We start from the raw sequence: 42,641 nt of genomic DNA, 5'->3' as shown, positions 1-42,641 counted from the left end.
GCCCCCCCGCGCCCCCCCGCGACCCGGGCGCCGGCGGCGGCCCCCCCCCCACACCTGCTGTCGTCGTGCGTTGCGCGGGGTGCGGTCAGCCCGGCTGCTGCGAGTCGGACGCCGCGTCGCTCGGGGTGGTGGTGTCGCCCTCCGCGGCCGAGTCGGACGGGGCGCCCGACTCGGCACCCGGGGTCTCGGACGCGGAACCGGACGGTGATGCCTCGGGCGACTGCTCCGTCGGCTCCGGGAGCTTCGGCAGCGAGCTGGGGCCGAAGCCCTTGAAGTAGCTGTCGGAGGGCACGACGGACGCGCCGAGCGTGATGGTGCCGGTCTTGCTGAGCTTGAAGACCAGCGGCTGCACGTTGCCGTTCTGCGTGGCCTCGTGGCCGTTCTCGATCACGGCGGAGGCGTTGCCCGCGCCGCCGAGGATCACGCGGCCCCCGGCCGGTACGACGACCGGTCCCGAGCCCTTGGCGGCGTGCAGCTCCACGGAGCCGCTGCTGCCCGTCAGGGTGATGGCGTCGAGGGTCTCCGCCGTCGTGCCGTTGTTGAACAGCGTGGCGGTGACCACGGCCGGGCCGTTGGCACCGCGCACCGGCTGGGTGACGACGTTCGCATTCTGGATCTTGATGTCGCCGGACGACGTGGCGGCGTTGTCAGGCCTGACTTCGAGCGTCTGCGCGTTCTTGCCGGCTCCGCATGCGGAGAGCGCGGCGATCGAGAACGCGATGGCAGTGGCGGCGAGGGCGCCGTGTCGAAGGCTGCGGCTCACGGCGGCGGCAACTCCTTGAACGAGCGGACTTACGGACGGGGTCGGGCGACGTGGTGTAAAGCCGCCCTAAGGGTGTGTCAGCGGCCAGGTTACCGAGCCGCCGTCCACGCCCCGCACCCGACCCGCCCCTGACGGGCCCGGGGATCGCGGGCCGTCGTACGCGAGATCATTCGCACGCCGTTCACATAACACGCTTGATCAATTCCGCCACGCGTTCGTCCGCGTTCCCCCGCGCTTCGCACCGCTGTTCGCAGTGCTGTTCAAGCGGCCCGCGGCACATTCATTGCACATAATCCTCGCGATGCCCGGCGTTGATCAATTTCATTGCCCACGGGAGCCGGGAGAGTCCGTCAATTGGGGGGCGGTGTCGCGAGGCCGGCCACGCCCATCTGCGGCGTTGTCGTCAATCAACAACACTCCGTCCGCCTCAATCCCCGGCCTTGAGGCGGCACGTGCCCGCGCCGCCCCTTCACCTGCCGCCAATTGCCGGACCCTCTTACCCTCGTACGGGTGATCGATCTCCGGATGAAGTACGGAATGTTCATCATCCGGAACCACGCAAAACGGGACGTTCGGTCACTTCTGAGCGAGTTGCGGTACGTGTAACGTCCGCGTTTCTCCCCGCCCGCGCAGCCGCTCCGACCTGCGAATACCGTCCTCCGTGAGCCTTCCGCAGCACGTCCCTGTTGCAGTTGTCAAGCCCCGAGATATGCCCTGACCTGCGAAAACGCCATTCAGGAGAAGCTGTTCTCGTGTTACTCTTGATAGCCACGGAAGGGGTACCTGTCACATGACGTTCAAGGTTGGCGACACCGTGGTCTATCCCCATCACGGGGCCGCGCTGATCGAGGCTATCGAAACTCGCCAGATCAAAGGCGTGGACAAGACCTACTTGGTGCTCAAGGTCGCTCAGGGCGACTTGACGGTGCGTGTGCCGGCGGACAATGCGGAGTTCGTAGGCGTGCGTGACGTGGTCGGGCAGGAAGGGCTGGACCGGGTCTTCGAGGTGCTGCGCGCACCGTATGCCGAGGAGCCGACGAACTGGTCCCGACGCTACAAGGCAAATCTCGAGAAGCTCGCATCCGGTGATGTCATCAAGGTCGCGGAAGTGGTTCGTGACCTGTGGCGTCGCGAGCGTGAGCGTGGACTCTCCGCAGGTGAGAAGCGCATGCTCGCCAAGGCTCGCCAGATCCTGGTGAGCGAGCTCGCTCTCGCGGAGAACACGAACGAGGACAAGGCCGAGGCTCTTCTCGACGAGGTCCTCGCGTCCTGAACCGGATCGCACCGGTCCTCAATAATGTGCCGCGGTGCCCGCTGACCAGCCGTATACACGGTGTGTCGTCGGGCGCTGCGGCATGTCCGGGTGCGGACGTCGATCCGCGCGATCCGGACGAGGGGCCCGGTCCGGGTGTGCGGATCCGGTAGGTGACCCCGGGCTTCGGACGCCTGCGGACGGCGCGGCCCGACGAACCCGGATGTTCTCCCCGATGCGCCGATGCGTTGGCCTCATCGACGATCCCCCGGTACTTTGCTCGCGATCTTGTGAAGTCGACGTGTGAGGCCGATCCCGAGCGGCCGGGGCGGTACCCGTCTCGCCCGGGGTCACGGAAAGGGTCCCGGTCGAGTCATGGCGTAGCGCCCGGCTCGCTTGTGGCCATACCCACGTCGGCCCTGGAGACAAACATGCCGATGCTTCGGAGTGCAACCGATGTCTGATCAATCGCGTCCCTACCGCACCGCCGCCGTGATTCCCGCCGCCGGCCGCGGCGTACGGCTCGGTCCTGGCGCCCCCAAAGCGCTCCGTGCGCTGGGCGGGACGCCCATGCTCATCCACGCCGTACGGGCCATGGCCGCCTCCCGTCACGTGTCCGTGGTCGTGGTCGTCGCACCGCCGGACGGCGCGCCCGAGGTGAGGAACCTGCTCGACGAGCACGCCCTGCCCGAACGCACCGAGTTCATCGTCGTGCCCGGCGGCGAGACCCGGCAGGAGTCGGTGAAGCTCGGGCTCGACGTGCTGCCCGCCGATGTCCGCGCCGTCCTCGTCCACGACGCGGCCCGTCCGCTCGTGCCCGTCGACACGGTGGACGCGGTGATCGAGGCCGTACGGGACGGGGCGCCCGCCGTCGTACCCGCGCTGCCGCTCGCCGACACCGTCAAGGAGGTCGAGCCCGGCGCTCCGGGGGAGCCCGAACCGGTGCTCTCCACTCCGGTACGGGCCCGGCTGCGCGCGGTGCAGACCCCGCAGGGCTTCGACCGCGACACCCTGGTGCGCGCGCATGAGCAGGTCGTCGTCAGTGGGGAGGGCGCGACCGACGACGCGGGCATGGTCGAGCAGCTCGGGGCGCCCGTCGTGGTCGTCCCCGGGCACGAGGAGGCGTTCAAGGTGACCAGGCCGCTGGACCTGGTCCTGGCCGAGGCGGTTCTCGCACGGAGGAGGGCGAACGATGGCTTCTGAGGTATCCGACGTATCCGAGGCGACTGGTGTGTCCGGGGTGCCTGAAGTGGCTGGGGTGACTGGTGTGTCCGAGGTCGCTGCGGGTCCCGCGGCCGTTGAGGCGTCCGGGGGGCGCGTCGCGCCCGTGATCCCGCTGGTCGGCATCGGCACCGACATCCACGCCTTCGAGGAGGGCCGCGAGCTGTGGTGCGCGGGCCTGCTGTGGGAGGGCGAGGGCCCCGGCCTCGCCGGCCACTCCGACGCCGACGTCGTCGCGCACGCCGCGTGCAACGCGCTCTTCTCGGCCGCCGGTCTCGGCGACCTCGGGCAGCACTTCGGCACCGGCCGCCCCGAGTGGTCCGGCGCCGCCGGTGTCACGCTGCTGACCGAGGCGGCCAGGATCGTCCGTGCCGAGGGCTTCGAGATCGGCAATGTGGCCGTCCAGGTCGTCGGCGTACGGCCGAAGATCGGCAAGCGGCGTGACGAGGCGCAGAAGGTTCTCTCCGCGGCCGCGGGCGCACCCGTCTCGCTCTCCGCCGCCACCTCCGACGGGCTCGGCTTCACCGGGCGGGGCGAGGGCGTCGCGGGCATCGCGACGGCTCTGGTCTACCGCGTGGGCTGAGTCCCTGCGGGCTCGCTGCCGGTCGGTGTGCGGGGCGGCGTCGACGTTCCGGCACTTCGGCGGGCGCCCGCACCCGTCACCTTGTTGCACATGTCTCGCAGGTACGCTTGTGCGGCAATGACATGCGCGGCAAGGGACGGTGAAGCTCCGGGATGAGCACGACGACGATCGCTCCGGTGGGGGCCGACGCCGACGGATACCTCCTGCGCACCGCCGGTCCGCAGGACATCGGCGGGGCGCGGGCCGTGATGCTCGACACCGTCTACCGCGATCTGCGGTCCGGTTACGTACCGCGCTGGCATGCCGACATCATCGATCCCGAGGCCGCCTACCTGCGTCCCGGGCGCTGCACTCTGATGGTCGCCGAGCGGGACGGCGAGATCGTCGCGACGGGCGCCGTGCGGGACCGGGGTCCTCAGGCGCCGCCCAATCCGCAGTGGGTCGCGGACCGCTTTCCGTCCGGCACCACCGCCCAGCTCTGCCGGATCTATGTCGCGCCGGAGCACCGCAGGCACGGGCTCGCGCGCCGGATGGTGCGCGAGCTCTGCGACTTCGTGGTGCGGGCCGGCGGCTACGAAGCGGTCTATCTGCACACCGACCCCGCCGTGCCGGGCGCCGAGCCGTTCTGGCGGTCGCTGGCCCGGGAGGTGTGCGACGAGCGCACGCTGCCGGGTGGCGGGCAGGGCATCGTGCACTTCGAACTGCCGCTGCCGGGGGCCTGGTTGCGTGAAGGTGTCGCAGATACCCGGCTTCACCATTAAATGACAATCGTTTTCATATAAGGTCGTTCCATGCCCACGTCCCGACGCCGTCGCTCCGCGCTGCCGCTGACCCTGTCCGCGACCGCCCTCCTCGTCCCGCTCGCCACCGCCTGCTCCGGCAGCGCGTCCGACGGCGCCGCGGACGGCGGACAACGCCTCCGGGTCGTCATGGCCTTCCCGCCCGCCCAGGCGATGTCCCCCTACGGCGACGACGCCGTCACCCTCAGCCGCCTCGCGGTCATCGAGGGCCTCACCGCCCTCGGCAGCGACGGCGCGGCGAAGCCCGCACTCGCCGCCTCCTGGAAGCGCGACAGCGCCAGGGAGTGGACCTTCACCCTGCGCAAGGCGTCCTTCCAGGACGGCACGAAGCTCGACCCGGCCGCCGTCGTACGCTCGCTGACCGCCGCCGAGAAGGCGTCGCCCAAGCCCCGCGTCCTGTCGGACACCGGCATCACCGCCACGGCCCAGGGCGCCGACACCGTACGGATCGTCACCGACGAGGCCGACCCGCTGCTGCCCCAGCGCCTCGCCAACCCCTCCCTCACGATCCTGTCCGCCGCCGCCTACGCCGACGGGAAGGCCGACCCGGCCGGACACGCCACAGGGCCCTTCACCCTCGCCGCCGTCAAGGGCGCGGTCAGCGCCACGCTGGAGCGCAACGACACCTACTGGGGCGCCGGGGCCGAGGCCCCCGGAGTCGATGTGACCTTCGTCGCCGACGGCACCGCCCGCGCCAACGCGCTGCGCACCGGGGCCGTCGACGTCGCCGAGTACGTACCGATCTCCCAGGCCTCCCTCCTCGGCGACGGGCTCGTCCACGAGTTCCCCTCCGCCCGGACCAACGGCCTCTCCCTCAACACCGGGAGCGGCGTCTTCGCCGACCCCGCGATGCGCGCCGCAGCCCGCGAGGCCATCGACTCCCAGGCCCTCGTCAAGGCCGTCTACGAAGGCCGCGCCGACACCGCGCAAGGCCTCCTCGGCCCCGGCATCCCCTGGGCCGCCGCAGCCCGCACCGCCCCCGCCGGCCGGGCGAAGGCCGCGGACAAGGCACAGGTGGCGAAGACGGAGGAGATCGTCCTCGCCACCTACACCAACCGGCCCGAGCTCCCCGAGGTCGCCAGTGTCGTCCAGCAGCAGCTCACGGCCCGCGGCTTCACCGTCAAGCAGGTCGTCCGCGACTACGCCCAGCTGGAGGCCGACGCCCTCGCCGGGAAGTACGACGCCTTCATCCAGGCCCGCAACACCCTCCTGGACACCGCCGACCCGGTCTCCTACCTCGCCTCCGACTTCACCTGCGACGGCAGCTTCAACATCTCCCAGCTCTGCGACAAGCGCGTCGACGCCGACGTGAGCAAGGCCGCGGGCACCGCCGGAACCGACGCCCGCCACGCCGCCGCAGCGGCCGCCGAGGCCGACGTCCTCGGCACCGACGCCCTCGTACCGCTCCTCCACGAACGCTTCGTCCAGGGCTACGACGACAGCCGCGTCCAGGGCGTCTCCCTCGACCCGATGGAACGCACCCTCATCACCGCAGACACCCGCGTCGGGTGACCGGATGAAGCATCTGGCCGGACGGCCGGCCGCACTCCTCGCGGTCGTCGCCGTCATCGGGCTGCTGCCCCGGCTGACCCGGACCGATCCGGCCCTGACGATCCTGCACGCCCGCTACGCCGACCGGCCGCCCACCGCCGAGACCCTCGACGCCATCCGAGCGGAGACCGGACTCGACGGCGGACCCCTCCATGTCCTCGGCGACTGGCTCGGCGGACTCCTGCGCGCCGACCTCGGCACCTCCTGGGTCTCCGGGCAGCCCGTCGGCCCCGACGTGATATCCGCCCTCGGGGTCTCCCTGACCCTCATGGGCGTCTCGCTCGCCGTCGCCCTCCTGGTCGCCGCCGCCCTCGTCGCCCGCACCCTGCGACGCGGGGCGCGCACCCGGATCGTCCCCGCCGGGGCGGGCACCGGCGCCGCCGTCCTCGCCGCCCTCCCCGAATTCCTGATAGCCGCAGTCCTCGCCGCCGTCGTCGCCGTCCGCCTCGACTGGCTGCCCGCACTGGGCTGGGGATCCCCCGAGCAGACCGTGCTGCCCGCCCTCGCCATGGGCATCCCCGCCGGCGCGCTCCTCGGCCGGCTCCTGGACGACGCGCTGCCCGCCGCGTTCGCCGAACCCTGGGCCCGCGCGGCCACCGCGGCCGGCATGCCCGGACACCGCACCGCCCGCCACGCCCTGCGCCGCACCCTGCCGGGCCTGCTGCCCCAGCTCGGCCTGATCGTCGTCGGCCTCACCGGCGGAGCCGTCGCCGTCGAGACCCTCTACGCCATCCCCGGTCTCGGGGGCACCGCCCTGGCCGCCGCACTCGCCCAGGACCTCCCCGTCCTCCAGGCCTGCGTCCTGATCCTGCTGCTCCTCGGCACGGCCGCCGGACTGGCCGCACGCCTCGCCTCCCGCGTCCTGCTCGGCCCCGCCCTCGACGACGGCGCCCTGCCCGCACTCGTCCCGCCCGCCGCACGCGCGCGCCCCGCCCTCCTCACCGGCGCCCTCCTCCTCGCCGCTCTGTTCGCCGCCGTGACCGTCGCCGGACTGCTGCGCGACCCGCTCCACATCGACGCGGCCGCCCGCCTCGCCGGACCCTCCGCCGCCCACCCCTTCGGCACGGACTCCCTCGGCCGCGACATCCTCGCCCGCCTCGGCCACGGAGCCGCCCGCACCGTCCTGACCGCCGTCGCGGTGTCCGCGGCCACCCTGCTGCTCGGCCTCGCCCTCGGAGCCGTAGGCGCCGGAGCGCTCACCGAGACCGCCAACGCCCTGCCCGCGATCCTCACCGGCCTCGTCGTCGCCGGCATCGCGGGCCCCGGCCCCTGGAGCGCCGCAGCCGCCGTCACCGCCGTCGCCTGGGCCCCCCTCGCCGCCCACACCGCCGCCCTCCACGCCCAGGAACGTGCCGCCCCGCACCTCGTCGCAGCCCGCACACTCGGCGCCGGACGGCTCCACCTGCTGCGCCGCCACCTCCTGCCCGGCGTCCTGCCCCCCGTCGTCCGCCACGCGGCCCTGCGCATCCCCGCCATCGCACTGGCCCTCGCCTCCCTCGGCTTCCTCGGCCTCGGCACGGAACCCCCCTCGCCCGAATGGGGGCGCATGCTCTCCGAAAACCTCCCCTACGCCGAACGCGCCCCCTGGTCCGTCCTCGCCCCCGCCGCCGCACTCGCGGTCCTCGGCGCCCTGGCCGCCCTCACCACAGCGGCGGTGCGAGGCCGGAGCCCCCGGAAAACCACCGCATGACCGCCCCCACCACCCCCTACCTCCGCCTCCTCACCACCACCCAGTTCGCGTTCAACACCGGCTTCTACGCCGTCCTGCCCTACCTCGCCACCCATCTCGGAACCGGCCTCGGCATGACCGGCTGGCTCGTCGGCCTCGTCCTCGGCCTCCGCACCTTCAGCCAGCAGGGCCTCTTCGTCATCGGCGGCACCCTCACCGACCGCTACGGCCCCCGCCCCGTCGTCCTCGCCGGCTGCGCCCTGCGCATCGCGGGCTTCGGCTGGCTCGCCTTCGCCGGATCCACCGCCACCGTCATCGGTGCCGTCCTGCTCACCGGATTCGCCGCGGCCCTCTTCTCACCCGCCGTGGAGTCGGAAACCGCCCGCGAGGCCGTCCGGCACGAACAGCGCACCGGCACCCCCCGCGCGCACGTACTCGCCCGGTTCTCCGCCGCCGGACAGGCCGGTGCCTTCCTCGGCCCCCTCCTCGGCTCCCTGCTGCTCCTCCTCGGAGCCGGATTCCGCGCCGCCTGCCTGGCCGGCGTCCTCGTCTTCGCCGCCGTCCTCGCCGGACACGCCAAGCTCATGCCGCACCGCGCCCCCGTCACCCGGACGGCCGCACACCGCGGCGCGGTGCGCCAGGTCTTCACCGGCCGGCCGTTCCTGCTGCTCTGCCTCGCGTACAGCAGCTACCTCATCGCCTACAACCAGCTCTATCTCTCCCTGCCCGCCGAGGTGCGGCGCGCCACCGGATCCCAGGCGGCCCTCGGCTGGTTCTTCGCCCTCTCCTCGCTGCTCGTCGTCTGCTTCCAGCTGCCCCTGACCCGCTGGTCCGCACACCGGATCGCGCCGCGCACCGCCCTCGTGGCCGGGCTCGCCACCGTCGCCGCCGGATTCGCCGCCGTCCCCCTGACCCCCGCAGGGCCCGCCGGACTGCTGCCTCCGGCCGCCCTCGTCGTCCTCCTCACGCTCGGCCAGATGCTCCTGGTGCCCGCCGCCCGCGGGCTCGTACCCGACCTCGTCGACGACCGGCACCTGGGCCTCGCCACCGGAGCGCTCTCCTCCGTCTCCGGCCTCGCCGTGCTCGGCGGCAGCGCTGCCACCGGCGCCCTGCTCGACGCCCCCGCACCCGTCCGATGGGCCGCACTCGCCGCCGTACCGCTCACGGGCGCGGCCCTGGCACTGACCCTTCCGATGGGTGCGGACGGGAAGCCGGGACGAGGAAGCAGGAGTGGGGTAGACGTAGAAGCACCACCGACCCGTTCAGGAGGACGTACGTCATGACCGCCGCACTCTCCGCAGAACTCAAGGCACTGCTCGACACCCCGGTCTTCGTCACCGTGGCCACCATCCAGCCCGACGGGAGTCCCCAGGTGTCCCCGGTCTGGGTGAAGAGGGACGGGGACGACGTCCTCATCTCCACGACCACCGGCCGGCGCAAGGAGCAGAACCTCGCCCGCGACCCCCGCGTCTCCGTCGTCGTCCAGCCCTTCGACGCCCCGTACACCTACGCCGAGATCCGCGGCACCGCCACCCTCACCACAGAGGGCGGCCAGGAACTCATAGACGAGCTGTCCCTGAAGTACACGGGCAAGAAGTACGCCGACTTCAACCCCGCATCAGGCGACGACGACCCCCGCGTCGTGGTCCGGATCACCCCGCGCAAGGTCGTCGGACGCCTCTGAACGGTCCCGGGCGATCTCCGTTCACGGCTCCGGCCCGCCCGGAGCCGTAACAACTGTCCAAGCAATCCCTCAACGGGTCGCGGGGCACTGGTGCGCGCCCACTACCCTTGAGGCGTGACTATTCGCCTGTACGACACCAGCGCCCGGCAGATCCGTGACTTCGTCCCGCTCACAGCGGGCTGCGTCTCGATCTACCTCTGTGGCGCTACTGTCCAGGCCGCCCCGCACATCGGGCACATCAGGTCCGGACTGAACTTCGACATCATGCGCCGCTGGTTCGCCCACCGCGGCTACGACGTGACGTTCGTCCGGAACGTCACCGACATCGACGACAAGATCATCAAGAAGTCGGCCGAACAGGGCCGCCCCTGGTGGTCCATCGGCTACGAGAACGAGCGCGCCTTCAACGACGGCTACGACGCCCTCGGCTGCCTGCCGCCCACGTACGAACCCCGCGCCACCGGCCACATCACCGAGATGATCGAGATGATGCGCGGCCTCATCGAGCGCGGACACGCCTACGCGGCCGACGGCAACGTCTACTTCGACGTCCGCTCGTTCCCCGGCTACCTGGAGCTGTCCAACCAGGACCTCGACGACCTGCGCCAGCCCTCCGGCGACAACGAGACCGGCAAGCGCGACAAGCGCGACTTCGCCATGTGGAAGGCGTCCAAGCCCGGCGAGCCCAGCTGGGAGACGCCCTGGGGCCGTGGCCGGCCCGGCTGGCACCTCGAATGCTCCGCCATGGCGCACAAGTACCTCGGCACCGCCTTCGACATCCACGGCGGCGGCATCGACCTGATCTTCCCGCACCACGAGAACGAGATCGCCCAGGCCAAGGCCTACGGCGACGAGTTCGCGAAGTACTGGGTGCACAACGGCTGGGTCACCATGGCCGGCGAGAAGATGTCCAAGTCGCTGGGCAACTCGGTCCTGGTCAGCGACATGGTCAAGGCCTGGCGCCCCATCGTGCTGCGCTACTACCTCGGCACCCCGCACTACCGGTCCATGATCGAGTACAGCGAGGAAGCCCTGCGCGAGGCCGAGTCCGCGTTCGCCCGCATCGAGGGCTTCGTCCAGCGCGTCACCGAGAAGGCCGGCGAGACCGTCGCCCCCGCCACCGAGGTGCCGCCCGCCTTCGCCGAGGCGATGGACGACGACCTGGGCGTCCCGCAGGCACTCGCGATCATCCACACCACCGTCCGCCAGGGGAACTCCGCCCTCGCCGCCGACGACAAGGAAGCCGCCGTCGCACGCCTCGCCGAGGTCCGTGCCATGCTCGGTGTCCTCGGGCTCGACCCGCTCGACGACCACTGGGCCGGCGCCGAGAGCGACCGCGGCGACGACCTCCACGGCGTCGTCGACACTCTCGTACGCCTCGTCCTCGACCAGCGCCAGTCCGCACGCGACCGCAAGGACTGGACCGCGGCCGACGCCATCCGCGACCAGCTCAACCAGTCCGGCCTCGTCATCGAGGACAGTCCGGCCGGACCACGGTGGACACTCGGCCCGCGCCAGTAGTCCTCCATGTGCCGCCGGGCCCTCCTGGCGGCACACTTTCACTTACGTACACGTACGCACGTCTGAAGCAACGAAACAGGTAGGTCATGGCCGGGAACAGCCAGCGCAGGAACCGCCGCACGTCCAACAAGAAGGGCATGCAGGTCGGCAGCGGCGGTAACCGACGCCGTGCTCTCGAAGGCAGGGGACCGACGCCGCCCGCCGAGGACCGCAAGAAGCACAAGAAGAACCGCATCGCGACCGCCAAGGCCAAGCAGGCCGCCAACCGCCGCCCCGCGCCCCGCCGCGGCGGCGTCAAGGGCACCTCCGAGATGGTCGTCGGCCGCAACCCGGTCTTCGAGGCCCTGCGCGACGGCGTGCCCGCCACCACGCTGTACGTCCAGCAGTACATCGACAACGACGAGCGCGTCCGCGAGGCCCTCCAGCTCGCCGGCGCCCGCGGCAACATCAACCTGATGGAAGCCCCGCGCCCCGAGCTCGACCGCATGACGAACGGCCTGAACCACCAGGGCCTCGTCCTCCAGGTCCCGCCGTACCAGTACGCGGACCCGCAGGACCTCACCGCCGCCGCCTACGACAACGGCGAGGACCCCCTCATCGTCGCCCTCGACGGCGTCACCGACCCCCGCAACCTCGGCGCCATCGTCCGCTCCGTCTCCGCCTTCGGCGGCCACGGCGTCGTCGTGCCCGAGCGCCGCGCCGCAGGCATGACCGCCGGAGCGTGGAAGTCCTCCGCCGGCACCGCCGCCCGCACGCCCGTCTCCCGCGTCACCAACCTGACCCGTGCGCTGGAGGCGTACAAGAAGGAAGGCATCGCGATCGTCGGCCTCGCCGCCGACGGCGAGCACACCGTCGAGGATCTCGAAGCCCTCGGCGGCCCCGTCGTCATCGTCATCGGCAGCGAGGGCAAGGGCCTCGGCCGCCTCGTCGGCGAGACCTGCGACTACCGCGTCCGCATCTCCATGCCGGGCGGCGCCGAGTCCCTCAACGCGGGCGTCGCCGCCGGCATCGTGATGTACGAGGTCGCACGCCGCCGCGCCTGATCCGCACCGGCACACGGCCCGCAGGACCACCCGCACGGGCGGCGGCCGACGGAGGACACCTCCGCCGGACGCCGACCCGGCACGGCCCCATCCGGGGGCGCATCCGGACCCACGCACGCCCCGGCGCACCCCGCCACCACCTGTTGACTGGCCTCGGACACTTCGACACGGTCAAGGCAGTGTCCTAAACACACATCACTCGGTTAGATGAGTGTGGACACCAGAACGCCTCGGTTCGACGAACAACCCGCCCTGAGCATGACCAAGGTGGACTGCGACCCTGCGCAGGTCATCGTCAACCACGCCAGCTTCCGGGTGCAGCTCGCCCCCGGCCAGCGCGCACGGCTGCGCGGCGTGGCCCCCGCCGGAGCGCCCAGGATCCCCGCCATGAGCGGCTCCGGAGCCGGACGCGGCCGACGCGCCCCCGTCGTGTGGAGCGGCAGGTCCGCCCCCGGCGACCCCGGCGCCAGCGGACTCCTCCAGGCCGTACGGAACTCCACCGCGGGCCGGCCCGACACCGCCTACGACCCCTACGCCTCCTACGAGTTCGACAGCGGACGCGGCGGCTCCGGCACCCAGGTCGTCCCGCTCCTCGAAGAGACCCAGCCCAACCCCGTCATCACCGCACCGCACCGGCCCCGCCGCCCCGGCGGCCCGCTGCTGCCGCCCATGCGCCAGGCCGTCGGCGCGTACGACCCCGTCGACCCCGGCCCGTACGACACCGGCGGACGCGACCGGGACGGATACGACCGGGACGTACACGGCCGGGACGACTACGAAGCCGACGACGTCACCGACTCCCGTGACCGGCGCCAGGGCGCCGACAGTGTCCGGCACGCGTACTACCCCGGCCGCCGCATGAACCTCGGCGTCGTCCTGCTTCCCATGCGTGTCTTCCTCGGCTTCATCTCGATCTACGCCGGCATGGGCAAACTCTGCGACCCCGTCTACTTCGACGGCGGCGACCGCGGCTCCATGGTCAAGTGGCTGACCTCGCTCCACCCCTGGGCACTCGCGGAACCCCTCCGGGACTTCGCGCTCTCCCACCCGGTCGGTGCCGGACTCACCATCGCCTTCCTCCAGGTCGTCGTCGGCGTCCTCACCGTCCTCGGCCTCTGGCAGCGCGTCGCCGCCTCCATCGGCGCCCTTCTGTCCGCCGCGCTCCTGGTCACCGTCAGCTGGCGCACCGTCGCCGCCTACGACGCGCCCGACATCATCTACCTCGCCGCCTGGAGCCCCCTGGTCATCGCGGGCGCCCCCGTCTACTCCGTCGACGGACGCCTCGCCGGCGAGGCCTGGCGCAAGCTCGGCCCGCGCTCCGAGATCTGGGACCTCCGCCGCAGGGTCCTGCGCCGGGGCGCCGCCGTCGCCACCGTCGTCGTCGGCCTCACCCTCCTCATCGGGTCCATGCTCGGCGGTGCCGTCCGCTCCTCCGAGGTCGTCACCGTCCCCGGCCCCAACGGCGTCCCGACCAACCAGCTCCCCGGCTCGCCGCTCCCGGACAGGTCCCGTGGCGGCAAGGCCTCCCACACCCCCACCGGACAGAGCCCCACCCCTTCCCGCACCACCGCTCCCCGTACCCCGTCCGCCCAGCCCTCCACCCCCGCCACCGACAGCGTCCGCGAGTCCGGACAGGCGGCCGGAGCAGGACAGCCCAGCCAGACCCAGGGCACTGGGCAGAGCACCCCGCAGCAGACCACCCCGCAGCAGCCCCCGGCCACCAGCTCCGGCCCCAGCTCCTCAGGCCCGACCGGCGGCTCCACCACCGGCGGCACGGACCCCGGCACCGGCTCCACGGGTGGCTCCTCCTCCACCGGCGGTGGCGGCGGCGGCCGCAACCCCATCGGCGGTCTCCTCGGCTGACCCCCGTCACGCCGGAGAGAGCGGAAGGGGCGGGCACCGGAAACGAATCCGGTGCCCGCCCCTTCTGCTTGCGCGGCGAGTCGGCGTGTGCGGGCCGGGCCTACTGCCCGTCCAGCTCCTTCGCCGCCTCCGTCAGGTCCTTCGCCGTGTCGATCGCCCGCCAGTACGCCCCGTGCGGCAACGGATACCCGGCCAGCCTGCGCTCGCGCGCCAGCCTCGGGAACGTCGTCCGCTCGTGGTCTCCCAGGTCCGGCAGCATCCCCGTGAACGCCGGAGAGAACACGTACACCCCCGCGTTGATCAGATACGGCGAGGGGGGAGACTCGATGAAGTCGGTGATGTGCCCGAACGCATCCGTCTCCACCGCACCCCAGGGAATGCGCGGACGGGCCAGCGCCAGCGTCGCGGTCGCATCACGCTCCGCATGGAACGCGGCCATCTCACGCAACGAGAAACGGGTCCAGATGTCGCCGTTGGTCGCGTACCAGGGCTGCTCCGGTTCGGGCAGCCGGGCCGCCGCGTACTTCAGCCCGCCACCGCGGCCCAGCGGCTCGGACTCCACCACCGTCGTGACCCGCAACGGCAGCACCGCCGCGTCCAGCCACTCCTGCAGCACCTCGGCGAGGTGCCCGCACGACACCACGGCATCGGTCACGCCCTCGGCGGCCAGCCAGGCAAGCTGATGGCCGATGATCGGCGTCCCGGTGCCCGGGATCTCGACCATCGGCTTGGGGCGGTCATCGGTGTACGGGCGCAGCCGTGACCCCTGGCCACCCGCCAGGATCACGGCCTGCGTCGGAAACGTATGCATGTCAGGCACGATATGCCGTGCCCGGGCGGGAGAGGTCAGCTGAACTGCGCGACACCCGAGGCGAAGGACGTGTCGCAGACGGGCCGCGAGAACCGGTGCGCACGGGTCGGGCCGTAGTGATCGACCGCGGCCTTGCCCAGTGCCTTGGCGATCGACATGCAGTGCCGCGCGAGCGAGGGACGTCCCTCGACGGCGCGCTGGAGGTCCGTCAACGCGACACCGGGGTCCTTCTCCTGGAGCTCCAGGAGGAGCTTGTCGCGCAGGATGTCCTGCGGAGCACGCGGCTTGGCGCGCTTGGAGACGGTCTGGGCCGACGCGGTGAGCATCGTCGAGTCGGAGTTGTGAGCTGCCCACGGCACGGCGGTGACCGCGAGGGTCCCGGACAGGACCATGACGACAGGCAGTACGAATGCGAGAGTTCGGCCGATACGGCGCGCGGTGTGGGTCACGCTGCGAGCGTAGCGGGCAGTGATGATTCGGCGACATTACGTCACTCTCGCGAGGGATGGTTCGAGTGTGCTTTTCGAATCCCGTGTTGACGGCCCGGAGTGAAATGACCGTTGTGCCGGGGAATTTGCCATCACCCGGCCAAACCTCGGACCGTGTTCCCTGCCGGGCCCCCGGCGGCGTTCCCGGGCGGTGCCCCGGAAACGCGCGACGGCCCCGCACGGAGAACGTGCGGGGCCGTCGTACAGCGTGTGCGGGATCAGCCGGTGAGGCGCTCGCCCGTCGACGTCGCGAAGACGTGCAGCTCGTCCGGGCGCGGCACGACGTGAAGCTTGGTGCCCTTCTCCGGGACGGCACGGCCGCCGACGCGGACGACCAGGTCCTTGTGCTCGCCACCGACCTCGGCAGCGCCGTAGACGAAGCCGTCGGCGCCGAGCTCCTCGACGACGTTGACCGAGACGGCCAGGCCGGCCGGGGCGTCGGCGGAGTCCTTGGTGAGGGACTTCGCGGCGGCGCCGCCGTGCTCGACGATGTCGAAGTGCTCGGGACGGATACCGACCGTGACGGTCGTGTCACCGCGGTCCGCGGCGGCGGTGAGCGCCTCGCGGGAGACCGGGACGACGCTGTTGCCGAACTTCACACCACCGTCGGTGATCGGGACCTCGATGAGGTTCATGGCCGGGGAGCCGATGAAGCCGGCCACGAAGAGGTTCGCCGGGCGGTCGTACATGTTGCGCGGCGAGTCGACCTGCTGGAGGAGGCCGTCCTTGAGGACCGCGACACGGTCACCCATGGTCAGGGCCTCGACCTGGTCGTGCGTGACGTACACGGTCGTGATGCCCAGGCGGCGCTGGAGCGAGGCGATCTGCGTACGGGTGGAGACACGGAGCTTGGCGTCGAGGTTCGACAGCGGCTCGTCCATGAGGAAGACCTGCGGCTCACGCACGATCGCGCGGCCCATCGCCACACGCTGACGCTGACCACCGGAGAGCGCCTTCGGCTTGCGGTCCAGGTAGTCGGTGAGGTCCAGCATCTTGGCGGCCTCTTCGACCTTCGCGCGGATCTCGGTCTTGTTGATACCGGCGATCTTCAGCGCGAAGCCCATGTTGTCCGCGACGGACATGTGCGGGTAGAGCGCGTAGTTCTGGAACACCATCGCGATGTCCCGGTCCTTGGGCGGCAGGTGCGTGACGTCGCGGTCACCGATGCGGATGGCGCCGCCGTTGACGTCCTCGAGACCCGCGAGCATGCGCAGGGAGGTCGACTTGCCACAACCGGAGGGACCGACGAGGACGAGGAACTCACCGTCCGCGATGTCGATCTCGAGCTGGTCGACGGCCGGCTTCGTGGAGCCGGGGTAGACGCGGGACGCCTTGTCGAACGTGACACTGGCCATGCTGAATCTTCTCCTCAACCGGCAGGAACGTGCCGGACGATCCGTTGTAAAGGGAGTGGTCTGGTCCACCTGGGTGAACCTTCAGCGACGCTACCTGGCGGTTTGGGATCTGTCAGTAGTTCGAGGGGTGTGAGATTTCTGCACGGAGTGGGGGCCGGTGTTGGTTACACTGCTCCGGCACGCCTCCTTAGCTCAGCTGGCCAGAGCAACGCACTTGTAATGCGTAGGTCATCGGTTCGAATCCGATAGGGGGCTCAACCGGGAATCCCGGCTCAGGCAGTCCCTGAGCCGGGATTCTTCGTTTCGTCGGGTGGTGCGGCAGCTACGCGGAGGGTGCGCCGCGGCGGGCGCGCCCGGTGTGTGGGTGCGCGGTTACGGAAGGTTGAGGTCCCCCGGGATCAGGAGCGGTGTGTCGATCGCGTACACGTGCCCGTCGGCGTAGGTGCACAGCTTGCCGAGCGCGTCGCTGGTGACGATTCCTCCGCGGTCCAGGCACTCCTCCACGGTGAGGACGGCCACGTTCGGATCCGGTGGTGCCGCCTGCGCGGTGGCGGCGCCCATGGCGCTCGTGCCCGCGAGGGTTGCTGTGGCGAGGGCGAAGCCGAGCATTCGTCGCATGCGCATGGTTTTTCCTCTCGGGTGGTCCCGAGTCCGGCCCTCAAGGCCCTTGAGGAGGCGAGAGGGGCTCCTGCTATCCAGCATGAGCGGCGGACGGGAGGCCCGCGAGTGGGCACGGACGTGGGCGCCGCGTCCGTGACGGCCGTGGCGCGGGGCAGGTACGGGCCGTGGCGCGGGAGCAGGTACGGCCGCGGCGCCCCTTCCCGTGTCCGGTGCCGCTCAGCCCCGTCCCGACAGCCGGTCCGCGATCTTCGCGATCGGGTCGGTGTCGGGGCGTGCGGACGTGAGTTCGCGGCGGTCGGCTGCGCGGTAGGCGGCGTACATGCCGTGAACGCCGAGCCAGCGGAAGGGTTCGGGTTCCCAGCGGCGGACGCGGTGGTTGACCCAGGGGAGGCCGGTGAGTTCGGTGGGGCCGGACTGGCCGGAGTCCTGCTGGATGAGGTCGCGCAGGGTGCGGGCCGCGAGGTTGGTCGTGGCGACGCCGGAGCCGACGTAGCCGCCGGCCCAGCCGAGGCCGGTGGAGCGGTCGAGGGTGACGGTGGCGCACCAGTCGCGGGGGACGCCGAGGACGCCTGACCAGGCGTGCGCGATGCGGGTGCCGGCGGTGGTGGGGAAGAGCCGGATCAGGAGTTCGCGCAGGGCCTCGACGGTGGCGGGCCGGGTGCGGCCGTCGTTGTCGGTGGCGGAGCCGTAGCGGTACGGGACGCCGCGGCCGCCGAGCGCGATGCGGTCGTCGGCGGTGCGCTGGGCGTACATGTAGGCGTGGGCCATGTCGCCGAGGGTTTCGCGGCCGTCCCAGCCGATGGTGTCCCAGACGGAGGCGGGGAGGGGATCGGTGACGATCATCGAGGAGTTCATCGGGAGCCAGGTGCGCTTCTGGCCCTTGAGGCCGGCGGTGAAGCCCTCGGTGCAGCGCAGGACGTACGGGGCGCGGACGGTGCCGTAGGGGGTGACGGCGTGCTTGGGTCTGATCTCGGTGACGGGGGTCGATTCGTGGATCGTGACGCCGAGTGCCTCCACGGTGTCGGCGAGGCCGGTGACGAGTTTGGCGGGGTGCAGGCGGGCGCCGTGCGGGGTCCAGGTGGAGCCGACGGCGCCGTTGACGCGGATGCGTTCGGCGGTCTCGCGGGCGCCGTGCAGGGTGCGGTCGGTCTCGCCGAAGGCGATCTCGACGGTGTGGAAGTCCTTGAGGCGGGCGAGTTGGGCCGGGGTGCGGGCCACTTCGAGGACGCCGCCCCGGTGGATGTCCGCGTCGATGTTCTCCTCGGCGGCTACCCGGACGACCTCGTCGACGGTGTCGTTCATCGCCCGCTGGAGGCGGACGGCGGCGTCGTGGCCGTGGAGTTTCGCGTAGCGGTCGCGGCCGGCGATGCCGTTGTAGAGCCAGCCGCCGTTGCGTCCGGAAGCGCCGTATCCGCAGAACTTGGCTTCCAGGACGGTGATGTTGAGGAAGGGGACGGCCTTCTTGAGGTAGTACGCCGTCCAGAGCCCCGTGTATCCGCCGCCGACGATGCAGACGTCGGCGGTGCTGTCGCCGGGCAGGGGTTCGCGGGGGATCGGGGTGCCCTGGTTCGCGTACCAGAAGGATATGCCGCCGTTGACGGTGTTCATGTTGCCCCTGCTTGTCCGGGTGGCTGCGTGGCTGTTGTGGCGGGACGTTACTGGGCGGGGGCGGGTTTCGTCTCGTCGTGGGTGCGTGTCAGCGGGTAGCAGGCGAGGCCGATGAGGGCGGCGGTGAAGTGGCCTACGTCGGTGAAGGTGGCGCCGGTGACGAGGGGGACGCCGTAGATGACGAGGACGGCGAAGAGGTAGACGTACCGCCAGGGGCGGACGACGTAGTAGGTGAGGACGGCGACGACACCGGCGAGGGCGTAACTGACGCCGACGTCCAGGGTGTTGACGGCGGTCGCGGGTGCGTGGCCGTGCCGGATGGCCCAGGCGAGGACGCCTTCGCTGACGAGGGTGGCGAGGACGTGGGCGGAGGCGGCGACGACGAGCCAGCGCAGGGTGCCGAGGCGGCGTTCGGCGGGGGCGTGGAAGACGGTGTAGAGGACGGCGTACGGGAGCCATTTTCCGCCGTCGATCCAGAAGGCGCTGCTGATGAGGACGCGGACGGGGTTCTGGGAGAGTTCGTGGATGTTGGTGGACCGCTGGCGGAGGAAGTCCTCCTCGAAGTCGGGTGACATCTGGTGGACGATGACCGTGGTGACGAAGAGGGCGGTCAGCCAGATGTAGGTGCCTGGGGCGCTGCGGATCCATGAGCCTGCGCTGCGGAGCCACGCGGCGGGTGCGGGGCGGGGCCGTGTGGGCGGGGCGGGGTGGCTCGGGGTCATAGCCGATTGACGCACGCTCCTAGGATCGGCGGCGTGATTGACATTCCGGATGCCCTGATCGCCACACAGTCCACGTACAACGGTGAGGCGGGGCGGGCGTTCGTCGCCGCGCTGCCGGGGATGGCGGCGGATTTCCTGGAACGGTGGGGGCTGCGGCCGGACGGTGGTTCGCTGTACGGGGTGTGCGCGCTGGTCCTTCCGGTGGTGCGGGTGGCGGACGGGCGCCGGGCGGCGCTGAAGCTGCAGCCGGTGGACGAGGAGACGGTGGGGGAGCCGGTCGCGCTGCGGGTATGGGGTGAGGCGTCGGCGGGTGCGGTGGAGCTGCTGGAGCACGATGCGGCGACGGGGACGATGCTGCTGGAGCGGTTGGACGGGGAGCGTGCGTTGTCGGGGGTGGCGGACGCGCGGGAGGCGGTGCGGGTTGTCGCGGAGCTGCTGGCGGGGCTGACGGCGGTGCGGGTTCCGGAGGGGTGCGGTCTGCGGGGGCTGGGGGACGTGGCGGCGCGGATGCTGGGGGCGGCGCCCGGGGTGGCGGGGGCGTTGGCGGACGAGGGGGAGCGGCGGCTGGTGCTGGACTGTGCGGCGGCGGTGCGGGAGGTGGCGGGGGAGCCGGGGGACCGGTTGCTGCACTGGGATCTGCATTTCGGCAACGTGCTGGCGGGGCGGGGCGCGCGCTGGGTGGCGATCGATCCGAAGCCGTTGGCCGGCGATCCGGGGTTCGAGTTGCTGCCTGCGTTGGCCGACCGGTTCGACGCGGCGGACGTGGTGGGGCGGTTCGATCTGCTGACGGGGGTGCTGGGGCTGGACCGGGGGCGGGCGCGGGCGTGGACGCTGGGGCGGGTGCTGCAGAACGCGTGCTGGGACACGGAGGAGGGCGGGCGGCGGCTGGCGCCGGCGCACGCGGAGGTGGCGCGGCGGTTGCTGGGCCGGGGGTAGGGGACGGACCGGTGCTGTTTACGCTGCCCTCATGATTCGTACCGCTACCGCCGCCGACGTCCCCGCCATCCACGCGATGGTCCGTGAACTGGCCGATTACGAGAAGGCGCTGGACGAGGCGAGGGCCACTGAGGAGCAGCTGCGTGAGGCGCTGTTCGGTGAGCGGCCTGCCGCGTACGCGCACATCGCCGTGTCGGACGAGGACGGTGCGGTGGTCGGTTTCGCTCTGTGGTTCCTGAATTTCTCGACGTGGCGCGGGGTGCACGGGATCTATCTGGAGGATCTGTACGTGCGTCCCGATCGGCGCGGCGGCGGGTACGGGAAGGCGTTGCTGACGGAGCTGGCGCGCATCTGTGTGGAGCGTGGTTACGAGCGTCTGGAGTGGTCGGTGCTGGACTGGAATGCCCCGTCCATCGCCTTCTACGAGTCGCTGGGTGCGCGGCCGCAGGACGAGTGGACGGTGTACCGGCTGACGGACGGGGCGTTGGCGGAGCTCGGCCGTTGACGTTCGACGTTCGGCGGTCTGCGGTCTGCGGTCTGCGGTCTGCGGTCTGCGGTCTGCGGTCGGGATCAGGGGATCAGTACGACTTTGCCGGTTGTGCCGCGGGTTTCCAGGGCGCGGTGGGCGGCGGCTGCTTCGGCGAGCGGGTAGCGCTGGACGGCGGGCCGCAGTCGGCCGGCTGCGGCTTCGGCGAGTGCGCGGGTTTCGAGGGCGCGCAGGCCGCCGCCCCGTTGGATCATGGCCGGGCCGAGGACGCTCTCGGACGTGATGGCGCGGGTGGCGAGTTCGTCGGCGGTGAAGGTGAGCGGGCCGCCGTCGTGGAGGCCGCCGCCGGACCAGCCGTGGACGACGTGGTGTCCGCCCTTGCCGAGGAGGTCGACGGCGGCGCGGGCGGTGGTGGAGCCGACGGAGTCGTACACGACGGTGGCGCGGCGGCCGAGGGCGTCGAGGTACAGGCGGACGCGGCGCGGCCAGTCGGGGAGGGTGTAGTCGACGGCGAGGTCGGCCCCGTTGGCGTGGACGAGGGCGACCTTGGCGGGGCCGCCGGCGAGGCCGATGACGGTGGCCCCGGCGTTCTTGGCGTACTGCACGAGCAGGGTGCCGATGCCGCCGGCGGCCGCGGTGACGAGGACGACGGAGTCCGGGCCGAGCGGGGTGAAGCCGAGGATGCCGAGGGTGGTGCGCCCGGTGCCGATCATGGCGACGGCTTCGGCGTAGTCGAGGCCTTCGGGTATCGGGTGGAGCTTGTCGGCTTCGGTGACGGTGAGTTCGGCGTAGCCGCCGGGGACGGTGCCGATGTGGGCGACGACGTGCCGGCCGAGCCAGGCGGGGTCGGTGCCTTCGCCGAGTGATTCGACGGTGCCGGCGACTTCGCGGCCGGGGACGGTCGGCAGGGCGACGGGGGCGGGGTACGGCCCGGCCATGCCTTCGCGCAGGGCGGTGTCGAGGAGGTGGACGCCGGCGGCCCGTACGGCGATGCGGACCTGGCCGGCACCGGGGACGGGGTCGTCGGTCCTCTCGTAGGTGAGGTTCTCTGCGGGGCCGAAGGTGTGGAGGCGGACGGCGTGCATGGCGGGCTCCCCGGGCGTAGGTCTCGGTGACCCCGTCACCCTCCTTCCTCAAGCGCCCTTGAGGTCAAGGGGCGTGGTGGACGGGGCGGGGTGTGCGGTGGTGCCGAGGGCGAGCAGGGCCGCTTCGATGCCGCTGGTGAAGGACACCTCGCTGAGGAGGCCGGGGGCCGCGACCTGGTCGCCGGCGAGGTAGATGCCGTTGCCGCGGTCGATGGCGGGGCGGTCGCGCCAGGTGGTGCCGGGGTGGTCGACTGCGCCGGTGCGGCCCGAGGCGAGGGCGTCGCGGCGCCATACGGTCCGGTCGCGCCAGCCCGGGAGGCCCAGGTCGAGGAGGTCCTCAGCGCGGGCGGTGCCGGTGGCCCGGGTCTCGTCGGGGGCGACGGGGAACTGGCCTTGGACGAGTTGCTCGCCGGCGGGGGCGAGGGTGCGGTCCTGGGCGGTGAAGCGTTCGATCCAGCCGGGGGCGTCGAGGTCGGAGACGGCGAACGCGTCGCCGCGGCGGGTGCGCAGGGCGAGGTCGACGAGGGCGGTGCGGCCGGAGGCCCAGGTCAGTGCGGGGTCGCCGAGGAGGGCTCGGGCGGCGTCGAGGGAGGTGGCGACGACGACGGGGCCGGTGCGGGCGAGGGTGTCGAGGGTGGCGGTGTCGATGCGGGACGCGGTCTCGATGCGGACGCCGAGGTTCCAGGCGCGGGATGCCATCCGGTCGACGATCCGGTCCCAGCCGCCGACGGGGTAGCGGGCCTCGGGCGGCAGGGCGCCGGCGCGGTGGAGGCGTTCCTGGACGAAGGCGGCGGAGAGGCTGCCGGGGTCGTGGTGGTAGAGCGCGACGGCGGCGTAGTGCGCGGCGGCACGGGCGCCTTCCTCGCCGATCTGTGCGGTGGCCCAGCTGCGGAAGTCGGTGTCTACGGGGGCGTGGGTGGCGTTGCGGCGGCTGAGGCGCAGTACGGCGAGGGGCGGGGTGCGGCGCAGGGTGCCGTGGTGGCGGAAGCGGAGCCGGGTGGCTTCGAGGGGTGGCACGGTGACGGTGGGGCCGAGGAGGTTGCGCCGGTCGAGCCACGTCCAGTGCGGGCCGTGGCGGTAGAGGGCGTGCGGGCCGTCGTTGGTGCGGTAGTGGCCGTCGGCGGTCCTGGCCCGGCCGCCGAGGGTGTGGTGGGCCTCGTGGACGGTCACCAGGGCGCCGGACTCGGCTGCGGTGATGGCTGCGGTGAATCCGGCGAGGCCGCCGCCGACGACGTGGATGCGCTGCATGGTCCCGGTCTCCTTCGTCTTCGTTGAAGGTGTGTCTGGTCATGGGACGGGTGGCGGGGGCCCGGATGTGACATCGGCGGCGGGCGTTGTCAGTGGTGTGCGTCACGATGGGGGCATGGTGCGCAGCGGCGGTAGCGGTGGCGGTACGGGCAGGGGCGGCAGGGGCGGGGTCGCCGAGGCGCGGCGGCCGGAGGTGCGCCTGCCGCCGTTGGTGGCGTACGAGGGCGGTGGACTGGAGCCGGACGGGGACTACGACAGCGTGCGGTTCGACTCCGTGGACCTGGCGGACGAGTCCGGTCCCGGCGCGCGTTTCATGGACTGCGCTCTCGACGGCTGCGCCCTGGACCGTACGGAGCTGGTCAGGGCCCGGTTCATCGACTCGGTGCTGACGGGGGTGCGGGGCGTGGGCACCGATCTCGCGGGGGTGTCGTTGCGGGACGTGGAGATCGTGGACGCCCGCCTGGGCGGGGTGCAGATGCACGGTGCGGTGCTGGAGCGGGTCCTGATCAGGGGCGGGAAGATCGACTACCTGAATCTGCGGAAGGCCCGGCTGAAGGACGTGGTGTTCGAGGGGTGCGTGCTGTCGGAGCCGGATTTCGGGGGTGCGCAGCTGACCCGGGTGGAGTTCCGGGACTGCGTGCTCAAGCGGGCCGATTTCAGCGCGGCACGGATGGAGTCGGTGGATCTGCGGACGGTCGCGGAGCTGGACATCGCGCGGGGCGTGGAGCGGCTGGCCGGTGCGGTGATCAGCCCGGTGCAGCTGATGGAGCTGGCTCCGGCGTTCGCGGCACAGATCGGGGTGCGGGTGGAGGCGTGAAGGGGCCGCGCCGAGCGCCCCGGGGGCAAGCTCAGGTCAGAGGCGAGGGAAGCGGGCCTGGAGGTCCCAGATCGTGGGGTTGTCGGCGAGCCCCTCGTGCATGTCGGCGAGGTCGGCGATCAGGTCGTGCAGGAAGTCGCGGGCCTCGCGGCGCAGCAGGGAGTGGCTGAAGGTGAGCGGTGCTTCCTCGGCGGGCATCCAGTCGGCCTCGACGTCGACCCAGCCGAAGCGGCGCTCGAAGAGCATGCGGTCGGAGGACTCGGTGAAGTCGAGTTCGGCGAACTGGCGGCGGTGCGAGCGGTTGCCGCGGGGGTCCTGGTCGACCTGTTCGACGATGTCGCACAGGGCCCAGGCGAAGTCGAGTACCGGCACCCATCCCCAGGCTGTGGATACTTCGCGGTCCTCCTTGGTGTCCGCGAGGTAGACGTCCCCGGAGAACAGATCGTGGCGCAGGGCGTGGACGTCCGCTCGGCGGTAGTCGGTCTGCGGGGGATCGGGGAAGCGTCGGGAGAGGGAGTAGCCGATGTCGAGCACGGTTCGATGGTGTCATGCCCGGCGTGCCGGTCCCGCACCAGCGGATGCGGGACCGGCGGACGGGACGCGTGGGGGCCTCAGGGCAGGAGCCGTTGCTCCTTGGCCACGGAGACGGCGCCGGCGCGGGTGTCGACGCCGAGCTTGTCGTAGATGCGGCCGAGGTGGGTCTTGACGGTGGCCTCGCTGATGAAGAGGGCGCGGGCGATGTCGCGGTTGCCGAGGCCCTGGGAGAGCTGGCCCAGGATGTCGCGTTCGCGGTCGGTGAGGGTGGGCTGCGGGGTGCGCATGCGGGCCATGACGCGGCTGGCGACGGGCGGGGACAGGGTGGTGCGGCCCTCGGCGGCGGAGCGGATCGCGGCGAAGAGCTCCTCGGGGCGTTCGGCCTTCAGCAGATAGCCGGTGGCGCCCGCCTCGATGGCACGGGTGATGTCGGCGTCGGTGTCGTACGTGGTGAGGACGAGGACGTGGGCGCCTTCGGTGCCCGCCACGATGCGGCGGGTCGCCTCGACGCCGTCGATGCCCTCGCCCAGCTGGAGGTCCATCAGGACGACGTCGGGGGTGAGCCTGGCGGCGAGGGCGACGGCTTCCTCGCCGCTGCCGGCCTCGCCGACGACCTCGATGTCGGGTTCGCTGCCGAGGAGGGCGAGGAGTCCGGCGCGTACGACCGCGTGGTCGTCGCAGAGCAGGATCCGGATGGTCGGGTGCGCGGCGGTCATGCGGGGTCCTGTGGGGTGAGGGGGCCGGCGGGGCGGGCGGGTGCGTCGGTGAGGGGCACGGTGGCGGTCACCACGGTGCCCTCGCCGGGTGCGGACTCGATGGTCAGGGTGCCGCCGAGCTGCCGGAGCCGGGCGCGCATCGCGGGCAGTCCGTGGCCGCGTACCCCGCCCGGTGGGCCCGGGCCGGCGGCGGGGGTGAAGCCGTGGCCGTTGTCGGCGATGTCGAGGACGGTCCGGTCGTCGAGGTGGGTGAGGGTCAGGGCGGCCTCGGTGGCGCCCGCGTGCTCGGTCACGTTGGCGAGGGCGCCCTGGGCGATGCGCAGCAGTGCGGACTGCGCGCGGTCGGGCAGGGCGGAGTGCGGTGTGCCCTCGACATGGCAGCGGACGGTGAGCCGGCCCTCGGCCTGCGCGGTCTCGCGGGCGGCGAGGGCGTGCAGCGCCGCCTCCAGGCCGCCGCCCTCGGCGAGGTCGGCGGGGGCCAGGTCGTGGACGAAGCGGCGGGCCTCGGCGAGGTTGCGCTCGGCGATTCCCGTGGCGGTACGGACGTGGCGGCGGGCCGTCGCCGGGTCGGCGTCCCAGGTGCGGTCGGCGGCCTGGAGCAGCATCTGCTGGCTGGACAGGCCCTGGGCCAGGGTGTCGTGGATCTCCATCGAGAGCCGTTGGCGTTCGGCGAGGGTGCCTTCGCGCCGTTCGGTGGCGGCCAGCTCGCGGCGGGTGCGCAGGAGGTCGTCGATCAGTTCGGCCTGGCGTTCGGCCTGGCGCTGCATATGGACGAAGACGGCGGTCGCGACGGCGGCGACGGCAGGCGGGGCGAGGATCAGGTTCGGGTCGAAGCCGTCGGCCAGCCGCAGCTGTGCGGCGACGACGAACAGGGTCAGCAGGGCGACGAGCGCGAGCGCGGCACGCGGCGGCAGGATGCGCAGCCCGGTGTAGAAGAGCGGGACCGCGCACCAGGCGAAGCTCGGCGCGAGGACGACGAGCACCATCCACACGGCGACCAGCGCCCCGAGCCAGACGAGGCTCCGCGGTGTCGGCCGGGAGCCGAGGACCGGGCCGAGCACGTACAGAGCGGCCAGGGCGACGGACAGGCCGATGATCCACGGGGTGCGCGTCTCGCCCGGGTGCCGCAGCAGGAACCGGGTCAGCGAGGCGCCCAGCAGCAGGAAGAACGCGGCGTGCATGAGCAGGGCCAGAGCGCGCGTGCCGGGGTCGTCGGCCTGCCCGGCGCTCCGTACGGACCGGCTTCGCTGCTCCACCCGCCAACCCCCTGCTCCCGACCGCGGCCCGCTGCTGACCTGCGCGGACATTTCATCGTCGCCCCAAAAGGTCACCCTCGCATCAACCGATCGGCCGATGGGGCCGTCAGCCGTCCCGCGCGCGGCGTCGAGCCGGTACGACGACCGTGCGGGCCCGGAACCGGCCCAAGGATGGAACACAGAACGCAGGAACCACCCACTGCCACCGCTGAGGAGCTCACCATGAAGAAGATGTCGCTGCGCACCCGTGTCCTGACCGGTGCCGTCGCCGCCGGCGCCCTCGGGGCCGGCACCTTCGGCGCCATGTCCGCGAACGCCTCCACCCCCGCTGCCGCGCCCGCCACCACCGTCAAGGCCGACACCGCGAACCGGAACCTCCAGCAGTCCACGCACCTGACCGTGGACGCCGCGTCGAAGGCCGCGCAGGCCGCGCTCGACGCCGCGGAGAAGGAGAACCAGCGCGTCGCAGTCTCCGTCGTCGACCGCAACGGCAACACCATCCTGACGCTGCGCGGCGACGGTTCCGGCCCGCAGGCGTACGAGTCCGCCGAGAAGAAGGCGTACACCGCCGTGTCGTGGAACGCCCCCACCTCCGAGCTCGCCGGGCGGCTCGCCCAGGCCCCGAACCTGAAGGACATCCCTGGCACCCTGTTCCTCGCGGGCGGCGCCCCGGTGCAGGTCAAGGGTGCCCCGGTGGCGGGCATCGGCGTGGCCGGCGCCCCCAGCGGCGACCTCGACGAGAAGTTCGCCCGGGCCGGCGTCGCCGCCCTCGCGAAGTAGCCGGACAGTCGCACCGACCCACGGGAGACGGACATGAACGCCCTCGATCAGCAGCTGCTCGACGCCGCACGCACCGGCGACACCGATTCCGTGCGGTCCGCGGTCGCGGCCGGTGCCCGGGTGGACGCCCGCGACGAGGAGCTGCGCACCCCGCTGCTCCTGGCCGTCCACGGCGGCCATGCGGAGGCCGCGCGGCTGCTCGTCGAGGCGGGCGCGGACCCCGACGCGCAGGACAGCCGCGAGGAGAGCCCCTGGCTGGCCACGGGTGTCACGGGCAGCGTCGAGATGCTTCACGTCCTGCTGCCCGCCGGGCCGGACCTGAAGCTCCGCAACCGGTTCGGCGGCATCGCGCTGATCCCGGCGAGCGAGCGGGGCCACGTCGCCTACGTACGGGAGCTGCTCCGGCTCACCGACATCGACGTCGACCACGTCAACCGGCTGGGCTGGACGGCCCTGCTGGAAGCGGTGATCCTCGGCGACGGCGGCCCGGCGCACCAGGAGATCGTCGAACTGCTGCTGGCCGCCGGGGCGACGCCGGGGCTGCCGGACGGCGACGGTGTGACGGCGCTCGCGCACGCGGAACGCCGCGGCTTCGCGGAGATCGCGGCGCTGCTGCGGGACGCCCGGACGGAGCGGAACACCCCGGCCACCCCGGACGCGCGGGAAACCCCGGCCACCCCGCACGCGCGGGAAACGGCCACCCCGCATGCGCGGGAAACCCCGGCCACCCCGGACGCGTGGGACACCCGAAAGGCCGGGGGCACCAGGTGACAGCCCGCCGCGTGGTGTCGGCGCTCGCGGCGCTGGCCGCCGCGGCGGTGCTCGCCGGCTGTGCCACGGAGGCCACGGGCACACCGGACGGGGGCGCGGCCGCGAAGAGCCCGGCGGGCACCCCGTCCGCGCAGGCCCCCGCCGGGACCACCCCCGACGGCACGCTGCTCGTCGCCGACTTCGGCGGTGACACCGTGACGTTCGTCGATCCGGAGCGCGGCGCCTTCGACCGGGTCGAGGTCGGCACCGCGCCCTACGGTCTGGTGGTCGGGGCGGACGGCCGGGCCTGGGTGGCCACCGCCGAGGGCGTCGCCGTCGTCGACGTGCCGACCCGCACCCGGCAGGCCCGCATCCCGTACGAGACGGAGACCGGCCCCGTCACCACGGGTGAGTACCGCGGCGGGGGCATGGGCATCGCCCTCGCCCCCGACGGCCGGCACGTCTACGTCGGCGTCAACGTGCCCGGCGCCGACGGGGTGCTGGAGGTGATCGACACGGATTCCCGTGAGGTCACCGACACCGTCCCGGTCGGCCGGCGCCCCTTCGACGTGGACGTCTCGCGCGACGGCGCCGAGGTGTACGCCACCGGCCACGACTCCTTCGACGTGACGTCCGTCCGTACGGACACGCTGCGCACCCGGCGCATGGAGGTGGCCCCGTACGGCACCGAGGGCGGTCTCGGGTCCTGGCTGAAGCCGCACTACGCGGTCGTCCGCCCCGGGGACGGGAAGCTGCTGCTGCCGTTCGAGGGCGAGCGGCTGGCCGTGCTCGACCCGCGCACCGGCAAGGTCAAGGTCGAGCCGATGACGGCCGGCACCCACCAGCACGGCGCCACCCTGGCCCCCGACGGCACGCTGCTCGTCGTCGGTACCGGCCCGATCGCATCGGACGACGAGGAAGCGTCGCTGACCGTGCGCGGGCCGGACGGCACCGAGCGCGTCATCGGGCTGGACGGTCCGCACGAGGACGTGGCGGTGTCGCGGGACGGCCGCACGGCGTACGTCACCGGTGGCTTCACCCGGGACGGCTACTGGAACGGCATCACCGTCGTGGACCTGTCCGGGAGGACGCCCCCGGTCCGGCTGGCGGCGGGAGAGCGGCCGCTGGGCATCGCGGTGCTCTGACGGGCTGGAGGTACGGGGGTGGACCGGTCGGCCCCCGTAACCCGACATTCCGCACATAGGATCACCGGTGTGGATCAGCGAACTCCGGCACACACACCCCGCAGGGCTGGGGCCGCCGCCCTGCTGCTCGCCCTCGCCGTCCTCGCCCCCGCCTGCACTGCCGGGAGTGGCGGGGTGGAGGGCAAGCCGGGTGCCTCCGGTGTGCGCGACCCGTACTTCCCGAAGCTCGGCAACGGCGGCTACGACGTCACGCACTACGACCTCACGCTCGACGTCGACCCGGACGAGCAGAAGCTGCGCGGGACCGTCGAGATCACCGCGCGGGCCACTCAGGACCTGAGCTCGTTCAACCTCGACCTGGCCGGTCTGACCGTGGACTCGGCGACGGTGGAGGGGCGTCCCGCCGCCGTCAACCGGGCGGGCGACGAGCTGACGCTGCGTACGGAGGCGAAGGTCGAGGACCGGCTCCACAAGGGTGAGACGTTCCGTACGGTCGTTCACTACTCCGGCTCCCCGCGGACCATCACTGATGCGGACGGCTCCGAGGAGGGCTGGCTGCCGACCGACGACGGCGCGCTCGCCCTCGGTGAGCCGACGGGCTCGATGGCGTGGTTCCCGGGCAATCACCACCCGAGCGACAAGGCCTCGTACGACCTGGAGGTCACCGTCCCCAAGGGCCTGACGGCGGTCTCCAACGGGGTGCCGGCCGGTCCCGCGACGACGGCGGGAGACCGCACCACGTTCCGCTGGCACACCGCCGAACCGATGGCGAGCTACCTCGCGACCCTGGCCGTCGGCCGGTTCACCACGAAGACGTCCACGATGCCGGGCGGCATCACGGTGTTCACCGCCGTGGACCCGGAGTCGGCGAAGGCGAGCGCGCGGACGCTGGCCCGGGTCCCCGAGGTGGTGGCGTGGGAGGCGGAGCACTTCGGCCCCTACCCGTTCTCGGCGACGGGCGCGATCGTCGAGCGTGAGAGGGACTCCGGCTACGCGCTGGAGACGCAGAACCGGCCGGTCTTCCCCGGCCCGCCGAGTGTCGGCCTGCTCGTCCACGAGATGGCGCACCAGTGGTTCGGCGACTCGGTCACGCCCGAGACCTGGCGTGACATGTGGCTCAACGAGGGTCTGGCGACGTACGCGGAGTGGCTGTGGGAGGAGGAGAAGCAGGACACCCCGGCCCAGGACTCCTTCGACGAGGCCTACGAGGACGAGGACAACTGGGCGTTCCCGCCCGCCGATCCGCCGAACGCCAAAAGCATCTCCGCGCAGCCCGTGTACGGGCGCGGAGCCATGGTGATCCACAAGATCCGCGAGGTGGTCGACGACGACGAGGAGTTCTTCGCGCTGCTCACCGGCTGGACGAAGACGCACCGGCACGGCAACGCCTCGACGAAGGACTTCACCGCCTACGTGGAGAAGGCGACCGGGGAGGATCTGTCGGAGCTGTGGCAGGACTGGCTGTACGGCAGGAGCCGGCCGGCCGCGGACGGCTGACCGGCTCCTTGGGCAACGCGGTGGTGGCTACTTCACGTTGACGCCGGTCCAGGCGGCGTCGACCGAGGCGAGCTCGGCACTGTCCGCGCCGTACAGGTCGGTCGCCGCCTTCTCGGTGGCGACGCGGGAGGCCGCGTAGTCGGTGGTCGACGTCATGTACTCGGAGAGGGCCTTGTACCAGATCTGGACGGCCTTGTCCCGGCCGATGCCGGTGACGGTGGAGCCGTCGGAGGTCGGGGAGTCGTAGTCGACGCCGTTGATGGTCTTCGCGCCGCTGCCCTCGGCCAGCAGGTAGAAGAAGTGGTTGGCGACACCGGAGGAGTAGTGCACGTCCTGGTCACCGACGCTGCTGTCCCAGTAGTCGGCCGAGCCGCCGTCCTTGCTGGGCTCGTCCATGTAACGCAGCGGGGTGCCGTCGCCGTTGATGTCGATCTTCTCGCCGATGAGGTAGTCGCCGACGTCGGTGGCGTTGTCGGCGAAGAACTCCACGGACGTGCCGAAGATGTCGCTGGTCGCCTCGTTGAGGCCGCCGGACTCCCCGGCGTAGTCGAGGTTGGCCGTGGCGGCGGTCAGGCCGTGGCTCATCTCGTGGCCGGCGACGTCGAGGCCGGTGAGGGCGGACTTGTTGTCGGCCCCGTCGCCGTAGGTCATGCAGAAGCAGCTGTCGTCCCAGAACGCGTTGACGTACGCGTCGCCGTAGTGGACCCGGGAGTAGGCGGCCTTGCCGTCACCGGCGATGCCGTCGCGGCCGAGGGCCGACTTGTAGAAGTCCCAGGTCATCGCGGCGCCGTAGTGGGCGTCGACCGCGGCGGTCTGGCGGTCGTTGCCGGTGCCGTCGCCCCAGGTGTCGTCGTCGTCGGTGACGAGGTCGCCGGTGCCGCTCTCGCCCTGGTTGAGGTCGTACGTCTTGTGGCCGCCGCGGTCGCCGTCGGTCAGCTCGAAGCCGGAACCGGAGGCGGTGGTGGAGATGTCGACCGTGCCGCTGTACTGGCTGTTGCCGACGCCGGCCGTCTCGACGGCCTCGTAGCTGTGGAGCTGCTTGCCGGTGGTGGCGTCCGTGATGATGTGCAGCCGGCTCGGGGTGCCGTCCTTCTGCACGCCGGTCTTCACGGTCTCGAAGGCGAGGACGGGCGTGGTGCCGCGCGCCCAGATCACCTTGCGGGCGCTCGCCAACGTCTTGATCTCCGCCGTCGTGGACGGCACGGATATGCGGGCCTTCGTCGCCTTGGTGACGCCCTTGAGCTTGCCGCTGCTCGCGGTGTGGGTGACGAGGTCGCCGCCGAGGACGGGCAGACCGGCGTAGGTGCGCTCGTAGCGGGTGTGGACCGTGCCGTTGGCGTCCTTGATCACATCACGGACGATCAGTTTCTCCTGGGCGCCGAGCCCCAGTGAGCCGGCGGCCGAAGTGGCTTCGGTCTGTGCCGACTTGATGGCGCTCGTGCGCGCGGAGGCGCTGTTGAAGGCGGGCGAGGTGGTGCGGGGAGAAGCGGAGGCGCCGCCGGAGGTGCTCGTGTCGGCGTTCGCCGCACCGGTCTGCACTCCGACGACGACCATCGCGGCCACGGCGGCCAGGGCTGCGGCGCGACGGGTGTTCATGTGGGGGGTCATGCGTTCTCCGTTGCTCGTTCCGTGGGGGGTTACGAGCGGAGAGCGTGCCACCGAATGACCGGCTTTGACGGTGTACCAACAATTACCTCACAATTCTTTGACCAGTTCTTGTCCGACTGGGATGCGTTCGTGTTCGTTATCCGGCGGACTTCCATCAGTTGGACAACGCCGCGTGGCGGTCCCGCTGTTGGGTGCGTTCAGTGGTATGCGGACATGCGGGAGCCCCCGGCCGCAGGACGTTCGGCCGGGGGCTCGCGTGAAGGCAGGTGGAGCGGAGCGTCAGAGGTTGACGCCGAAGTCCTGCGCGATGCCGCGCAGACCCGAGGCGTAACCCTGGCCCACCGCGCGGAACTTCCACTCGGCGCCGTTGCGGTACAGCTCGCCGAAGACCATGGCGGTCTCGGTGGCGGCGTCCTCGCTCAGGTCGTAGCGCGCGATCTCGGCGCCGCCGGCCTGGTTGAGGATGCGGATGTAGGCGTTCCGCACCTGGCCGAAGTTCTGGCTGCGGGTCTCGGCGTCGTAGATCGACACCGGGAAGACGATCTTGTCGATGTCGGCCGGCAGGCCCGCCAGGTTGACGTTGATCTGCTCGTCGTCGCCCTCGCCCTCACCCGTGACGTTGTCACCGGTGTGCACGATGGTCTGGTCCGGCGTCGCCTTGTTGTTGAAGAAGACGAAGTGCGCGTCGGAGAAGACCTTCCCCGCGGTGTTGACCGCGATCGCGGAGGCGTCGAGGTCGAAGTCGGTACCGGTGGTGGTACGGACGTCCCAGCCGAGGCCGACCGTGACGGCGGTGAGGCCGGGGGCCTCCTTGGTGAGGGAGACGTTGCCGCCCTTGGACAGGCTTACTGCCATGGGAAGTCCCTTTCATCTGTCGTGTGCGGGCTTCGTGCCATCACGAAGCTACCGTCACAGTCCATAACGCAGGCGGGGCACCGTGAGGTTCCTTCCGCCTTTACTTTCTTTACCGAACTGATGACGCGGTGCGGCAGACGGATGAAGGCGTGCGCCAAAAGAAGGTGACGAACCCCCCGCGGGACGGGGAACATGGGTGTCATGTCCGGGCCCTATGTCATCCGCGGTGCGGTCTCCCTGCCGGAGGCCGAGCTCATGTGGCGTTTCTCGCGGTCCTCCGGGCCCGGCGGGCAACACGTCAACACCAGCGACTCCCAGGTGGAGCTGCGCTTCGACCTCGCTGCGACCGAGTCGCTGCCCGAGGTCTGGAAGGAGCGCGCGCTGGAGCGGCTGGCGAGCAGGCTGGTCAACGGCGTCGTGTCGGTCCGCTCCTCGGAGCACCGCTCGCAGTGGCGCAACCGCGAGACGGCCGCCGTGCGGCTCACGGCCCTGCTGGCCGAGGCCACGGCGCCGCCGCCCAAGCCACGTGTGAAGCGCAAGATCCCGCGCGGGATCAACGAACGCCGGCTGCGTGAGAAGAAGCAGCGCGGCGACACCAAGCGGGGCCGCTCCGGCCGCGACTGGTAGACCGCCGCGGCCCCCGGCGGGGCCGCGGCCGTGGCGGCCGGGGGCTCCCGGCCGGGCTTCCGCGCCCCGTCAGCCCAGCTGCCGGTAACGCCCGCGGAAGTACGTCAGCGGGCTGCCGTCACCGCTCGGCAGCTGCGCCCCGAGCACCCGGCCGATCACCAGCGTGTGGTCGCCGGCCGTGATCCGCTGCTCCGTGCGGCACTCCAGCGTCGCGAGCGCGCCCCCGATCAGGGGTGCGCCGGTGACCTCCCCCCGTACGTAGGGGATGTCCTCGAAGAGCAGCCGGTCGCTGATCCGGCCCTTCATGGCGAACCGTCCGGCGATGTGCCGCTGGCTCTCCGCCAGCACGGAGACGGCCCACAGCGGCTGTTCCGCCAGCAGGTCGTCCATCCGGGAGTCGTTGCGCAGGCTCACCATGACCAGCGGCGGGTCGAGTGACACCGACATGAAGGCGGTCGCGGTCATCCCCACGTCCTCGCCGCGGCCGTGCTCGTCGAGCGGGGGCTCCTGTGCGGTGATCAGGACCACTCCGGCTGCCAGCCGGGTGAGGGCGCCGCGGAACTCGTCGTTGCTCACCCCCTCAGCATGGGGGACGGCTTCGGTACGCGGGGTGGGAGGCTTCGTCTGCAACACACCGGGAACGCTAGCCGCGTACGGTGGGCCCCCGCATCGGGCCAGGGGACCAGCCAGGTCCTAGGACCTGCCCGTCCGCCGCCTGTCCGGGGCCCGCGGTGCCGGGGATTTGCGTTTTGCGTTCAAGAAAAGGACGGACCACTGAGAGGTGGCATTTGAGACCCTTCACCATCTGTTGTGACTTGAGTCACAGAGCGCAATATTTGTTGACCCTGTGTACCGGGTGCACAGCTCACTGTGATTCAGTGGCCGTGACACTGCAGTAAGTACGTCTAGTGCGTCGATATGAAATCTGGAGTGCTGTCGAGGTCTCGGGGAGTGCGAGCGATGGAGGCCGAGTCGGAGCCGTACGTCCGTCTTGCGACGATGCGGCAACTGCATCAGGCCGTGGCCGATCTCAACACGGCGCGGAGCCTGGCCGACACACTGCAGACCGTCGCCGACGGAATCGTCGCCGGTCTCGGGTACGAGCTTGCCTGCGTCAACCTCGTCCGTCCCGACGGTGATCTCGTCGTCGCCGCCTTCGCGGGCAACAGCGCCGCCGAGGCCCTGATCACCGGCCGCGTCGGCTCCCGTGCCTCCTGGGAGCGCCGGCTGGCCATGGGCGAGACATGGGATGAACTCCGCTTCATACCCCATACCGACGGCTGGATCCTCCTCGATGACGACGTCCCCCAGTGGCACACCGAGGGCCCGGAACCCCGCTTCGAGGACGAGTGGCACCCGCAGGACCGGCTCTACGCCCCTATGTACGCCTCGGGCGGAGGACTGGACCTCCTCGGTGTGATATCCGTCGACCGCCCCCGCAACGGCCGCCGGCCCGGCGCCTGGGGCCGTGAGGCGCTCCAGATGTACGCCTCCCAGTCGGCCATTGCGATCAGCAACGCCAGGCTCCGAGCAAACATGCAGCGCGCCCTGGTCCGCCTGGAGCGCGAACAGCAGGCGCTGCGGGCCAGCGAGGAGTCCTTCCGCCAGGCCTTCGAGTACGCCCCCAGCGGCATGGCCATCGCGGAGATGGGCGGCGACCAGCACGGCAGGCTGCTGCGCACCAACGACGCCCTGTGCCGTCTGCTGGGCCGTCCCGCCTCGGTGCTGCGCCGCTACTCCTTCGCGGACCTGGTCCACCCGGAGGACATCGGCACCCTGCTGCGTACCTCCGCCGAGGGCGGCCGTGCGGAACTGCGGCTGGGCCGCCGGGACGGCACGTATCTGTGGGTCTCGCTGCGCAACTCCGTCGTCGCGGACACCGCGGACGGCCCGCGCTTCCTCCTCACGCACGTGGAGGACATAGAGGAGCGCAAGCGGCACGAGCTGAACCTCGCGCACCGCGCCTCCCACGACGCCCTGACCGGGCTGCCCAACAGCGCGGAGCTGCGGGCCCGGCTCAGCGCCCGGCTGTGCGAGCGCCCGCACTCGGTGGCGTCCACCGACGTGCAGGCGCTGGACGCGGCGTACGGGGACGTCGACGAGGCGCGGGCGCACGGCTTCCCCGCCGAGGGGTTCGACGCCGGGCGGGCCGTCGGTCCGTACGACCACCATGTGCATTCCGTCGCACCGGACACGGTGGACGACGACGGCTCGAAGGGCCTCGCGGTCCTCTTCTGCGACCTGGACGGCTTCAAGTCGATCAACGACCGCTTCGGCCACCACACGGGTGACGCGGTTCTCATCGAGGTCGCCCGGCGGCTCACCACGTGTGTCCGCGACGGGGACACCGTCGCCCGGCTCGGGGGTGACGAATTCGTCGTTCTCGCAGACGGGCTGGGGGCCGCAGACGCCGCGGACCTGGCCGTACGCCTGCGTAACGCCATCATTCCGCCCATTCGCGTCGACGGCCGGGCGGTGCGGGTCGGGGCGAGTTTCGGCATCGGCTGGGCCGCGTGCGGCATGACGGCCGAAGAGGTGCTGCGCTCCGCCGACCAGCGGATGTACGTCGAGAAGAGGTCGCGTTCGAAGGTTCACCGTCGAGCCGGCTGACGTTCGCCGGCCTGTGGTCCCGGGGGTACGCCACCTACCCCACCCCGGTTCCTGACGCACCTCCGGCAATTCTTGGCGTGGTCCGTTCGGGGTAGGCTCGGCCGGTCGGCGACGACTGGCGAGATTCGGCGACGGCTGGCGACATGGTGAGGAGTGACCCAGGGATGGCCGGGAACAACGGCGCGAGCACACCCGAGGACGACGATCCGTTCGGCTACCTCTACGAGGACGGGCAGGCAGCCGGCGCGCAGCCGCCGGGGCAGGGCGGCTACGGCTACCCGGGTCCCGCCGCGCAGCCGGGCGTGCCCCGGACCTCGTACAACCAGGTGCGGACCGTCGGTGAGCGCCAGTACGGGCAGGTGCCGCCGCAGCAGGCGTACGGGCAGCCCCAGGCGCCCTACGGCCAGCAGAACGGGCAGTACGGCCAGCCGAACGCGCAGTACGCGGCCCCGGAGACGTACCCCGGTGGCGCCGCCACCGCGCAGGTGCCGCACCAGGGTGGCCGCGGCAGTGGCGGCGGCCCCGGAAGGGGCGGTCCGAACACCAAGGGCCTGCTGATCGGGGCGCTTGCGGTGGTCGCGGTCGTGCTCATCGGTATCGGCGTCGCCCTGATGACGGACGACAGCGACAAGAACAAGAAGAAGGAGGAGGCCACCTCCTCCTCCGGCCCGGCCGGTGAGGTCGAGCAGTCGCCCACGCCGGAGCAGTCCAAGAGCTCCGAGGCCCCTGTCGAGCTCCCGAAGCAGGACGCGGCGTCGCTGAAGCTCGGCGGCGACGCGGGGCTCGACAACAGCGTCAAGGGCGCCAAGAGCGGCAACGGGCAGTACATCAACCTCAACGCGGTCGGCAGGTCCGCGACCTGGTCCGTCGAGGTGCCGGAGGCCGGCGAGTACACGCTGTTCGTGACGTACGGCGTGCCGGGCAAGGACGCCAAGACGTCTCTCACGGTCAACGCCGAGGCCCCGCGGTCCATCAACATGACGAACTTCGCCAAAGCCCCCGAGGGCGATCTGGAGAAGGGGTGGACGACGACGTACGCCTACGTCAACCTCACCAAGGGCCCGAACACCCTGATGATCTCCTGCAACGAGGGCGACCAGTGTGATGCCAACCTGGACCAGCTGTCGCTGAAGGCCGGTCACCAGACGCGCTGATCCGTCCCGCCCGTACGCGCTCCGGCCCCCTCGCCCCGCGGCGAGGGGGCCGGTTCGTCTCTCAGCCCATCAGGGCCAGGAATCTCAGCCCATCAGGGCCAGGAAGCCGGCCACTGTCGCGGCCATCGCGGCGCGGCCCGGGGCGATGTACTTGCGCGGGTCCACACCCGTGGTGTGCTCGGCCAGGTGGGCGCGTACGGCTCCGGTGAACGCGGTGTTCAGCGCCGTACCCACGTTGATCTTGACCATGCCGGAGGCGGCGACGGCCTGGCGGATCTCGTCGTCGGGGACGCCGCTGGAGCCGTGCAGCACCAGCGGGACGGGGACGGCGTCGCGGAGCCGGCCGATCAGCTCGTGGTCCAGGGCGGCGGTGCGCTCGGTCATGGCGTGCGAGGAGCCGACGGCCACGGCCAGGGCGTCGACGCCGGTGGCGCGGACGTACGCGGCGGCCTCGGCCGGGTCGGTGCGCACCCCGGGGGCGTGGGCGTCGAGCGGTGCCTCGCCCTCCTTGCCGCCGACCTTGCCGAGCTCGGCCTCGATCCAGATGCCGCGCGCGTGGCCCCAGGCGACCGCTTCGGCGGTGGCCCGGACGTTCTCCTCGTAACCCAGCTTGGAGGCGTCGAACATCACCGAGCCGAAGCCCTCGTCGTGCGCCTGGTGCAGCAGCTCCACGGACTCGACGTGGTCGAGGTGGAGGGCGAGCGGGACGCCGGAGGTACGGGCGACGGCCGCGGCCGCGGCCGCGATCGGGGCGAGCCGGCCGCCGTGGAACTTCACGGCGTTCTCGGAGATCTGGAGGATGGCGGGGGCGCCGGCCTGCTCCGCACCGGCGGCGATCGCCTCGGCGTGCTCCAGGGTGATGACGTTGAAGGCGGCGATTCCGCGTCCCTGTGCCTGGGCGGCCGAGACGAGTTCACCGGTGCTGACGAGCGGCATGCTGACCTCTGTTGTTTCCTCGGGCCCCGCGGGAGGGCCCGGTGGGGAGGCGGCGTTCAGGCCGCCGGTGCGTGTTCCTCGATGCCGACGCGCGGCAGCAGCTCCTCGTACGCCGCGCTGTCGAAGTCACCGGCCGTGGGGGAGAGCACGGTCGCCGTCGACAGTGCCACCGCCCGGCGCAGCCGGTCCGGCCAGTCCAGGCCCTCCACGAGCCCGGACAGCAGTCCGGCCACCGCGGAGTCGCCGGCCCCGGTCGGGTTGCCCTTCACGGGGGCGGGCGGGGACGCCTGCCAGCTGCCGTCGGAGGTGACGGCGAGCATGCCCTCGGGTCCCAGGGAGGCGATCACCGCGTGGGCTCCGCGACGGCGGGCGTCGCTGGTGGCTCGGGCGGGTTCGCGGGAGCCGGTGAGCTGGGCGAGCTCGTCGGCGTTCGGCTTGATCAGGTCGGGGCGGGCGGCGATGCCGCGGCGCAGCGGTTCGCCGCTGGTGTCCAGGAGGACGGGGACGCCGGCGGTGCGGGCGAGGCGGACCAGCTCGGCGTAGGCGCCGACGTGGATGCCGGGCGGCAGGCTGCCGCACAGGGCGACGGCGTCGGCCGCGCCGAGCAGTTCGCCGTACGAGGCGAGGAACGCGGTCCACTCGTCGGCGGTGACGTGGGGGCCGGGTTCGTTGAACTGGGTGGTGTCCCCGGTGGCGCGGTCGACGACGGCCAGGGTGCGGCGGGTGTCACCGGCCGTGGGTACCAGTGCGTCGGTGACGGTCGCGGGGCCGGAGGGGAGGGCGGCGAGCAGCTCGCGCAGCACGGCTCCGGTGGCGCCTCCGGCGAAGCCGGTGACGACGCTCTCGTGGCCGAGGGCGGCGAGCACGCGGGCGACGTTGATGCCCTTGCCGCCGGGGCGCTCGGAGAGGTCGGTGACGCGGTGGCTGGAGTGCGGTACGAGTGCCGGTACGCCGTACGTCAGGTCGAGTGCCGTGTTCAGCGTGACCGTGAGGATCACTTCGGCCGCTCCCTCGATCTGTGTGGAGCGCGGATCCCTTGCCGGAACGCGCTTTCCCTGCTGGTTTCCCGGGCGATCATGCCAAAGAGACGGCGGGCGGCCCAGACGTCGGGACCAACCGCCGTCTCTTCGTTACCCGGCGGGGCCGGGTGGAGGAATGTCAGCCGGCCTGCGGCTGAACGATCCACTCGCCCCTGCGCATGACGCCCTTCAGCCGGAAGTCCTCGTCCAGGACGACGAGGTCGGCGTCCTTTCCGGGCTCCAGTGAGCCGACCCGGTCGTAGACCCCGAGGAGCCGGGCCGGGTTGGCGGAGATGGACTGCACCACGTCCCCGACCGGGATCCGGTCGATGGTGACGGCCCGGTGGAACGCGGTGTCCAGGGTGAGGGTGGAGCCCGCGATGGAGCCGCCCTCGACGAGCCGGGCGACGCCGTCCTTGACCTCGACGGCGAGCGGGCCGAGCTGGTACTGGCCGTCGCCGAAACCGGCCGCGTCCATCGCGTCGGTGATCAGCGCGACGCGGTGGGCGCCGGCGTGGTGGTAGGCGAGCTCCAGGGCGGCCGGGTGCAGATGCGTACCGTCGTTGATGAGCTCGACGGTGATCCGCTCGTCCTCCAGGAGGGCGGCGATGGGGCCGGGCGCGCGGTGGCCGAGGCCGGGCATCGCGTTGTAGAGGTGCGTGGCGACGGTGGCACCGGCGTCGATCGCCTCGACGGTCTGCTCGTACGTCGCGTCGGTGTGGCCGATCGCGGCGATGACGCCGTGCTCGGCGAGCAGCCGTACGGAGTCGATGCCGCCGGGCAGTTCGGTGGCGAGCGTGAACATCTTCGCGGTGCCGCGTGCCGCGTCCATCAGCTTGCGGACCTCGGCCGGGTCCGGGTGGCGCAGCAGCCCCTCGCTGTGGGCGCCCTTGCGGCACGGGGAGATGAAGGGGCCCTCGAAGTGGATTCCGGCCAGGTCGCCCTGTTCGACGAGCTCGGAGAGGATGCCGGCCCGTTCGGCGAGGAAGTCCATCTCGCCGGTGACGGTGGAGGCGACCAGGGTGGTGGTGCCGTGCTCGCGGTGGGTGCGGACGCCGGTGAGGACCTCGTCCACGGTGCCGGAGGTGAAGGAGGCGCCGCCGCCGCCGTGGTTGTGCATGTCCACGAAGCCGGGAACGATCCAGTGGCCGGACAGGTCGACGGTCGGGGCGCCCTCCGCCGAACTGCCGGCGATGCGGGTGCCCTCGACGATCACCCGGCCGTTCTCGACGGTGCCGGTGGGGAGTACCACCCGGGCACCTGCGAGAACGGTGATGTCTGCGCGTCCGGCCATCAGGCGGATACCTCCGTGGAGAGAAGATCCCAGGCGAGCAGCCCTGCGCCCAGGCATCCGGCGGTGTCCCCGAGGGCCGCCGGAACGATGTGGGGCAGCTTCTGGAACGTGACGCGTTCCTCGACGGCCGCACGGAGTGGTGTGAACAAGGTTTCCCCGGCCTCGGCGAGACCGCCACCGATGATGAGCGTGCGGGGGTCGAGCAGGGTGAGCGCGGTGACGAGCCCTGCGGCGAGGGCGTCGACGGCGTCGCGCCATACCTCGACGGCCCGGGGGTCGCCGGATTCGACGGCCTTGGCGCAGTCGGCGGCATCGGCCTTCGGGTCACCGGACGCGGCGGCCCAGGCACGGCTGACGGCGGCCGCGGAGGCCAGTGTCTCCAGGCAGCCGCGCTGGCCGCAGGGGCAGTCCGGGCCGTCCGGCCGGATCACGATGTGGCCGATCTCGCCCGCGTAGCCGTGGGCGCCCGCCTCGATGGCACCCGCGATGCCGATGGCCCCCGCGATCCCGGTGCCCAGCGGGATGAACATGAAGCGGTCCGCGCCCTGTCCCGCGCCGATCCGGCCCTCGGCGAGGCCGCCGGTCCTGACGTCGTGGCCGAGGGCCACGGGTACGCCGCCGAGCCGTTCGGCGAGCAGTCGGCGCATGGGTACGTCGCGCCAGCCCAGGTTCGCCGCGTAGACGGCGATCCCGTTCTCGGCGTCGACGATGCCGGGCACGGCGACGCCGGCCGCGACGGCGCTCTCGCCGAAGTGCTTCTCGCCGTGCGCGCGCAGATCCGCCGCGAAGACGAGGATCGACTCCACGACGGCGTCGGGGCCGCGCTCTCTGCCGGTCGCGCGCCGTGCCTCGTACAGCAGGGTGCCGTCGGCCCCGACCAGTGCGGCCTTCATTCCGGTGCCGCCCACATCGAGGGCGATGACGTGTTTCACGGGAAACAGTTTCGCCCGGCGAACCCAAAAGGTCTAGTCCACTATCCCTGTTTGTTGCGCATCCATACAAAATCGGGGTCACAACCCGGCGGCAACCCGCCGACATGGGGCGCGACGCTCCGGCGGCCCGTCGCGCCCGGCACCGGCTACGCCGGCAGGATCACGCTGCGCGACAGGTTGCGCGGGTGGTCCGGGTCGTAGCCCTTCGACTCCGCGAGGACCACGGCGAGCCGCTGCGCCCGGATCAGGTCGGCCATCGGGTCGGCGGACCGGTGGGCGACGAGGGTCCCGCCGACCGCCGCGACCTCGCCGGCGAGCCCTTCGGGCAGCGCGCCGAAGACCCACGCCACCCGGTTCGGGCCGGTGATCGCGATGGGGCCGTGCCGGTACTCCATCGCGGGGTACGACTCGGTCCAGGCGCCCGCCGCCTCGCGCATCTTCAGCCCGGCCTCCTGTGCGAGACCGTAGGTCCAGCCGCGCCCCAGGAACGTCCACTGCTCGGCCGTGACCACCGCCTCGTCCAGCGGCTCGGTCACCGCCAGTTCTGCGTCGACGGCGGCCTCGGCGACCGTCTTCACGCCGGCCGGGAGCGGGCCCGCCGCCTCCAGGCCGGCTCGCAGGAAGGCGAGCGCGGTGGTGGCGAAGCGGGTCTGGACGACGGATTCCTCGTCCGCCCAGTCCAGTACGGCCACCGTGTCGGCGGCCTCCATGACCGGCGTCTTCGGGTCGGCGGTCAGCGCGACCGTGGCCACCTTGCCGCGCAGCTCGCCCAGCAGGGCCAGCACCTCGCTCGTCGTGCC

At 71.9% G+C, this 42,641-nt stretch carries 40 protein-coding genes, 1 tRNA gene and 1 pseudogene (1 of these 42 running past the window's edge); 22 read left to right on the top strand and 20 right to left on the bottom strand.

Translation table 11 applies throughout. The features are described 5' to 3' along the window. Positions 1-85 precede the first annotated feature (85 nt). Positions 86-763, bottom strand: a complete 678-nt coding sequence (locus ABT025_RS16670) for a copper chaperone PCu(A)C (protein WP_350994535.1) — start codon at positions 761-763, stop codon at positions 86-88. Positions 764-1,553: 790 nt separating this feature from the next. Here ABT025_RS16670 and ABT025_RS16665 point away from each other — a divergent pair. From ABT025_RS16665 to ABT025_RS16615, 11 genes are all read left to right on the top strand, one after another. After that, positions 1,554-2,036 (top strand): CarD family transcriptional regulator, encoded by a 483-nt coding sequence (locus ABT025_RS16665; protein WP_006380568.1) that lies wholly within the window; start codon positions 1,554-1,556, stop codon positions 2,034-2,036. Positions 2,037-2,471: 435 nt separating this feature from the next. Then, positions 2,472-3,218 carry a 2-C-methyl-D-erythritol 4-phosphate cytidylyltransferase gene (ispD, locus tag ABT025_RS16660; protein ID WP_350994533.1) on the top strand — a complete coding sequence of 249 codons (747 nt, stop codon included), beginning with the start codon at positions 2,472-2,474 and terminating at the stop codon, positions 3,216-3,218. Further along, a complete protein-coding gene (gene ispF, locus ABT025_RS16655; RefSeq protein ID WP_350994531.1) occupies positions 3,208-3,819 on the top strand; it encodes a 2-C-methyl-D-erythritol 2,4-cyclodiphosphate synthase in 612 nt (203 codons plus the stop codon). The genes ispD and ispF overlap by 11 nt, the downstream gene beginning before the upstream one ends. A gap of 152 nt (positions 3,820-3,971) precedes the next feature. Continuing rightward, on the top strand, positions 3,972-4,580 hold the full coding sequence (locus ABT025_RS16650; RefSeq protein WP_350994529.1) for a GNAT family N-acetyltransferase: 609 nt from the start codon (positions 3,972-3,974) through the stop codon (positions 4,578-4,580). A gap of 30 nt (positions 4,581-4,610) precedes the next feature. After that, positions 4,611-6,131 carry an ABC transporter substrate-binding protein gene (locus tag ABT025_RS16645; RefSeq protein WP_350994527.1) on the top strand — a complete coding sequence of 507 codons (1,521 nt, stop codon included), beginning with the start codon at positions 4,611-4,613 and terminating at the stop codon, positions 6,129-6,131. Positions 6,132-6,135: 4 nt separating this feature from the next. Beyond that, positions 6,136-7,860, top strand: coding sequence for an ABC transporter permease subunit (locus ABT025_RS16640; protein WP_350994525.1), 1,725 nt, complete (start codon positions 6,136-6,138; stop codon positions 7,858-7,860). After that, a complete protein-coding gene (locus ABT025_RS16635) occupies positions 7,857-9,122 on the top strand; it encodes an MFS transporter (RefSeq protein WP_350994523.1) in 1,266 nt (421 codons plus the stop codon). Before ABT025_RS16640 ends, ABT025_RS16635 begins: the two co-directional genes overlap by 4 nt. Beyond that, positions 9,119-9,523 carry a PPOX class F420-dependent oxidoreductase gene (locus tag ABT025_RS16630; RefSeq protein WP_350994521.1) on the top strand — a complete coding sequence of 135 codons (405 nt, stop codon included), beginning with the start codon at positions 9,119-9,121 and terminating at the stop codon, positions 9,521-9,523. Before ABT025_RS16635 ends, ABT025_RS16630 begins: the two co-directional genes overlap by 4 nt. Before the next feature lie 114 nt (positions 9,524-9,637). Beyond that, positions 9,638-11,044 (top strand): cysteine--tRNA ligase, encoded by a 1,407-nt coding sequence (gene cysS / locus ABT025_RS16625; protein WP_350994519.1) that lies wholly within the window; start codon positions 9,638-9,640, stop codon positions 11,042-11,044. 86 nt (positions 11,045-11,130) lie between these two features. Then, a complete protein-coding gene (gene rlmB / locus ABT025_RS16620) occupies positions 11,131-12,087 on the top strand; it encodes a 23S rRNA (guanosine(2251)-2'-O)-methyltransferase RlmB (protein ID WP_350994517.1) in 957 nt (318 codons plus the stop codon). Between the two features lie 207 nt (positions 12,088-12,294). After that, positions 12,295-13,950 carry a DoxX family membrane protein gene (locus tag ABT025_RS16615; RefSeq protein ID WP_350994515.1) on the top strand — a complete coding sequence of 552 codons (1,656 nt, stop codon included), beginning with the start codon at positions 12,295-12,297 and terminating at the stop codon, positions 13,948-13,950. Positions 13,951-14,050: 100 nt separating this feature from the next. On the opposite strand, the gene ABT025_RS16610 is transcribed toward ABT025_RS16615, so the two are convergent. The 3 genes from ABT025_RS16610 to ABT025_RS16600 all read right to left on the bottom strand — a co-directional run bounded on the left by ABT025_RS16610 (position 14,051) and on the right by ABT025_RS16600 (position 16,604). Further along, the gene (locus ABT025_RS16610; protein ID WP_350994513.1) at positions 14,051-14,761 is read right to left on the bottom strand and encodes a nucleotidyltransferase family protein; all 711 of its coding nucleotides are present in this window, start codon (positions 14,759-14,761) and stop codon (positions 14,051-14,053) included. Positions 14,762-14,796: 35 nt separating this feature from the next. Next, positions 14,797-15,210, bottom strand: a complete 414-nt coding sequence (locus ABT025_RS16605) for a hypothetical protein (RefSeq protein ID WP_350994511.1) — start codon at positions 15,208-15,210, stop codon at positions 14,797-14,799. 257 nt (positions 15,211-15,467) lie between these two features. Next, positions 15,468-16,604 carry an ABC transporter ATP-binding protein gene (locus ABT025_RS16600; protein ID WP_350994509.1) on the bottom strand — a complete coding sequence of 379 codons (1,137 nt, stop codon included), beginning with the start codon at positions 16,602-16,604 and terminating at the stop codon, positions 15,468-15,470. A 181-nt stretch (positions 16,605-16,785) separates the two neighbouring features. Here ABT025_RS16600 and ABT025_RS16595 point away from each other — a divergent pair. Then, positions 16,786-16,859, top strand: a tRNA-Thr gene (locus tag ABT025_RS16595). Positions 16,860-16,976: 117 nt separating this feature from the next. Here the strand turns inward: ABT025_RS16595 and ABT025_RS16590 are convergent. The 3 genes from ABT025_RS16590 to ABT025_RS16580 form a co-directional block, all read right to left on the bottom strand. Next, positions 16,977-17,228: a hypothetical protein gene (locus ABT025_RS16590; protein WP_350994507.1), complete on the bottom strand. Its 252-nt coding sequence runs from the start codon at positions 17,226-17,228 to the stop codon at positions 16,977-16,979. A 213-nt stretch (positions 17,229-17,441) separates the two neighbouring features. Next, on the bottom strand, positions 17,442-18,833 hold the full coding sequence (locus ABT025_RS16585) for an NAD(P)/FAD-dependent oxidoreductase (protein WP_350994505.1): 1,392 nt from the start codon (positions 18,831-18,833) through the stop codon (positions 17,442-17,444). Positions 18,834-18,880: 47 nt separating this feature from the next. Further along, a complete protein-coding gene (locus ABT025_RS16580) occupies positions 18,881-19,555 on the bottom strand; it encodes a rhomboid-like protein (RefSeq protein WP_350994545.1) in 675 nt (224 codons plus the stop codon). Between the two features lie 33 nt (positions 19,556-19,588). Between ABT025_RS16580 and ABT025_RS16575 the strand changes: the two genes are divergently transcribed. Continuing rightward, a complete protein-coding gene (locus tag ABT025_RS16575) occupies positions 19,589-20,491 on the top strand; it encodes an aminoglycoside phosphotransferase family protein (protein ID WP_350994503.1) in 903 nt (300 codons plus the stop codon). Between the two features lie 31 nt (positions 20,492-20,522). Then, positions 20,523-20,996 carry a GNAT family N-acetyltransferase gene (locus ABT025_RS16570; protein WP_350994501.1) on the top strand — a complete coding sequence of 158 codons (474 nt, stop codon included), beginning with the start codon at positions 20,523-20,525 and terminating at the stop codon, positions 20,994-20,996. A gap of 65 nt (positions 20,997-21,061) precedes the next feature. On the opposite strand, the gene ABT025_RS16565 is transcribed toward ABT025_RS16570, so the two are convergent. Together ABT025_RS16565 and ABT025_RS16560 are read right to left on the bottom strand one after the other, a co-directional pair. Next, entirely contained in the window at positions 21,062-22,063 is a 1,002-nt protein-coding gene (locus tag ABT025_RS16565) for a zinc-binding dehydrogenase (protein ID WP_350994499.1), read from the bottom strand. A 48-nt stretch (positions 22,064-22,111) separates the two neighbouring features. Further along, positions 22,112-23,311, bottom strand: coding sequence for an NAD(P)-binding protein (locus ABT025_RS16560; RefSeq protein WP_350994497.1), 1,200 nt, complete (start codon positions 23,309-23,311; stop codon positions 22,112-22,114). A gap of 115 nt (positions 23,312-23,426) precedes the next feature. Between ABT025_RS16560 and ABT025_RS16555 the strand changes: the two genes are divergently transcribed. Continuing rightward, positions 23,427-24,128, top strand: a complete 702-nt coding sequence (locus tag ABT025_RS16555; RefSeq protein ID WP_350994495.1) for a pentapeptide repeat-containing protein — start codon at positions 23,427-23,429, stop codon at positions 24,126-24,128. A 36-nt stretch (positions 24,129-24,164) separates the two neighbouring features. On the opposite strand, the gene ABT025_RS16550 is transcribed toward ABT025_RS16555, so the two are convergent. The 3 genes from ABT025_RS16550 to ABT025_RS16540 all read right to left on the bottom strand — a co-directional run bounded on the left by ABT025_RS16550 (position 24,165) and on the right by ABT025_RS16540 (position 26,685). After that, on the bottom strand, positions 24,165-24,662 hold the full coding sequence (locus tag ABT025_RS16550; protein ID WP_350994493.1) for a hypothetical protein: 498 nt from the start codon (positions 24,660-24,662) through the stop codon (positions 24,165-24,167). Between the two features lie 77 nt (positions 24,663-24,739). After that, positions 24,740-25,378, bottom strand: a complete 639-nt coding sequence (locus tag ABT025_RS16545; protein WP_350994491.1) for a response regulator — start codon at positions 25,376-25,378, stop codon at positions 24,740-24,742. Beyond that, a complete protein-coding gene (locus ABT025_RS16540) occupies positions 25,375-26,685 on the bottom strand; it encodes a sensor histidine kinase (protein WP_350994489.1) in 1,311 nt (436 codons plus the stop codon). The genes ABT025_RS16545 and ABT025_RS16540 overlap by 4 nt, the downstream gene beginning before the upstream one ends. 171 nt (positions 26,686-26,856) lie before the next feature. Here ABT025_RS16540 and ABT025_RS16535 point away from each other — a divergent pair, with 171 nt between their 5' ends. The 4 genes and pseudogenes from ABT025_RS16535 (at position 26,857) to ABT025_RS16520 (ending at position 30,806) form a co-directional block, all read left to right on the top strand. Continuing rightward, positions 26,857-27,414, top strand: coding sequence for a GlcG/HbpS family heme-binding protein (locus ABT025_RS16535; protein ID WP_350994487.1), 558 nt, complete (start codon positions 26,857-26,859; stop codon positions 27,412-27,414). A gap of 33 nt (positions 27,415-27,447) precedes the next feature. Continuing rightward, a pseudogene (locus ABT025_RS16530) lies at positions 27,448-28,038 on the top strand (ankyrin repeat domain-containing protein); the annotation flags it as partial. 143 nt (positions 28,039-28,181) lie between these two features. Then, entirely contained in the window at positions 28,182-29,309 is a 1,128-nt protein-coding gene (locus tag ABT025_RS16525; protein ID WP_350994485.1) for a YncE family protein, read from the top strand. Positions 29,310-29,378: 69 nt separating this feature from the next. After that, on the top strand, positions 29,379-30,806 hold the full coding sequence (locus ABT025_RS16520; RefSeq protein ID WP_350994483.1) for a M1 family metallopeptidase: 1,428 nt from the start codon (positions 29,379-29,381) through the stop codon (positions 30,804-30,806). A 27-nt stretch (positions 30,807-30,833) separates the two neighbouring features. Here ABT025_RS16520 and ABT025_RS16515 read toward each other — a convergent pair whose 3' ends face one another. Beyond that, positions 30,834-32,414 (bottom strand): M4 family metallopeptidase, encoded by a 1,581-nt coding sequence (locus ABT025_RS16515; RefSeq protein ID WP_350994481.1) that lies wholly within the window; start codon positions 32,412-32,414, stop codon positions 30,834-30,836. A gap of 279 nt (positions 32,415-32,693) precedes the next feature. Further along, positions 32,694-33,269 (bottom strand): TerD family protein, encoded by a 576-nt coding sequence (locus tag ABT025_RS16510; RefSeq protein ID WP_350994479.1) that lies wholly within the window; start codon positions 33,267-33,269, stop codon positions 32,694-32,696. Between the two features lie 201 nt (positions 33,270-33,470). Between ABT025_RS16510 and arfB the strand changes: the two genes are divergently transcribed. Beyond that, positions 33,471-33,896: an alternative ribosome rescue aminoacyl-tRNA hydrolase ArfB gene (gene arfB / locus ABT025_RS16505; protein ID WP_326737765.1), complete on the top strand. Its 426-nt coding sequence runs from the start codon at positions 33,471-33,473 to the stop codon at positions 33,894-33,896. Positions 33,897-33,965: 69 nt separating this feature from the next. Here the strand turns inward: arfB and ABT025_RS16500 are convergent, their stop codons facing one another. Further along, entirely contained in the window at positions 33,966-34,472 is a 507-nt protein-coding gene (locus ABT025_RS16500; protein ID WP_350994476.1) for a flavin reductase family protein, read from the bottom strand. Positions 34,473-34,856: 384 nt separating this feature from the next. Here ABT025_RS16500 and cdgB point away from each other — a divergent pair, with 384 nt between their 5' ends. Both cdgB and ABT025_RS16490 read left to right on the top strand, forming a co-directional pair. After that, positions 34,857-36,506: a diguanylate cyclase CdgB gene (gene cdgB, locus ABT025_RS16495; protein WP_350994474.1), complete on the top strand. Its 1,650-nt coding sequence runs from the start codon at positions 34,857-34,859 to the stop codon at positions 36,504-36,506. 164 nt (positions 36,507-36,670) lie between these two features. Next, the gene (locus ABT025_RS16490; protein WP_350994472.1) at positions 36,671-37,660 is read left to right on the top strand and encodes a carbohydrate-binding protein; all 990 of its coding nucleotides are present in this window, start codon (positions 36,671-36,673) and stop codon (positions 37,658-37,660) included. An 84-nt stretch (positions 37,661-37,744) separates the two neighbouring features. On the opposite strand, the gene ABT025_RS16485 is transcribed toward ABT025_RS16490, so the two are convergent. The 5 genes from ABT025_RS16485 to ABT025_RS16465 all read right to left on the bottom strand — a co-directional run. Further along, positions 37,745-38,596, bottom strand: coding sequence for a class II fructose-bisphosphate aldolase (locus ABT025_RS16485; protein WP_350994470.1), 852 nt, complete (start codon positions 38,594-38,596; stop codon positions 37,745-37,747). A gap of 56 nt (positions 38,597-38,652) precedes the next feature. After that, positions 38,653-39,594 (bottom strand): 1-phosphofructokinase family hexose kinase, encoded by a 942-nt coding sequence (locus ABT025_RS16480; RefSeq protein ID WP_350994468.1) that lies wholly within the window; start codon positions 39,592-39,594, stop codon positions 38,653-38,655. 160 nt (positions 39,595-39,754) lie between these two features. Next, positions 39,755-40,909: an N-acetylglucosamine-6-phosphate deacetylase gene (gene nagA / locus ABT025_RS16475; RefSeq protein ID WP_350994464.1), complete on the bottom strand. Its 1,155-nt coding sequence runs from the start codon at positions 40,907-40,909 to the stop codon at positions 39,755-39,757. Then, positions 40,909-41,841, bottom strand: coding sequence for an ROK family protein (locus ABT025_RS16470; protein ID WP_350994462.1), 933 nt, complete (start codon positions 41,839-41,841; stop codon positions 40,909-40,911). Before ABT025_RS16470 ends, nagA begins: the two co-directional genes overlap by 1 nt. 146 nt (positions 41,842-41,987) lie before the next feature. Further along, positions 41,988-42,641, bottom strand: partial view of an SIS domain-containing protein gene (locus ABT025_RS16465; protein WP_350994460.1) — the 3' portion only. It continues 255 nt past the right edge of the window; the window shows 654 of its 909 coding nt (coding positions 256-909); its start codon lies beyond the right edge, outside the window — the gene reads right to left on this strand; its stop codon occupies positions 41,988-41,990.

Source organism: Streptomyces sp. NPDC002809 (assembly GCF_040295435.1).
Lineage (GTDB): Bacteria > Actinomycetota > Actinomycetes > Streptomycetales > Streptomycetaceae > Streptomyces.
The sequence above is the reverse complement of the archived record's forward strand: the minus strand, read 5'-3'. Positions and strand labels throughout refer to the sequence as shown.

Bases quoted from the DNA above. Each gene is read 5' to 3' on its own strand.
- ABT025_RS16665 (WP_006380568.1), top strand. From the start codon at position 1,554: ATGACGTTCAAGGTTGGCGACACCGTGGTCTATCCCCATCACGGGGCC.
- ispD (WP_350994533.1), top strand. From the start codon at position 2,472: ATGTCTGATCAATCGCGTCCCTACCGCACCGCCGCCGTGATTCCCGCC.
- ispF (WP_350994531.1), top strand. From the start codon at position 3,208: ATGGCTTCTGAGGTATCCGACGTATCCGAGGCGACTGGTGTGTCCGGG.
- ABT025_RS16650 (WP_350994529.1), top strand. From the start codon at position 3,972: ATGAGCACGACGACGATCGCTCCGGTGGGGGCCGACGCCGACGGATAC.
- ABT025_RS16645 (WP_350994527.1), top strand. From the start codon at position 4,611: ATGCCCACGTCCCGACGCCGTCGCTCCGCGCTGCCGCTGACCCTGTCC.
- ABT025_RS16640 (WP_350994525.1), top strand. From the start codon at position 6,136: ATGAAGCATCTGGCCGGACGGCCGGCCGCACTCCTCGCGGTCGTCGCC.
- ABT025_RS16635 (WP_350994523.1), top strand. From the start codon at position 7,857: ATGACCGCCCCCACCACCCCCTACCTCCGCCTCCTCACCACCACCCAG.
- ABT025_RS16630 (WP_350994521.1), top strand. From the start codon at position 9,119: ATGACCGCCGCACTCTCCGCAGAACTCAAGGCACTGCTCGACACCCCG.
- rlmB (WP_350994517.1), top strand. From the start codon at position 11,131: ATGGCCGGGAACAGCCAGCGCAGGAACCGCCGCACGTCCAACAAGAAG.
- ABT025_RS16615 (WP_350994515.1), top strand. From the start codon at position 12,295: ATGAGTGTGGACACCAGAACGCCTCGGTTCGACGAACAACCCGCCCTG.
- ABT025_RS16610 (WP_350994513.1), bottom strand. From the start codon at position 14,761: ATGCATACGTTTCCGACGCAGGCCGTGATCCTGGCGGGTGGCCAGGGG.
- ABT025_RS16600 (WP_350994509.1), bottom strand. From the start codon at position 16,604: ATGGCCAGTGTCACGTTCGACAAGGCGTCCCGCGTCTACCCCGGCTCC.
- ABT025_RS16590 (WP_350994507.1), bottom strand. From the start codon at position 17,228: ATGCGCATGCGACGAATGCTCGGCTTCGCCCTCGCCACAGCAACCCTC.
- ABT025_RS16585 (WP_350994505.1), bottom strand. From the start codon at position 18,833: ATGAACACCGTCAACGGCGGCATATCCTTCTGGTACGCGAACCAGGGC.
- ABT025_RS16580 (WP_350994545.1), bottom strand. From the start codon at position 19,555: ATGACCCCGAGCCACCCCGCCCCGCCCACACGGCCCCGCCCCGCACCC.
- ABT025_RS16570 (WP_350994501.1), top strand. From the start codon at position 20,523: ATGATTCGTACCGCTACCGCCGCCGACGTCCCCGCCATCCACGCGATG.
- ABT025_RS16565 (WP_350994499.1), bottom strand. From the start codon at position 22,063: ATGCACGCCGTCCGCCTCCACACCTTCGGCCCCGCAGAGAACCTCACC.
- ABT025_RS16560 (WP_350994497.1), bottom strand. From the start codon at position 23,311: ATGCAGCGCATCCACGTCGTCGGCGGCGGCCTCGCCGGATTCACCGCA.
- ABT025_RS16555 (WP_350994495.1), top strand. From the start codon at position 23,427: ATGGTGCGCAGCGGCGGTAGCGGTGGCGGTACGGGCAGGGGCGGCAGG.
- ABT025_RS16545 (WP_350994491.1), bottom strand. From the start codon at position 25,378: ATGACCGCCGCGCACCCGACCATCCGGATCCTGCTCTGCGACGACCAC.
- ABT025_RS16540 (WP_350994489.1), bottom strand. From the start codon at position 26,685: ATGTCCGCGCAGGTCAGCAGCGGGCCGCGGTCGGGAGCAGGGGGTTGG.
- ABT025_RS16535 (WP_350994487.1), top strand. From the start codon at position 26,857: ATGAAGAAGATGTCGCTGCGCACCCGTGTCCTGACCGGTGCCGTCGCC.
- ABT025_RS16515 (WP_350994481.1), bottom strand. From the start codon at position 32,414: ATGACCCCCCACATGAACACCCGTCGCGCCGCAGCCCTGGCCGCCGTG.
- ABT025_RS16510 (WP_350994479.1), bottom strand. From the start codon at position 33,269: ATGGCAGTAAGCCTGTCCAAGGGCGGCAACGTCTCCCTCACCAAGGAG.
- arfB (WP_326737765.1), top strand. From the start codon at position 33,471: ATGTCCGGGCCCTATGTCATCCGCGGTGCGGTCTCCCTGCCGGAGGCC.
- cdgB (WP_350994474.1), top strand. From the start codon at position 34,857: ATGGAGGCCGAGTCGGAGCCGTACGTCCGTCTTGCGACGATGCGGCAA.
- ABT025_RS16490 (WP_350994472.1), top strand. From the start codon at position 36,671: ATGGCCGGGAACAACGGCGCGAGCACACCCGAGGACGACGATCCGTTC.
- ABT025_RS16485 (WP_350994470.1), bottom strand. From the start codon at position 38,596: ATGCCGCTCGTCAGCACCGGTGAACTCGTCTCGGCCGCCCAGGCACAG.
- nagA (WP_350994464.1), bottom strand. From the start codon at position 40,909: ATGGCCGGACGCGCAGACATCACCGTTCTCGCAGGTGCCCGGGTGGTA.